General features: G+C 67.2%; 49 protein-coding genes and 3 pseudogenes (1 of these 52 only partly in view). 18 read left to right on the top strand and 34 right to left on the bottom strand.

Annotation, left to right across the window (positions count from 1 at the left end):
• The 4 genes from YU1_RS0105690 to YU1_RS0105675 all read left to right on the top strand — a co-directional run.
• On the top strand, positions 1-1,022 hold the 3' portion of the coding sequence (locus YU1_RS0105690; protein WP_051356539.1) for a form I ribulose bisphosphate carboxylase large subunit. Its footprint begins 475 nt before the window's first position; only the last 1,022 of its 1,497 coding nucleotides appear in the window; its start codon lies beyond the left edge, outside the window; its stop codon occupies positions 1,020-1,022.
• A 39-nt stretch (positions 1,023-1,061) separates the two neighbouring features.
• The gene (locus YU1_RS0105685; RefSeq protein WP_029003235.1) at positions 1,062-1,487 is read left to right on the top strand and encodes a ribulose bisphosphate carboxylase small subunit; all 426 of its coding nucleotides are present in this window, start codon (positions 1,062-1,064) and stop codon (positions 1,485-1,487) included.
• 169 nt (positions 1,488-1,656) lie between these two features.
• On the top strand, positions 1,657-2,604 hold the full coding sequence (gene cbbX / locus YU1_RS0105680) for a CbbX protein (RefSeq protein WP_156921976.1): 948 nt from the start codon (positions 1,657-1,659) through the stop codon (positions 2,602-2,604).
• 233 nt (positions 2,605-2,837) lie between these two features.
• The gene (locus YU1_RS0105675) at positions 2,838-5,966 is read left to right on the top strand and encodes a multicopper oxidase family protein (protein WP_156921975.1); all 3,129 of its coding nucleotides are present in this window, start codon (positions 2,838-2,840) and stop codon (positions 5,964-5,966) included.
• A gap of 10 nt (positions 5,967-5,976) precedes the next feature.
• Here YU1_RS0105675 and YU1_RS28175 read toward each other — a convergent pair whose 3' ends face one another.
• The 14 genes from YU1_RS28175 to YU1_RS0105605 all read right to left on the bottom strand — a co-directional run bounded on the left by YU1_RS28175 (position 5,977) and on the right by YU1_RS0105605 (position 17,610).
• The gene (locus YU1_RS28175) at positions 5,977-6,783 is read right to left on the bottom strand and encodes a MipA/OmpV family protein (protein WP_051356538.1); all 807 of its coding nucleotides are present in this window, start codon (positions 6,781-6,783) and stop codon (positions 5,977-5,979) included.
• On the bottom strand, positions 6,761-8,143 hold the full coding sequence (locus YU1_RS0105665; RefSeq protein ID WP_029003232.1) for a sigma-54-dependent transcriptional regulator: 1,383 nt from the start codon (positions 8,141-8,143) through the stop codon (positions 6,761-6,763). Before YU1_RS0105665 ends, YU1_RS28175 begins: the two co-directional genes overlap by 23 nt.
• Position 8,144: 1 nt before the next feature.
• The gene (locus YU1_RS0105660) at positions 8,145-9,896 is read right to left on the bottom strand and encodes a sensor histidine kinase (RefSeq protein WP_029003231.1); all 1,752 of its coding nucleotides are present in this window, start codon (positions 9,894-9,896) and stop codon (positions 8,145-8,147) included.
• Positions 9,897-9,906: 10 nt separating this feature from the next.
• Positions 9,907-10,389, bottom strand: a complete 483-nt coding sequence (locus tag YU1_RS28170; protein ID WP_084539685.1) for a DUF2147 domain-containing protein — start codon at positions 10,387-10,389, stop codon at positions 9,907-9,909.
• The gene (locus tag YU1_RS28165) at positions 10,389-10,802 is read right to left on the bottom strand and encodes an EamA family transporter (protein WP_035714015.1); all 414 of its coding nucleotides are present in this window, start codon (positions 10,800-10,802) and stop codon (positions 10,389-10,391) included. The genes YU1_RS28170 and YU1_RS28165 overlap by 1 nt, the downstream gene beginning before the upstream one ends.
• The gene (locus tag YU1_RS28160) at positions 10,799-12,028 is read right to left on the bottom strand and encodes a GNAT family N-acetyltransferase (RefSeq protein WP_051356536.1); all 1,230 of its coding nucleotides are present in this window, start codon (positions 12,026-12,028) and stop codon (positions 10,799-10,801) included. The genes YU1_RS28165 and YU1_RS28160 overlap by 4 nt, the downstream gene beginning before the upstream one ends.
• The gene (locus tag YU1_RS28155) at positions 12,018-12,884 is read right to left on the bottom strand and encodes an alpha/beta hydrolase (protein ID WP_035714012.1); all 867 of its coding nucleotides are present in this window, start codon (positions 12,882-12,884) and stop codon (positions 12,018-12,020) included. Before YU1_RS28155 ends, YU1_RS28160 begins: the two co-directional genes overlap by 11 nt.
• A 9-nt stretch (positions 12,885-12,893) precedes the next feature.
• Positions 12,894-13,262, bottom strand: a complete 369-nt coding sequence (locus YU1_RS0105635; RefSeq protein WP_029003230.1) for an EamA family transporter — start codon at positions 13,260-13,262, stop codon at positions 12,894-12,896.
• Positions 13,259-14,182: an arginase family protein gene (locus YU1_RS28150; protein WP_051356535.1), complete on the bottom strand. Its 924-nt coding sequence runs from the start codon at positions 14,180-14,182 to the stop codon at positions 13,259-13,261. The genes YU1_RS0105635 and YU1_RS28150 overlap by 4 nt, the downstream gene beginning before the upstream one ends.
• A gap of 5 nt (positions 14,183-14,187) precedes the next feature.
• The gene (locus YU1_RS0105625) at positions 14,188-15,606 is read right to left on the bottom strand and encodes an aspartate aminotransferase family protein (protein ID WP_198018847.1); all 1,419 of its coding nucleotides are present in this window, start codon (positions 15,604-15,606) and stop codon (positions 14,188-14,190) included.
• A complete protein-coding gene (locus tag YU1_RS28145) occupies positions 15,599-16,297 on the bottom strand; it encodes an HAD-IB family phosphatase (protein WP_051356534.1) in 699 nt (232 codons plus the stop codon). Before YU1_RS28145 ends, YU1_RS0105625 begins: the two co-directional genes overlap by 8 nt.
• 394 nt (positions 16,298-16,691) lie before the next feature.
• On the bottom strand, positions 16,692-17,006 hold the full coding sequence (locus tag YU1_RS0105615; protein WP_029003228.1) for a hypothetical protein: 315 nt from the start codon (positions 17,004-17,006) through the stop codon (positions 16,692-16,694).
• A 136-nt stretch (positions 17,007-17,142) separates the two neighbouring features.
• Positions 17,143-17,280, bottom strand: coding sequence for a hypothetical protein (locus YU1_RS34210; RefSeq protein WP_210163756.1), 138 nt, complete (start codon positions 17,278-17,280; stop codon positions 17,143-17,145).
• Between the two features lie 117 nt (positions 17,281-17,397).
• Positions 17,398-17,610: a cold-shock protein gene (locus YU1_RS0105605; protein ID WP_029003227.1), complete on the bottom strand. Its 213-nt coding sequence runs from the start codon at positions 17,608-17,610 to the stop codon at positions 17,398-17,400.
• A gap of 295 nt (positions 17,611-17,905) precedes the next feature.
• Between YU1_RS0105605 and YU1_RS0105600 the strand changes: the two genes are divergently transcribed.
• The gene (locus YU1_RS0105600) at positions 17,906-18,796 is read left to right on the top strand and encodes a transglutaminase family protein (protein ID WP_425339134.1); all 891 of its coding nucleotides are present in this window, start codon (positions 17,906-17,908) and stop codon (positions 18,794-18,796) included.
• A gap of 10 nt (positions 18,797-18,806) precedes the next feature.
• Here YU1_RS0105600 and YU1_RS28140 read toward each other — a convergent pair whose 3' ends face one another.
• The 4 genes from YU1_RS28140 to YU1_RS0105580 form a co-directional block, all read right to left on the bottom strand.
• Complete coding sequence (locus YU1_RS28140; protein ID WP_210163754.1) at positions 18,807-19,643, bottom strand: extensin-like domain-containing protein; 837 nt, start codon at positions 19,641-19,643, stop codon at positions 18,807-18,809.
• Between the two features lie 41 nt (positions 19,644-19,684).
• Positions 19,685-20,800: a L,D-transpeptidase family protein gene (locus YU1_RS28135; protein WP_029003225.1), complete on the bottom strand. Its 1,116-nt coding sequence runs from the start codon at positions 20,798-20,800 to the stop codon at positions 19,685-19,687.
• 87 nt (positions 20,801-20,887) lie between these two features.
• Positions 20,888-21,364, bottom strand: a complete 477-nt coding sequence (greA, locus tag YU1_RS0105585) for a transcription elongation factor GreA (protein ID WP_029003224.1) — start codon at positions 21,362-21,364, stop codon at positions 20,888-20,890.
• Positions 21,365-21,495: 131 nt separating this feature from the next.
• Complete coding sequence (locus YU1_RS0105580) at positions 21,496-22,128, bottom strand: pyridoxamine 5'-phosphate oxidase family protein (protein ID WP_029003223.1); 633 nt, start codon at positions 22,126-22,128, stop codon at positions 21,496-21,498.
• A gap of 106 nt (positions 22,129-22,234) precedes the next feature.
• Between YU1_RS0105580 and YU1_RS28130 the strand changes: the two genes are divergently transcribed.
• Positions 22,235-23,212, top strand: coding sequence for a LysR family transcriptional regulator (locus YU1_RS28130; protein WP_051356531.1), 978 nt, complete (start codon positions 22,235-22,237; stop codon positions 23,210-23,212).
• Here YU1_RS28130 and YU1_RS0105570 read toward each other — a convergent pair.
• A complete protein-coding gene (locus tag YU1_RS0105570; protein WP_029003222.1) occupies positions 23,194-24,396 on the bottom strand; it encodes a (R)-mandelonitrile lyase in 1,203 nt (400 codons plus the stop codon). The two genes, YU1_RS28130 and YU1_RS0105570, sit on opposite strands and share 19 nt — an antisense overlap.
• 387 nt (positions 24,397-24,783) lie before the next feature.
• On the opposite strand from YU1_RS0105570, the gene YU1_RS0105565 reads away from it, so the two are divergent.
• The 7 genes from YU1_RS0105565 to YU1_RS0105535 all read left to right on the top strand — a co-directional run bounded on the left by YU1_RS0105565 (position 24,784) and on the right by YU1_RS0105535 (position 31,501).
• A complete protein-coding gene (locus YU1_RS0105565) occupies positions 24,784-25,773 on the top strand; it encodes an aldo/keto reductase (RefSeq protein ID WP_029003221.1) in 990 nt (329 codons plus the stop codon).
• Between the two features lie 18 nt (positions 25,774-25,791).
• Positions 25,792-26,391 carry a flavodoxin gene (locus tag YU1_RS0105560; protein ID WP_245263234.1) on the top strand — a complete coding sequence of 200 codons (600 nt, stop codon included), beginning with the start codon at positions 25,792-25,794 and terminating at the stop codon, positions 26,389-26,391.
• Positions 26,392-26,442: 51 nt separating this feature from the next.
• Positions 26,443-27,183 carry an SDR family oxidoreductase gene (locus YU1_RS0105555; RefSeq protein WP_029003219.1) on the top strand — a complete coding sequence of 247 codons (741 nt, stop codon included), beginning with the start codon at positions 26,443-26,445 and terminating at the stop codon, positions 27,181-27,183.
• A 140-nt stretch (positions 27,184-27,323) separates the two neighbouring features.
• Positions 27,324-28,487, top strand: a complete 1,164-nt coding sequence (locus YU1_RS0105550) for a multidrug effflux MFS transporter (RefSeq protein ID WP_245263233.1) — start codon at positions 27,324-27,326, stop codon at positions 28,485-28,487.
• 14 nt (positions 28,488-28,501) lie between these two features.
• On the top strand, positions 28,502-29,224 hold the full coding sequence (locus tag YU1_RS0105545) for a dihydrofolate reductase family protein (RefSeq protein ID WP_029003217.1): 723 nt from the start codon (positions 28,502-28,504) through the stop codon (positions 29,222-29,224).
• 90 nt (positions 29,225-29,314) lie between these two features.
• Positions 29,315-30,208 carry a LysR family transcriptional regulator gene (locus YU1_RS0105540; protein WP_029003216.1) on the top strand — a complete coding sequence of 298 codons (894 nt, stop codon included), beginning with the start codon at positions 29,315-29,317 and terminating at the stop codon, positions 30,206-30,208.
• A 276-nt stretch (positions 30,209-30,484) separates the two neighbouring features.
• On the top strand, positions 30,485-31,501 hold the full coding sequence (locus YU1_RS0105535) for a zinc-dependent alcohol dehydrogenase family protein (protein WP_029003215.1): 1,017 nt from the start codon (positions 30,485-30,487) through the stop codon (positions 31,499-31,501).
• A gap of 67 nt (positions 31,502-31,568) precedes the next feature.
• On the opposite strand, the gene YU1_RS0105530 is transcribed toward YU1_RS0105535, so the two are convergent.
• Positions 31,569-32,465, bottom strand: coding sequence for a LysR family transcriptional regulator (locus tag YU1_RS0105530; protein WP_029003214.1), 897 nt, complete (start codon positions 32,463-32,465; stop codon positions 31,569-31,571).
• Positions 32,466-32,723: 258 nt separating this feature from the next.
• On the opposite strand from YU1_RS0105530, the gene YU1_RS0105525 reads away from it, so the two are divergent.
• A complete protein-coding gene (locus tag YU1_RS0105525; protein WP_029003213.1) occupies positions 32,724-33,119 on the top strand; it encodes a (R)-mandelonitrile lyase in 396 nt (131 codons plus the stop codon).
• A gap of 57 nt (positions 33,120-33,176) precedes the next feature.
• Here the strand turns inward: YU1_RS0105525 and YU1_RS0105520 are convergent, their stop codons facing one another.
• The gene (locus tag YU1_RS0105520; protein WP_029003212.1) at positions 33,177-35,048 is read right to left on the bottom strand and encodes a sigma-54-dependent Fis family transcriptional regulator; all 1,872 of its coding nucleotides are present in this window, start codon (positions 35,046-35,048) and stop codon (positions 33,177-33,179) included.
• A 242-nt stretch (positions 35,049-35,290) separates the two neighbouring features.
• Between YU1_RS0105520 and adh the strand changes: the two genes are divergently transcribed.
• Positions 35,291-36,811: an aldehyde dehydrogenase gene (gene adh, locus YU1_RS0105515; protein WP_029003211.1), complete on the top strand. Its 1,521-nt coding sequence runs from the start codon at positions 35,291-35,293 to the stop codon at positions 36,809-36,811.
• Positions 36,812-37,433: 622 nt separating this feature from the next.
• Here adh and YU1_RS0105510 read toward each other — a convergent pair.
• From YU1_RS0105510 to YU1_RS0105500, 3 genes are all read right to left on the bottom strand, one after another.
• Positions 37,434-38,642, bottom strand: coding sequence for an ABC transporter substrate-binding protein (locus YU1_RS0105510; RefSeq protein ID WP_029003210.1), 1,209 nt, complete (start codon positions 38,640-38,642; stop codon positions 37,434-37,436).
• Positions 38,643-38,705: 63 nt separating this feature from the next.
• Complete coding sequence (locus YU1_RS0105505) at positions 38,706-39,485, bottom strand: 3-hydroxybutyrate dehydrogenase (protein WP_029003209.1); 780 nt, start codon at positions 39,483-39,485, stop codon at positions 38,706-38,708.
• The gene (locus YU1_RS0105500; RefSeq protein WP_245263242.1) at positions 39,472-40,551 is read right to left on the bottom strand and encodes a 3-hydroxyacyl-CoA dehydrogenase family protein; all 1,080 of its coding nucleotides are present in this window, start codon (positions 40,549-40,551) and stop codon (positions 39,472-39,474) included. Before YU1_RS0105500 ends, YU1_RS0105505 begins: the two co-directional genes overlap by 14 nt.
• A gap of 160 nt (positions 40,552-40,711) precedes the next feature.
• On the opposite strand from YU1_RS0105500, the gene YU1_RS28125 reads away from it, so the two are divergent.
• A complete protein-coding gene (locus YU1_RS28125; RefSeq protein ID WP_051356529.1) occupies positions 40,712-42,160 on the top strand; it encodes a sigma-54 interaction domain-containing protein in 1,449 nt (482 codons plus the stop codon).
• A 183-nt stretch (positions 42,161-42,343) separates the two neighbouring features.
• On the opposite strand, the gene YU1_RS0105490 is transcribed toward YU1_RS28125, so the two are convergent.
• The 6 genes from YU1_RS0105490 to YU1_RS0105460 form a co-directional block, all read right to left on the bottom strand.
• Positions 42,344-43,300, bottom strand: a complete 957-nt coding sequence (locus YU1_RS0105490) for an FAD:protein FMN transferase (RefSeq protein ID WP_051356528.1) — start codon at positions 43,298-43,300, stop codon at positions 42,344-42,346.
• Positions 43,281-45,467 (bottom strand): PepSY domain-containing protein, encoded by a 2,187-nt coding sequence (locus tag YU1_RS0105485; RefSeq protein ID WP_029003206.1) that lies wholly within the window; start codon positions 45,465-45,467, stop codon positions 43,281-43,283. Before YU1_RS0105485 ends, YU1_RS0105490 begins: the two co-directional genes overlap by 20 nt.
• A gap of 20 nt (positions 45,468-45,487) precedes the next feature.
• A complete protein-coding gene (locus tag YU1_RS0105480; RefSeq protein ID WP_029003205.1) occupies positions 45,488-45,958 on the bottom strand; it encodes a DUF2271 domain-containing protein in 471 nt (156 codons plus the stop codon).
• Positions 45,959-46,001: 43 nt separating this feature from the next.
• A complete protein-coding gene (locus tag YU1_RS0105475; RefSeq protein WP_029003204.1) occupies positions 46,002-46,361 on the bottom strand; it encodes a hypothetical protein in 360 nt (119 codons plus the stop codon).
• 92 nt (positions 46,362-46,453) lie between these two features.
• Positions 46,454-47,809: a sensor histidine kinase gene (locus YU1_RS0105465; RefSeq protein WP_035714007.1), complete on the bottom strand. Its 1,356-nt coding sequence runs from the start codon at positions 47,807-47,809 to the stop codon at positions 46,454-46,456.
• Positions 47,809-48,480, bottom strand: coding sequence for a response regulator transcription factor (locus YU1_RS0105460; protein WP_029003202.1), 672 nt, complete (start codon positions 48,478-48,480; stop codon positions 47,809-47,811). Before YU1_RS0105460 ends, YU1_RS0105465 begins: the two co-directional genes overlap by 1 nt.
• A 139-nt stretch (positions 48,481-48,619) precedes the next feature.
• Between YU1_RS0105460 and YU1_RS28120 the strand changes: the two genes are divergently transcribed.
• Positions 48,620-48,913, top strand: a complete 294-nt coding sequence (locus YU1_RS28120; protein ID WP_051356527.1) for a PepSY domain-containing protein — start codon at positions 48,620-48,622, stop codon at positions 48,911-48,913.
• Between the two features lie 228 nt (positions 48,914-49,141).
• Here YU1_RS28120 and YU1_RS0105450 read toward each other — a convergent pair.
• From YU1_RS0105450 to YU1_RS32550, 3 genes and pseudogenes are all read right to left on the bottom strand, one after another.
• A pseudogene (locus YU1_RS0105450) lies at positions 49,142-50,270 on the bottom strand (IS3 family transposase).
• A 277-nt stretch (positions 50,271-50,547) separates the two neighbouring features.
• Positions 50,548-51,654: an FkbM family methyltransferase gene (locus tag YU1_RS32555; protein ID WP_198018845.1), complete on the bottom strand. Its 1,107-nt coding sequence runs from the start codon at positions 51,652-51,654 to the stop codon at positions 50,548-50,550.
• 340 nt (positions 51,655-51,994) lie between these two features.
• Positions 51,995-52,197, bottom strand: a pseudogene (locus YU1_RS32550) (integrase core domain-containing protein); the annotation flags it as partial.
• 82 nt (positions 52,198-52,279) lie between these two features.
• Between YU1_RS32550 and YU1_RS34890 the strand changes: the two are divergent.
• Positions 52,280-52,471 (top strand): annotated as a pseudogene (locus YU1_RS34890) (hypothetical protein); the annotation flags it as partial.
• Positions 52,472-52,844: 373 nt separating this feature from the next.
• On the opposite strand, the gene YU1_RS0105440 reads toward YU1_RS34890, so the two are convergent.
• Positions 52,845-56,558 carry a vitamin B12-dependent ribonucleotide reductase gene (locus YU1_RS0105440; protein ID WP_029003199.1) on the bottom strand — a complete coding sequence of 1,238 codons (3,714 nt, stop codon included), beginning with the start codon at positions 56,556-56,558 and terminating at the stop codon, positions 52,845-52,847.
• Between the last annotated feature and the right edge of the window lie 113 nt (positions 56,559-56,671).

Here is a 56,671-nt window from a genome sequence, read left to right as displayed (position 1 = left end):
TGAAGACCTTCGACGGCCCGCCCACCGGCATCGTGGTGGAGCGCGAGCGGTTGGACAAGTTCGGCCGCCCGCTGCTGGGCGCCACCGTGAAGCCGAAGCTCGGCCTGTCCGGCCGCAATTACGGCCGGGTGGTCTATGAGGCGCTGAAGGGCGGGCTCGACTTCACCAAGGACGACGAGAACATCAACTCGCAGCCCTTCATGCACTGGCGGGACCGCTTCCTCTACTGCATGGAGGCGGTGAACCGCGCCCAGGCCGCCACCGGCGAGATCAAGGGCACCTATCTCAACGTGACCGCCGGCACCATGGAGGACATGTACGAGCGCGCCGAGTTCGCCAAGGAGCTGGGCTCGTGCATCGTCATGATCGACCTGGTGATCGGCTATACGGCGATCCAGTCCATGTCCAAATGGGCGCGGCGCAACGACATGGTGCTGCACCTGCACCGCGCCGGGCACGGCACTTACACCCGGCAGAAGAGCCACGGCGTGTCGTTCCGCGTCATCGCCAAGTGGATGCGGCTGGCGGGCGTGGACCATATCCACGCCGGCACGGTGGTGGGCAAGCTGGAGGGCGATCCCAACACCACGCGGGGCTATTACGACATCTGCCGCGACGACTTCAATCCGCAGCGGCTGGAGCACGGCGTGTTCTTCGACCAGCACTGGGCCAGCCTGCGCAAGGTGATGCCGGTGGCCTCCGGCGGCATCCATGCCGGCCAGATGCACCAGCTTCTCGACCTGCTGGGCGAGGACACCGTGCTGCAGTTCGGCGGCGGCACCATCGGCCACCCCATGGGCATCGCCGCCGGCGCCACCGCCAACCGCGTCGCCCTGGAAGCCATGGTCCTCGCCCGCAACGAGGGGCGCGACATCCTGCACGAGGGGCCCGAGATCCTGGAGGCCGCCGGGCGCCAGTGCCAGCCGCTGCGCCAGGCGCTGGACGTGTGGAAGGACGTGACCTTCGACTACGCCTCCACCGACACGCCCGACTTCGTCCCCGCCGTCACCGCGGCCATGTGAGCCCGCGGCCCGTGACACCTTCCTGAGAGGAGAGAGACCATGCGTCTCACCCAAGGCTGCTTCTCGTTCCTGCCGGACCTGACCGACCAACAGATCCGCGCCCAGGTGCAATATGCCATCGACCGGGGATGGGCGGTGAACATCGAGTTCACCGACGATCCCCACCCCCGCAACACCTATTGGGAGATGTGGGGCCTGCCGGTGTTCGACGTCCGCGACGCCGCGGCGGTGATGATGGACCTCGACGCCTGCCGCAAGGTCTATGGCAACCGCTACATCCGCGTCTCCGCCTTCGACGCCTCGGCGGGATGGGAGAGCCTGCGGCTGTCCTTCATCGTCACCCGCCCGGCGCACGAGCCCGGCTTCTCGCTGCGGCGCGACGAGGGACCGGGACGGGTGGTGCGCTATTCTACCCATTCCTATGCCGCCGAGCGGCCGGAAGGCGAGCGCTACGCCGGCGCCTGAGCCGCCGCTCCCTTCCGCCCGCGACCTTCCGCCAGCCTTTGGCCTGGAGAGGGCGGCGCGGCCCCCCGGCCGTCCCTCTTCCCCGGCCGGAGCCCGCCCGCTCCGGCCCACCTCGCGTCCGGCGCCACGGCGCCGGACGCATTCCGTCCTCGACCCGCGAGGTGCCCCCATGACCGCGACCCTGACCGCGACCCCGACCACCGCCCTGCCCCCGGCAAGCGGCGCGCCGCCCGACGAGGACGGCGCCACCATCGATCTCAAGGCGGAGCTGGCCGAGCTCGGCGTCGAGGCGGTGCTCGCGGCGCTCGACGGGGAACTGGTCGGCCTCGCGCCGGTGAAGACGCGCATCCGCGAGATCGCCGCCCTGCTGCTGGTGGAGCGCGCGCGGCGCAAGTTGGGCCTCCTCAGCCCGCCGCCGACGCTGCACATGTCCTTCACCGGCAATCCCGGCACCGGCAAGACCACGGTGGCCATGCGCATGGCCGACATCCTGCACCGCCTCGGCTTCGTGCGGCGGGGCCAGGTGATCTGCGTCACCCGCGACGATCTGGTCGGCCAATATATCGGCCACACCGCGCCCAAGACGAAGGAGGTGCTGAAGAAGGCCATGGGCGGCGTGCTGTTCATCGACGAGGCCTATTATCTCTACCGCCCGGAAAACGAGCGCGACTACGGGCAGGAGGCCATCGAGATCCTGCTCCAGGTGATGGAGAACCAGCGCGAGGACCTGGTGGTGATCATGGCCGGCTACGGCGAGCGCATGGAGCGCTTCTTCGCCTCCAACCCCGGCTTCCGCTCGCGCATCGCCCACCACATCGACTTCCCGGACTATCGGGAGGGCGAGTTGCTCGCCATCGCCGAGATCCTGCTGGACGGCCAGAGCTACAGGTTCAGCCCGGACGCGCGGGAGGCCTTCGTGCGCTATGTGGGCGTGCGCATGACCCAGCCGCATTTCGCCAATGCCCGCTCCATCCGCAACGCGCTCGACCGCGCGCGCCTGCGCCAGGCCAACCGGCTGGTGGCCGGCAGCGGGCCGGTGAGCGCGGACATGCTGATGACCATCGAGGCCGAGGACGTGCTGGCGAGCCGCGTCTTCGCCCAGGCCGCCAGACCCTAGAGCAGGTTCCGTTCAAATGGCATCGCCGTTTGAACGGTAAAACGCGCCATTCCCTCCCCCGGACCGGCGCGAAAAACAGTCGAAGCACATCCGGCGCGCAATATTTCGCTGGTCACCTATAGTCGCAGCCATTATTTCGCGATACGGCGCTTTCGCGAAGTGGTGCGGATCGCGCCGCGCGCATGGGCCGCCGCCGGCTGGCGAAATATTTGGGGGACGATATGAGGCACGCCATGTTGACGGCCGCTCGCGCACTCGTGGCCGCCGCCATGATCGTGCCGTTCGGCATCGGGCAGGCCGTTGGCCAGGCGGGCGGCTTCACGCCCCAGCCGTTCCGCGAGCCGGTGACGCTGTCGAGCGAGAATGGCGTGCTGGAAGTCACGCTGACGGCGCACCAGGGCGAGGTCGCCCTCGACACCGCCGCCGTCCCGGTGAAGAACGCGCTGCTGTTCGGCTACCGGCTCGATCGCGGCAGGGCCTCGGACGGCAAAACCACCTCGCCGGGCACCTATCCTGCCCCGACGCTGAGGGTCCTGCCCGGTGAGCGGCTGATCGTCCACATGGAGAATGCCCTGTCCGGGCTCGACATCCGCGACTTCTTCGACCCGCAATACACGTCCGCGGACGGCAAGGTGCCGGTCTATCCGCCGATGATGGCCGCCTCGCCGCTCAACCTGCACACCCACGGCCTGCATGTCAGCCCCAAGGCCAATGCGGACAACGTGCTGATCCACATGCCGGTGGGCACGGCGAACACCTATGTCTACGACATCCCCACCAACATGCCGCAGGGCGCCTATTGGTATCACCCGCACCTGCACACGCTGACCGCCGCCCATGTCTATTACGGCCTCGCCGGCCTGCTCGCCATCGGCCGGACGGACGGCAACCTGCCGGTGGTCACGCAGAAGTCCATCCCTGTCCGCAACATGGTGCTGCAATACAATTTCGTCTTCGACCGCCAGGGGCCGGCGCCGCAGTTCAACAATGCCAACTGGCCGCAGTTCGTGAGCACCCTCGCCCCGCCGGAGGACGGCGCGCTGGCGAACGGCACCTACCGCCCCATCCTCGCCCCGGTGAACTTCACCCGCGCCGCCAAGGCCACACGCTTCGCCACCGTCTGGTATGCCGGCGCGCTGTCGATCAACAACATGCGCGGGCGCTTCCAGTTCATCCCGAGCACGCTCCAGACCTTCACCGCCGCCGCCGGCCCGCAGGGCGACGTGCCCGCCGACCCCGCGCTGCCCGACCACCTGCGCGACGTCCAGTTCACCGTGAACGGCCAGTTCCAGCCGGTCATCAAGAGCAAGCCCGGCCAGACCGAGATCTGGGTGCTCGCGAACATGAGCGACATGGCCTACATCAGCGTCCGCCTCACCGAGACGGCGACCGGCCGCCACCCGCAGATCGCCATCGTCGGCCAGGACGGCAATCCCAGCCCCGCCGTGCGCATCCCCGCCGAGGACGGCGGCACCCGGCTCAACATCCCGCCCGCCTCGCGCTTCGCCATCGCCGTGACCATGCCTGAGCAGGGCGACCTCGTGCTGGAGATGCCGGAGCGGGGCGGCGGCGCCCGCACGGAGAATGCGCCCGGCATCCTCTACACCGCCAACGGCACCGAAAACCCGCCGGCGGCGCTGGGCACCCTCAGCGTGCTGCCGTCGGCGGTGAGCTATTACGACGGCTTCTTCCTGTTCCCCACCCAGCTTCTCGCCCGGGCGGTGGCGGACGGCGGCAAGGGCGAGGCCACGCGCTTCACCGAGGGCCAGCCGCTCGGCGCCTTCACCGCCTTCGAAGACCTCTCCAAAGCGACGCCGGACCTGACGCGGCACATCCTCATCAACGGCGGCTTCCTCAACGACCTCGCCAGCACGGACGATCCGAAGGCCTTCATCTACGCCTTCGACAGCGGCGCCTTCCCGAACGTGCCGCTGATCCAGCCGCGGCTGAACTCGGTCGAGGACTGGGTGTTCCGCAACGAGAACAATGACGAGCACCCCATCCACGTGCACGTGAACGACTTCCAGGTCATGGCCATGTCAGACCCGACCACCGGCCTGAAATCCGGGCCGGTCATGCAGGGCATCGACAATGCCAATGTGCCGGCGCCCAACCTCGGCCCCGGCGAGACGGTGATCCAGCCCGGCACGCTGACCATCCGCACGCGGTTCGAGGACTATGCGGGCCTGTTCGTCATGCATTGCCACCGTCTCAACCATGAGGACAACGGCCTCATGGCGCTGGTGAACGTCATCCCCGCCGTATCGTCCTATGCGGTGGCCGTGCCCGGCGCGCCGGGCCGCCCGGCGGTGGTGCGGGTGATGGATGGCGACCGGCTGCTCGCCCTCGTCACGCCCTTTGCGGGATACGAGGGCACGCTGAGCGTCGCCATGGGCGATGTGGATGACGACGGCGTCTATGACCTCGTCGTCGGCACCGGCGCCGGCCGCGCGCCGGAGATCGCCGTGTTCTCGGGCGCGGCGAAGAGCGGCGCCGCCGCTTTCACCCGGGAGCTGGCGCGCTTCGCCCCGTTCGATGCCGCCATGCGGGGCGGCGTGAGCGTCGCGGTCGCGCCCATCGACGGCCTCACCACCGGCGACAACATCATCGCCGGCTCCGGGCCGGGCAGCGCCAGCGAGGTGCGGGTGTTCGAATCCCGGCTGCCGGCGCCCGGCACCGCGCCGCGCCTGTTCTCCAGCTTCAGCCCCTATGAGAACGACCGCTCCGGCGTGGTGGTCAGCTCCGGCTTCGTCGATTTCACCACCGGCCGGCACAGCATCGTGACGGCGCCGGGTCCCGGCACGCCGACCACGGTGAAGGTCTTCGTCTTTCCGCTGCTCACCCCGCTGGCCGGCGCGCCGGCCGCGCACCAGCACGCCCATGCCGCCGCCGCGCAGCCGGTGACCACCACGTCCTTCATGCCGTTCGGCGCGGACTATCGGGGCGGCGTGTCGCTGGCCACCGGCTGGCTCGCCGGGGTGCTCGGCGGCGCCGAGCGCATCGTGGTGGCCCAGCGTGACGGCAGCGAGGTGAAGGTGTTCTCCGCCGGCTCGGCGCTCGACGGCGGCCCGTCCATGTATCTGCACAGCGCCACCGCCCATCCCCACGCCAGCTTCACTGAGATGGCCACGTTCCGCCCGTTCGGCGAGGGCGCGCGCGGGCTGAGCGTCGCCACCACCAGCACGACCGAGGGCGCCGACCTGCTGGTCGGCGCGGCGCCGGCGGGCCAGGGTGCCGGCCCGGCATCGGTCCGGCGCTTCAGCCTGGAGCGGCCGGATGCGGCGGCAAAGGCGCTCGTGCCCCGGCTGCGTGGCGAGCGCACGCTGGAGCAGGCCGGCGCGATCGCCCTCGGCGGCGATTGAGGCGGCCGCCTCAGGGCAAGGCGATCTGCCGTTCGAGGCCGATGCCGATGGTGAACTGGTTGGCGCCGTCGAGCCGCTTGGTGATCGGGCTCGCCGCCGCCGCGCCCACCAGCCGGTCGTAGCCGGCGAAGAAGGTGGTGGTCCAGTCGTGCCCGGTGTCGTAGGCGACCGAGCCGGCGAGGCCGGCGGAGCTCGCCCCGCCGCCCGGCGTGTAGGGCTGGAGCGCCGGGTTCATGGCGCTGGTGAAGGCCGAGACGCCGAAGGCGGTCTGCATGGACGTGGCGTCGGCGAACTGGAGCCGCGGCCCGATGCCGAAGGTGAACGGCCCGCTGGCGGTCACCCAGTCGAGCCCCAGCGTGCCGGTGAAGCCGTCGCCGCCATTCACCCCGTGCCGCAGCTCGGCCCGCGCCCGGATGGCCTTGTCCAGCGGCCAGAATTCCGCGAACCCGCCCACCTCCAGCGTGCTGCTGTAGCCCGGCAGGCCCGGCAGCACCCAGTTGGGCCGCGAGGCGCGGATCGCCGCCAGTGGCCCGACGGAGATGCCGCCCAGCGTGAGCAGGGTGATGGAGAGATCGTCGTCCGGCGCGCCGAATGTGGCCGGCTCGTCGGCGCGGCGGATGTCGAAGGTCGGCATCAGCGTCGGGTCGGAGTTGCGCGACCCCGGGAAGCTGGGGGCGACCGAGGTCTGGAGCCCGAGGCTCAGGATCCAGCCCGTATCCTCCGCCGCGGCGGGCGCCGCGGCGAGCCCGCACGCGGCGGCGAGCGCCAGGGCGGGCGCCCGGTGGCGATGGGGATTATTCCTGCGCTTCTGCGACACGGGACACCTTGATGGCAAATTTCTTGATCCGATGCCAAAGGCTGCGCTCGGTGATGCCGAGCCGCTCGGCGGCACGGGCCTGCACCCCGCCGGCCTCCTTCAGCGCTTCCAAAACAAAGTCCCGCTCGATGCGGGCCAGCTCCTCGTCGAGATCGGCCGGCAGCGCCCTGGCCTCCGCCACCGGCGGGCCGTCGGGGCCGAACAGCATGAGGTCTTTCAATTCGATGGCGCTGCCGCGCGCCACGATGGCGGCGCGCTCCATGCAGTTCTGCAATTCGCGGATGTTGCCGGGCCAGGCATAGGCCGTCATCGCCGCGGCGGCGGCCGGGCTCAGCCCCTCGATGCGCTTGCCCATGTCCTCGGCCGCCTTCCTGAGGAAATGGCCGGCGAGCAGGGGAATATCCTCGCCCCTCTCGCGCAGCGGCGGCAGCGTGATGGGGAAGACCGCCAGCCGGTAGTAGAGATCCATGCGGAAGGCGCCTGACGCCATCTCCTTCTGGAGATCCTTGTGGGTGGCGGCGATGATCCGCACGTCCACCTTCACCGACTTGCTGCTGCCCACCGGCTCGAACGTCTGCTCCTGGATGGCACGCAGCACCTTGGCCTGCACCGGCAGCGGCATGTCGGCGATCTCGTCGAGGAACAGCGTGCCCCGGTTGGCGGCGGTGAAGCGGCCGTCGCGGCTGCCGGTGGCGCCGGTGAAGGCCCCCTTCACATGGCCGAACAGCTCGCTCTCGATCAGTGTCTCGGGGATGGCCGCGCAATTCACGGCGATGAACGGCAGGTCGCGGCGCGGGCTGTTGTAGTGGATGGCGCGGGCCACCAGTTCCTTGCCGGTTCCGCTCTCGCCTTGCAGCAGCACGGTGGCCTTGCTCTGCGCCACCTCTCCCGCCTGGCGGAGCACGTCCTGGAACGGCGGGCTGCGGCCGATCAGGGTGTCGAAGGCGTAGCGGCCCTCAAGCTCCGTCCGCAGGCGGGCATTCTCGCTGACCACGGCGCGGATCTTCAGCGCCCGCTCCAGGGTCGCCACCACGTCGTCCAGTTCGAAGGGCTTGGCGACGTAATCGAAGGCGCCGTCCTTCACCAAATCGACCGCGCCGCGCACCGTGGCATAGGCGGTCATGACGATGACCGGCAGGTCCGGCCGGTCCTTTTTGAGCGCCAGCAGCAGGTCGCGCCCGCTCTTGTCGGGCATGCGCAGGTCGGTCAGCACGGCATCGACGGGATTGGCGTCGCAATAGGCCAGCGCGGCGGCGGCGCTGCACACCGCCACGGCCTCGAAGTCGCGCTCCGCCAGCGCCGCCGCCAGCACTTCGCCGAGCCGCGCCTCATCGTCCACCACCAGAACGGCCGGTGCCATCTCAGCCCTCCTTGTCCCGGACAAGCGGAAGCCGGATGCGGAAGATCGCGCCCCCCTCCGGCGCACGCCGATATTCGATACTTCCGTCATGGGCCTCCAACGTCACCTGCACCTTGGCTAAACCAAGGCCGGTTCCGTTCGCCTTGGAGGTGACGAAGGGATCGAACATGCGCGCGACCATGTCCGGCGGCACGCCGGGGCCATTGTCCTCGACCTCCAGCGACACCATGCCGCCCGACAGGGTGACCCGCAGGATGATGTGTCCGCCCTCGCCCACCGCATCCGCCGCGTTCAGGATCAGGTTGAGCAGCGATTGATGCAGGCGGTCGGGATCGCCCATCACCATCGCCGGCGCCGCCGGGGCCAGCAGCGCATAGGTGATGCCGCGCCGCTTCAGCTCGGGAGCGGTAAAATCGAGCGCCGGCTGGGCCACCTCACCGACGAGGTCGATGGGCCGGCGCTGGCAATGGGCGGGGTGGACATAGTCCAGCAGTTCCGCCACCAGCCGCTCGATGCGGTTCACCTCCTCCAGCACGAACACCATCAGCCGGTCATTGCCGGGCGCGAGCGCGGACTTGCGGCGCACCAGCTCGGTGGAGGTCTTGATGATGCCGAGCGGGTTGCGGATCTCATGGGCGATGACGGCCGCGGCCTCGCCCAGCGTCGCCAACTGCGCCCGGTGCCGCATCTCGGCCTCCAGCGTGCGCAGCGCTTCGAGCTGCGCGGTCATGGCGTTGAAGCCGACCGCCAGTTCCTCCATCTCGCGCCCGCCGACTTCGGGGATGCGCATGTGGTAGTCGCCGGCCGCCACCGAGCGCAGTCCCAGCATCAGTTGCCGCAAGGGCTCGCTCAGGCGCTGCGAGAGGCCGATGCCGGCCAGCAGCGACAGCAGGCCGGCGACCCCGGCCAGCGCCAGGAACAGCCACCACGTGCCGAGGCGCTCGAAGGTCGCCGACGTCCCGTTGAGGCGGCAGACCACGATGCCGACGAGGCGGTGGCGATTGTCGCGCAGCGCCGCATAGGCCACCGCCGACTTGACCCTCAGGCCGTTCTGGTCCGCCGTCTCCGCGCCGTCCAGCAGGTGCGCCAGCACCGTAGGCGGAACGGTGAAGGCCCCGCCCCGCCCGCGCGTCAGGTCCCGAACCACGCGCCCGTCGGCGGAGACTTCGAGCAGGTGCACGTCCAGGGAGCGGATGGTCTCGGGCGCGTTGAAGAATTTCTCGTCGAGCAGGTTGCCGACGAACAGGAAGCTGTCGGCACCGGCGATGCGCAGCTCCTGCACGGCACCCACCATCATCACCGGCTCGTCATGGTCCTGGCCGAAGAAGATCGAGGACATGGCCTCTCGCGGCAGCGGCTGGGTCAGCTCCAGGTCGCCGATGGAGAACAGGATCCGCCCGTCCGCATCGTAGAGCCGCATATAATCGTAGCCGACCGAGGTGAGAAGGTCGGCGAAGGTCTCGATGGGGCCGACCTCGCCATTGGGATCGAGCTTGGCGCCGGCGATGGCGGCGGCGACGATGGACGTGGCATGCTGCGCCTCCTCCTGCGCCTCGACCGCCTCATTGGCCATGAACATGGCGATCTCACCGATCCACTGGGCCACATTATGCTCGAACGCCGCCGAGATGGACTGGGCGGCGATGAAGCTGGCGATGAGCACCGGCGGCACGCTCACCGCCAGGAAGGCAAGCGCGAGCTTCGGACGCAACGCGAGACGCGCCCACCAGCGGAAGGGAGGAGCCTGCGACACCTGTGTGTCCTCAGCCGCCGCGCGGATCGCAGCGCGGCTGCCCGGCCGGCGCCCGGCGCCACCGCACCGTCTGGCCGAGGGCCTCGACACCCAGGAATCCCGTCACTTCCAGCTCCTCCGGGCCGTGCGTGCGGATCGACACCTGATAACGCCGGCCCGTGTCCGGGTCGTAGATCCAGCCGCCGCCGAACGCGCCGTCCCGCGCCCGCAGCTCGCCCACCACCGGCAGGCCGCACAAGAGCCGGGGCCGCAGGGCCGCGTCCGGATTGTTATCATCCCGCGCGGGCTCGCTCCCGTCCAGCGGGCTCTTGAGCCAGCCGATGGTGCCGCACAGGGCGTTGCCGCAGGCGGCAAGCTCGATCGCCGCCTCGCCGTCGTCCGTTATCCACAAGCCCCGGATGTCGGGCGCCGCGGCGGAGACCGGCGCCGACAGCAGGACGAGAGCGCCAAGGCCGGCCAGGGCCGTGGCGTGGATAGGGATCAATCGAGGCATCACAACTTGGCTCCTTCGGCGGCCGCTGCCGGCTGGTGTTCGCTTTCCTCCTGGCCGATCAGCCAGACGCCGCAAAAGATCAGCGCGATGCCGAGCATGGGGACGAGGCCGATACGCTCGCCGAAGATCAGCCAGGCGCCCATGGGCACCGTGACGTAGCTCAGGGCCGTCAGCGGGAAGGCCTGCGCCAGATCGCTGCGCTGAAGGATGAGAATCCACAGCGCATAGGTGGCGAGATAGGCGGCGGCGGCGAGCCAGGCGCTCGCCGACCCCGCCGCCGCCAGCAGGAAGGCCGGTCCCAGCGGCAGGTCGCCGATGGCCGTGGCCGCCGCCTTGAAGGCGAGCTGGGTGGCCGTGTCCGCCGCCAGATACAGCGCCAGCAGCGGCAGGAAGGCGGAGCGCGCGGCACTCATGCGCCGGCCCTCTCGGTGGCTACTCTCTTGGCGGCGGCGCGCAGGTCCGGGTCCCAGCGCGGAAAGGACAGCAGCGGCGCGGCCAGCCGGATGGCCCCGTTCAGCACTGGGTTGCGGTGCTTGACCATCAGCGTCAGCGGCTCCAGCGCGCTGCCGAAGCGCAGCTTGGAGGCATAGGCGGTCTGGCCGGTCTGCAGATAGCGGCGCCCGATGCGCTGGCAGAAGCGGACGTTCTCCATCCAGCTCACCGCATAGAGGTCGTTCTCCCGCGCCAGCGGGTAGCGCATGCCCAGGAACTTGTCGATCACCCGCTCCGGTTCGATGAACAGCAGGTTGAACGCGGCGAGCACGCCATCGACGCGATAGCAGGCAAAGGCGACCCGCCCTTGCATGGCCTCGGAAATCCGCTCGAAATAGCGCTCCGGCAGCTCTTCGAAATCGCCGTAATGCACATGGCTCTGAGCCCGCGTCTCCTCATAGAGCGCGGCGATCTCCGTCTCCAGCCCGGCGATGGAGCAGCGCCAGTCCACCGTGACCTTGCCCGCGCGCTTGAGCTTGCGGCGGACGTCCTTGCGGGTGGCCGCCGAGAGACGGGCGAGATAGGCATCGAAGCTGTCGGCCCCGGCGAGGTCCAGCACCGCCAGGGGCAGGCTCTCCACCGCCACATAGCCGGCGGCCCGCAGGCGCGGCCCGGCCCACGCCATGTCGCGCGGCGCCAGATCCTTGAAGGCGACGAGCGAGGCCCCCTGGCGGCGCGCCTCGGCCTCGACGGCCGCAAGCAGGCTATCCATCGCCTGGGCCTGCTGCCCGACGGGCAGGCGGGGACTGAGCGCGACGGGGCAGCGTTCGGTGAAGGGAGAGCCGACGCCCAGCATGCGCCATTCGAGCAGGCCCGGCAGGCGGGCGGCCACCGCGTCGCAAACGCGCCCCAGCGCGCCGCCCTGGAGCGGGGTATCCAGCCGGTACTTCAGCGCGAACAGGGGCGCGCCGGCCGCGAAGCCCTCGCGGTCCTCCACGACGGCGGCGGAAAGCCGGAACGCCGCCGGCGGGGCCGCGGCGCAGGCGCCGAGATAGTCCCAGCCCTCGCTGTCGGGAAAGCGCGCGAGGTCCCAGTCGCGCCGGGCGATCGCGGACAGGCTGGGAACGATGCGCGCGCTCATCGCGGACGGCACCGACGCCAGCGGCATCGCGCCGGGCCAGCCGGCCACCGCTCCGTCAAGCGACATGGCTGATCTCTCCCGGCGTCCATGCGCGGCCGGCGCCGGCGGGTGCGTCGCGCGCCACCTCGGCGGTGCGGGTGACGAAATCCACCACCCGCGCGGTGACGATGTGGTGCTGCCGGTCGAGCGTGACCAGATGGTAGCTGTCCTCCAGCACGAGGCTCTCCACCAGCCCTCCCAGCCGGCGCTGGAGCAGCATGGCGTTCTTCAGGCTGGCCACGTCGTCCTCGCGCGCATGGACCAGCAGCGTGCGCTGCCGGATCGCGGGCAGCAGCGGCTTCAGCGCCGCCACGAGGCGCCAGAGTTGGCGCAGGGCGGCCGCGGGGGTGGCGGGCAGCCCCGCCTCGCCGCCGCCCTGGCGCAGGGCCCGGACGATGACGGCGCGGATACGCTGGTCCTTCACGCCATAGGGCTCGCGCTCCACGAACTGATAGCGGCGGCCAAGCGGGGTATCGATGAGCAGGCGCAGCAGGAAGCTGTACCAGGGGATCGACCAGCCGTCGTAGCGCAGGGTCGGGGCCAGCATGACGAGGCCCTTGACCCGCTCCGGCTGGCGCGCCGCGAGCAGCGCCGCGAGCACCGCCCCCATGGACAGCCCGCCCACCAGCACCGTCTCGCACCGCTCCTCCAGCAGCGTGAGGGCGCGCAGTGCGCTGTCGTACCAGGCCTCGAAATCGGTGGCGGCGAGCTCCTGCGAACCACCGCCATGGCCTTCGAGCTGGCAGCACAGCACGGTGTGCCCGGCGGCGGCGAGCTTGCGGGCGACCTCGCGCATCTCGATCGGCGTGCCGCCCAGCCCATGGATGAGCAGCACGCCCACCGGACCTCTCTCAATCAGAAAACTACGATCGACGATGGCCATGACGGCTCCTCACAAGGTGCTGGCGACAAGGACGATACCGGCGGTGACCAGGACCGCGCCGGCAAACTGGCGTCGCCCGATGCGCTCGCCCAGGATGAGATGGCTGGCGAGGGTGATGCCGAGGATGTTGAGGCTGGCGAGCGGGAAGGCGATGCCGAGCGGCGCCAGCACCAGCACCCGGATCCAGACCACGAATTCCACCACGTAGACGGCGATGCCCAGGAGCAGCCACCGCTCGCTGAACAGCGCCCATGCGAACGCCAGCCGCCGCCCCGGCGCGGGGGCGGGCAGACGGTCGGCTCCGCGCTTGAACGCGAGCTGGCCGCAGACGTCGCAGACGACGGAGAGCGCGATCAGCACGGCGAGTTCCGGCATCATGACAGCAGGTCCCCCATGTGCCGGAGGATGCGCAGGTTCGCGGCCTGGTTGACGGCGTGCCCGGCGGCCTCCGGTACCGGGCGCTGCGCCCGGTCGCAGAAGGCGAGGAATGTGCGCCAGGGGCCAAGCGCACCCTCCGGCGAATAGTCGCCGCACACGTCCATCCCCAGGATCGGGCGGTGCTCGGCGAACAGCGCGATGGCGTCGAGCACCTGCTCAAGGGTGAGCTGCCCCTGGTCCCAGTTGGTCACCGCCTCGCGTTGCGTCAGCACGTCCTTGTCGAGGGTGATCCACAGCGGCCCGTCGGGCAGCCGGTCGGCCACATCGGCCATGCGGATCATGAAATCGCGATCGGACAGGCCGTGCCAGCGCAGCCCGCAGCGGCCGATGCCGGGGTCGCCCTCCGCGCTCGCCGTCTCGAACGCCGGGCCGGCATAGAACGTCGCCTGCGACGCGAACGGGTGGATCTCCAGCCGACCGGTGCGCACCGAGGCCATGTCGGCGCCCTTCAATTGGGGGGCGGCCATGTCGGCCCGGCCCGGCCCGATGGTCACCACGCGCAGCACCTGGCGCAGTTCCAGGGCGCGGGCCACCCAGGAGCCGCAGTTCACGCTGGCCGGCACCCGGACCCAGTCGGGGTGGTTGTCGAAATGGATGATGCTGACCGGCTGCTCCAGGCGCTCCACCAGCAGCAGCGTGAGATGGTGGAAATCGCCCGAGCCGTAGAAATAGATGTCGCCGGGCGCCGGGGCGGCGAGCCGCCCGCCCAGCGTGGCGAGCGCCGCGCGCTGCGCCTGAAGGCGCAGGCGCGGCGCGAGATCGCGGGCGGCGACGACGTGGCCGCCCGCCGCCGCGCATGCCCCCATGAGGACGGGCTGGCCGGCCAGCGCGCCATCAAGATCGAGGATATGCGGGCGCATGGCCTTCACCGCGGCGTGACCTGGGTGAACAGCTGGTCGAGCAGCGCCAGGGCGAGGTCGATCTCCGCATGGGAGATGGTCAGCGCCGGGGCGAGGGTGATGACGTTCTTGTGGTAGCCACCGACGTCGAGCACGAGGCCGTAGCGTTCGCCCCCGTGCACCAGGTCGGCCTTCATCGCCTCATCGACCATGAGGTCCAGCAGCGCCTTGGCCGGCGTGTAGCTGTCGCCCGGCTCGCAGATTTCGATGCGCAGGGCCAGGCCGAGCCCGTCCACGTCGCCGACGATGCGGTGCTTGGCCTTCAGCTCCTTCAGGCCGTCGAGGAAATAGGCGCCCTTGTCCATCACGCTGGCGCCGAAATCCTCCTCCTTCATCATCTTCATGGCTTCGAGCGCCACGGCGGTGCCGAGCGGATTGGCGTTGAAGGTGGAATGGGTGGAGCCGGCCGGGAAGATCTGCGGATTGATCAATTCCTCGCGGGCCCACAGGCCGGAGAGCGGATTGAGGCCGTTGGTCAGCGCCTTGCCGAACACCAGCACGTCCGGCTGGACGCCGAAATGCTCGATCGACCACAGCTTGCCGGTGCGGTAGAAGCCCATCTGGATTTCGTCCACCACCAGCAGGATGCCGTGCTTGTCGAGCACGCGCTTCAGCTCGGGGAAGAAATTCGCGGGCGGGATGACGTAGCCGCCGGTGCCCTGGATGGGCTCCACATAGAAGGCGGCATATTCGCTCTGCCGCACCTTGGGGTCCCACACGCCGTTGTATTCGCTCTCGAACAGGCGCTCGAACTTGCGCACGCAGTGAACGCCGTATTCCTCCTTGGTCATGCCGCGCGGCCCGCGGAAATGGTAGGGGAACTCGATGAACTGCGCCCGCTCGCCGAAATGCCCGTAGCGGCGGCGATAGCGATAGGACGAGGTGATGGCGGAGGCGCCCAGCGTGCGGCCGTGATAGCCGCCCTCGAAGGCGAACATCAGGCTCTTGCCGTTGCAGGCGTTGCGCACGATCTTGAGCGAATCCTCAACCGCCTGCGCGCCGCCGACGTTGAAATGTACGCGGCCCTTGCGGCCGAAGCGCTCCTGCGCGCCGATGGCGATCTCGGCGGCAAGCTCGATCTTCTCGCGGTGCAGATACTGGCTGGCGACCTGCGGCAGGCGGTCGAGCTGGCGGCGCATGGCCTCGTTGAGCCGCGGATTGGCATAGCCGAAATTGACCGCGGAATACCACATCTGGAGATCGAGGAACGGGCGGTCCTCGTCGTCATACATGAACGAGCCTTCGCAGCGCTCGAAGATCTTCGGGAATTCGGTGTAATGCACCGTATCGCCGTATGAGCAATAAGCGTTTTCCAGCGCGTGCAGGCGCGCGCGGTCGGCCTCGGCCGAGGTCGGGGCGCCGGTGATCATGTTGCGGTCAAGCATGAAGGTCCTCGAGGACAAGGCCGGCGGAGCCGGCCGGGGAAAGACCCTGCGCGGGGTGCAGGGTGGTGAGATAGGCGCGCGCGTCGGCAAAGCCGGAGATGGGCCGATGGGCGATGCCCTCGGCGGCGCAGAAGGTGGCGAGACGCCCCTTGGCGAGCACGAAGTCGGCGCGGCGCGCGAGGCAGAAATCGGAGCGCCCGTCGCCCACCAGGATCACCCTGGGCGGGGCCAGACCGTCCTTGGGCTGGACGGCCGCGCATTTACAGGTGCCGTTGGAGCAGGTCGCATCCTCGGCGCCGAACTCCGCCCGCCAACGGTCCGCTCCGGCCTGGACCAGCCGGTTGCAGGCGACGGGCAGGTCGATCCCGGCGGCGGCGAGCAATGTGCGGATGGAGCGGTCGAAGCCGTCCGAGACGACGGAGACATGGGCGCCGATCGCGCGCGCCGCCTGCAGGAAATCAGCGAAGGCGGGATCAAGCGCGATGCCGGCCAGCGCAGCGTCGATCTCCTCCGGCCGCGCCCGGATGAGCGCGACCTGCCCGGCGAGGCAATCGCGGGAGTTGATCTCCCCGGCCTGCCACCGCGCCTCTATGTCCAGCCACGCCGGATCAGCGAAGGTCTCAAGCAGGAAATCGGTGGTGTCGATAGGGCAGATGGTGCCGTCAAAATCCAAGGCGAAGTGCAGTCGCATGCCAGTCCCCGAAGGTGCGCTTCAGGGATCGCAAGAGGCGTGCCAGCCGACAATTCTTTTATAATCAATGCCTTGGATGGGTAGGTGGCCGGCCTGCCACAGCCGCGTTTTGGAGCCTCCTCCAAAATGCGGGGATGCCCTTAGGGAGGGCGCGGCCGAGCCACGCAGGCGCATCGACCTGCCGCAAGGCGCATGGCCGGACCGCCTCCGGCGGCCGGCGTCACCGCGCATGACGGTCTGACATGACGCGGAGCATCAACCGTCCGACACGCGACTGCCTCCCGGCCCGGATGGGCGCGCGAGGCATGGCGACAGAAGATGGAACGGGCCTTGCGGGGGAGAGTGCCGTTGAACGTTCCGCCGCGGCACCGGGCGGGATCGCGATGGGCTGCGGCTATTCGCCGGAGCGATGCTGCCAGTCCGCGGCCGCCGGAAGCAAGCCGAGGACATCCACGTGCACCGCGCCAACGGCCGACGGCCGCTTTGTATCCGAGAAGCGCAGCCGCAGCAGGCGGCCCTCATCTGTCCGCAGTTCCAGCCCGTGGCCGAAGCCCCCCTTCGGGGTTGCCGCCGGTAGGCAGATCTCCCCGCAGCTCGTCACCTGTCCGGCACTGGAGAGATAGCCCTCGAAATCATATTCGGTGCGTGCGATCGGCACGTTCCCGCAGACGAGAAGGCCGCTCCCGCGCAGCCCGCCAAGATAGTTCATGGTCCTGCTCCTTGTTCGGGGGCCGCCGCAGCGTGTTTCGGACGCAGCCGCAGCCAGCCGTGGTCCGGGAGACCCGCGAGCGGGCACCGGCCGGCAGAACCGAGACGTGCCCGGCCCCGCACGCCCCGAGCCTGTCTCAGCCCTTCTTCTTGGGTGCGCCCAGCGAAACCGGCACGCCCTTGGCGAGGATCGGCGCCGCGGCTGCCGGCTCCTTCGCCTTCTTCGGCTTCTTGGCTTCGCGGTTGCCGCGTATCTGTCCCTTGGCCATCATCATCTCCTGCTCATCGTCGGGGGCCGCGCCGCCGGCGACACGCGCGGGCAGCAGTGCGGCACAGGGCGCGGATATACAAGGGGCGCGCCGCAAAGCGCGGCGGCGCCCCGCATGCTGCAATCAGCTCAGCGACTTGAGATTGTCGGCCGACATCTTGCCGCTCTTCCGGTCGGACACCAGCTCGAAGTCCAGCTTCTGGCCCTCGTGCAGATCGGAGAGGCCGGCGCGCTCGACGGCGCTGATATGGACGAAGGCATCGCTGCCGCCGTCATCCGGCGCGATGAATCCAAAGCCCTTCTGGGCGTTGAACCATTTTACGGTTCCCGTGGCCATGGGATACCCTTTCTATGTGCATGAAGCTTGCTTACCCGCGAATAACGGGCAGTCGAATTCGCATTTATCAGGACGAAAAAGCTTCACGGCACGCATATCTTCATATGCATAAACCAGCTTATCTGGCCATCTATCGACAGCATTAATATGTGCTTCCACGGAAAATATTTCAAGAACGATGATTTTTTAAATCAACCCAGGCCGAAAAACATTCGGGATCCCCTCGTTTTGTCCTAAGCTGGCAGCTGCGCACGGCGCTTCCGGGCGGCCGGGGCCTGATGGCGCACGTCGGTGGATGCCGCAGGGGAGATCCGTGACCACGCTGAACATCCGCCACCGCACCACATATCGCTACAACGGCGCCGTCAGCCTGAACCCGCATCACCTCATGCTGCGCCCCCGCGAGAGCCGCGAGCTCAGGCTGCGGTCGATGCGGCTGAACATCGCGCCGCCCGCGATCGTGACCTGGGCCCATGACGTGGCCGGCAACGTGGTGGCCACCGCCGCCTTCCAGACGCTGACCACCAGCCTCGTCATCGAAAGCCTGGCCGAGGTGGAGCTCGATGCCGCGGCATGGCCCATCTTCAGCATCGCGGCGTCCGCCATCTCCTACCCCTTCCTCTACAGCGCGGATGAATGGACCGATCTCGGCGCGCTGGCGCTCCCCCAGCATCCCGATCCCGCGGGGCGGCTAGGCGCATGGAGCCGTGCCTTCGTCCGCAGCGAGCCGACGGACACGCTGGCTCTGCTGAAGGACATCAATGCCGGCGTCCTGGCCTGGGTTTCCTACCAGGGCCGCGAGGACGAGGGCACGCAGTCGCCCACCCGCACGCTGGAGCGCGGCTGGGGCTCCTGCCGCGACATGGCCGTGCTGTTCGCCGAGGCCGTGCGGACGCTGGGGTTCGGCGCGCGGATCGTGTCGGGCTATCTCCACAACCCGGCGGAGGCGTTCCTGGGGTCGTCCGGCGCGGGCAGCACCCATGCCTGGGCCGAGGTCTATGTGCCCGGCGCGGGCTGGATCACCTTCGATCCCACCAACCGCAGCGTCGGCGGCGCCAACCTCATCCCGGTCGCGGTGGGGCGGGACATCCGGCAGGTCATGCCGGTGAGCGGCGGCTTCGTCGGAATGACCGACGCCTTCAATGCCATGTCGGTCGAGGTGTCGGTCCGTCCGTCGGCGGCGTGACGCCGCACGCCTATTTCACGTCCCACTGGCACATGCGGAAATCGTTGCGGCGCTGGCGCATGTCCACATGCACATGGCTGGCGTGGGCGCTGTCGGCGCCGGGGCCGAGCACGGTGCGGAACCGCTCGCAGGCGCTCTTCTGCACCTCCGCCCGGATGTCCTTCGTGGCGGCATCGGCCTGCGAGAACTCCACCACCCGCCCGTCCGCGAGCTTGATGCCGAGCAGGTCGAACGCGTTGCCGCTGGCATGCTCGCTGATCTGCGCCCCGGCCTGCCCGTTGCGGGGCCGGCAGGCGTGGCCGCCGACGCCCTTCAGCTGTGCCAGCGCCGTACCATGGCGTCTGGCGATGGCCGCTAGGTCGTCGCGGATCCAGGATGCCAATTCCAGCGCCATGGTGCATCGCACGGTCACCGCGCTGTCGAGGGTGACGGCCGGGCCTTCCGGGAGGGTCACGCGCGAGAACGCCACCGGGCCGGGGATCGCGCAGGCGCCCTCCCCCTTGGCAGGCTCGTCCGGATCAGCCTTGGCGATCGCCTCCCCGCCCCGTGCGGTGAAATCCTTGAGACAGGCGGCAAACGCCGCCTCTTCCATGGGCGCCGGCGGCGGGGCACTGTCCTGCGGGGCGACGGACGGCGAGCCGCCCACATCCTCCGGGCGCGGCAGAGGCAGCGGGACGGCCGCGCGCGACCGTTCGCCCCGGGCGAGGCGCTGCGGCGCCGGCTTCGGCAGCGGGACGGAGGGCCCGGCCGCCGGCGCGGGGGGCGCGGCGGCCTTTGCCCCCGGCAGGGCCGACTTGGGCCGGGCGAGCGGCGCCTGCGCCTCCGCCGGAAGAACGGCCAGGACCATCGCCCATGCCATGCCCGCCACGGCCAGCCGCCGCGGACCCCTCATGATCCGGTCTGCTCCACGAACCGGACCTTCACGCCGGGCTTCAGCATGTCTGCCAGTTCCATGGCGTCCCAGTTGGTCAGCCGGACGCAGCCATGCGATGAAGACTTGCTCACCTGCGCGGGCTCCGGCGTGCCGTGGATGCCGAACGTCTCCTTCGACAAGGCGATCCAGACGGCGCCCACGGGATTGTTCGGACCGGAGGGCAGCACCAGCTTCTTCTTGTTGCGGCCCTGCTGGAAGTTCTTCTCCGGATCGTAATAATAGGGCGGATTGAACACGATGCGCCGGACCGTGTGCTCGCCTTCCGGCGAGGGCGTGTCCGCGCTGCCGATGGTGGCGGGATAGCTGGCGAGGATCGCGTCGTTGGCGCCATAGACCACCAGCATGCCGGTGGCTTTCACCGCCTCGACCCGCTCCACCTTCACGTTCGGCTTTCCGTGCGCGATCGAGACCACCAGGATCCTGTCGCCGGGCTTGCGCGTCTTCAGGCCCGGATTGAGGACCTGGAGCAGCCCCTTGCTCATGTGGAACCGCTCCGCGAACATCTCCTCCGGGCTCGTGTAGTCGAGCTTCTTCATCTTCGCCTGCTTGGCGTAGTCGCGGGGGATGGAACGGGGAAACCTGGCGCTCGTGTCTTTCTTCGTGAGCTGGTAGTCAGTGACGATGTCACCCGCCGTCGGGCCGCCGAGCGCCGTCCACGTCTGCTCGTCCAGCTGGTCGCCCTCGCCGAGGCTGTTCTGCCGCCGGAACTGGGCGATGGCCTTGTGGTAATTCTCCCCGTCCATGCCGTCGATCTCGCCCGGCGAGATGGAGCGCCGGGCGAGCAGCACCTGCACCTTCACGATGAGGGCCTGGGGCTTGCCCGCATCCTTGCGGGACTTGGTATCCCTGTGGGACCTGGCATCCCTGTGGGACTTGGCATCCTCGCGGCGCCCGGCGTCCCGGCCGGGCTTCCGGTCGCCCGCCGCCAAGCCATCCCGTACCGGTGCATTCTTGGCGGCATCAGCCGTAAAGCTGGCAGTATTGATAGCTTCGGCGGTCAGCGCAAGGACAGGGCCGCCCAGAGCCAGGAAGATCGCCAGAGACCAGACAGAAAGACGCGAGGTGTCCATGGACGTTCCGATGCAGGGGCAAGACCTGTAGCTGAACGGCCCACCCCACATCTTGTTCCGGCAAGGACGCCGACCCGGTCGCGCTCGTCACGCGATCGCCGTCACCTCGACCTCGTGGCCGGCCACCATCGCCACATCCCCGATGCTCTTGCCCATGAGCGCCCGGGCCAGCGGCGAGACGTAGGACACCGAGCCCCTGGCCGGGTCCGCTTCATCCTCGCCGACGATGCGGAACACCTGGCGGCGGCCGTCGGCGCGGTCGAGCGTCACCGTGGCGCCGAACTGCACGATATCCAGCGCGGGCGGGCTTTCGACCAGTTGGGCGGTGGCGCGGCGGGCGCTGTAGTAGCGCAGGTCCCGAGTGGCCCGCGCCATGGCCGTGCGGTCCGCCTGCACGTCTCCGGTCTGCGCCGCCGCATAGGCTGCCCGCGCCGCCGCCAGCGCGGCGTCGAGCGCCGCCAGCCCGCTTGCCGTCACCAGGTTGGGATGCGGCGAGACCGGCCGGTCCGGCAAGTCGGCGGCTGTGGCTTCCAGGTCGTTCTCGCGCGTGAAGGCGACGGACATTGCGTGCGGAATCCCATCGGCAGGGTGTCGGGTGCGCCCGCCGCCTTGCGGCGACGGGAGCATGACCGATCAAGATAGTGCGGACGGCGCCGTTCCGCCACGCCGGCGCCCGCGCGACGGGGCCGGGCCTCTCAAGGCCGCTCGGAGACAGCGGCGAGGCGGCGGCGCAGCTCGGCGTTTTCCGCCTCCAGCCCCGCGAGGCGCTCGCGCAGCGGATGCACCGCCTCGGCCACCTCCGGCTCGGTGAAGCGCGGGGTGATGTGCTGGGGGCAGTTCCAATCGAAGGCTTCCAGCCGCAACCGGAAAATGCGTTCGAGCTTGGCCTTGTAGTCCGGGACGGTGACCCGCGCCGTCAGCTCGGGATCGGCGTCGAGCGCCACCGTCTCGACCCGCGCATAGATCTTGAGCCGCGCCCGATGGGCATAATCCATCAGGAACAGGCAGGCCCGGTCGTTCGCCGCCAGATTGCCGAGGCTGATATACTGGCGGTTGCCGCGATAGTCCGCGAACGCCAGGGTCCGGTCGTCGATCTGCCTCAGGAAGCCGCGCGGCCCGCCCCGGTGCTGCACGTAGGGCCAGCCGGTTTCGGAAATCGTCGCCATGTAGAAGCTGTCGCGCTCGGCGATGAACGCCGCCTCATGCGCGGTAAAGCGATCGAAGGCGCGGTGGCCGGCAAAATCGCTCCAGAGGTGGTCGGCGCCCATCGCCGCCTGCGCGGCGCGAACGCTGGGCGTCACGGCGATATCGAGGAATCCGTAGGACATGGCACATCTCCGGCGGCGCGATCAACGAAGCAGAAGATGACCTTTTCAGCAGCCCTGCATAATCATGTAAGATTGAAAGTCATCTCTCCATATTCTGGAAAGCCGGATGGATCGCCTGGAAGCCATGTCGATGCTGCTGGAGGTGGTGGAGAGGGGCAGCCTGTCGGCCGCCAGCCGTGCCCTGCGGGTGCCGGTGCCGACGCTCAGCCGGAAGATCACCGAGCTGGAGCACCTGCTGGGCACGCGGCTGCTGGTCCGCACCACCCGCAAGCTCACGCTGACCGATGCCGGCCTCGGCTATGTGGCGGCGGCGCGGCGCATCCTGGATGAGGTCGAGGAAGCGGAACGGGAGGCGGCCGGCGAATTCACGGCGCCGAAGGGAGAGCTCGTCCTCTCCGCGCCGGTGATGTTCGGGCGGCTGCACGTCCTGCCCGTGGTCGCCGACTTCCTGGCGCTGTTCGCCGACATCAGCGTCCGCCTGCTGCTGGCGGACGGCAATGTCCATCTCGTCGACGACCATGTGGACATGGCGGTCCGGATCGGGACCTTGCCGGACAGCGCCATGGTCGCGACGCGCGTGGGAGCGATGCGGACCGTGGTCTGCGCCAGCCCGGCCCTGCTGGCCCGGCACGGCGTGCCCCGGACGCCGGAGGACCTGCTCGGGTTGCCATGCGTCGCGCTCGATCTCCCCCTGCCCTTATCCCGCTGGCGATTCCAGCCGGCAGGATCGACCGCCGCCATCGACCTCGCGCTCGCACCGCGCCTGTCCGTGTCGACGACCGAGGCGGCCGCACAGGCCGCCGTGCGCGGCGTCGGGTTCACGCGGCTGCTGCACTACCAGGTGGCCGAGGCGGTGGACGCCGGCACGCTCCGGATCGCTCTCGAAGCCTTCGAGCCGGAGCCCGCCCCCATCCACCTGCTCCACGCCGCCCGCAATCAGGTGCCGCTCAAGATGCGCCGTTTCCTGGATTTCGCGGCGCCGCGGCTGCGGCAGGCGCTCGGCAGGTTCGAACCCGGCCAGCCGCGGGGATCGTCCCCGACCGAGGACGACAGCGCGCCGGACGCTCAGCGCGAGCCCGCGTGATAGGCGGCGTCGGGGACGAGTTCCATCCAGGTCACGCTGCTGCCATCGCGCGCTTCTGCGACGGCGAAGTGCGTCATGGGCTGGTCGGCGGTCGCGCCGTGCCAATGGCGCACATTGGGCGGGATCCAGACCACGTCGCCGGGGCCGACCTCGTCCTTCGGCCCGCCTTCCTTCTGCACCCAGCCGCGCCCGGAGACGATGAACAGCGTCTGGCCAAGGGGATGCGTATGCCATGCGGTGCGTGCCCCAGCGGAGAAGGCAACGGTGCCGCCGCCGATGCGGGCCGGCGCGTCGCCCTGATAGAGGCCGGAGACCCGCACCGCGCCGGTGAAGCGGTCGACCGGGCCGGCCATCCCACCATCGGCGGACGCGCGGATGATCCGCAGGTCGGGGGCGGCCATGGCCACGCCGACGGCCGGCGCCGCCTCCCGGCCCGCGAACACCCGTTCGAGCACAGGCACCGCCGACATGGCGCGCGGCCAGCCCGCATAGAAGCCCAGGTGGGTCGCCACCTCGGCCGCCTCGGTGCGGGTCAGGCCGTTGTCCATGGCGCGGTTGGCGTGGAACGGAAGCTGCTCGGGCTGGCCGATGGCGATCAGCGCGGCCATGGTGATGAGGCTGCGGTCGCGCGGCGACAGCTCCGGCCGCCGCCACAGGTCGCCGAACAGCACCCGATTGGTCAGGTCGGCGAGGGCCGGAGCGGTGGGCGCCACGGCGGTGTTTACCGTCGCCGCCCGCGCCGCCTCCGCCGCAGCCTCCAGGGTGAGCGGGACGACGCCGCTCGCGGTGACGGCGCCGATGCCGCGCTCGTCGAACACCGTCTTCACCTCGGTCACGGCGGAAACGGCATTCGGCCAGCCGGTGTAGAAGGCAAGCTGGGTGATCAGCTCACCGAGCTCGCCGGGCGTAACGCCATTGTCCAGGGCCCGCCGGACATGGCCGGGAATCTGCCCGGTCTTGCCGGTGGAGATGAGCGCGGCCACGGTGATCAGGCTCCGGTCGCGCGGCGCCAGTTCCTTGCGCAGCCAGACCTCGCCGAACAGCACGTCATCGGTGAAGTGGCCGAGGCCCGGCGCGACCTCGTAGACGGCCGGCGGAGCGATCCGCTTCTGCAGCGTCTCTTCCGCCTCAAGCCCGCTGGCGGCAAGGGCGGAGATGGCGATTCCGGCTGCGATTTTCTTCAAGATCTCATCTCCTCGTCCGTGCCGGAACCCATGGCTTGTCACCCGCACGGCCACTTCATGTCCGTACGCGCCTGCCCCACTCCAGCGTGGAGGCAACGCGGGCGCCGCGACGCTCGTGCGTCCCGACCCGGCAAACTTAACGGCGACCGTGCGCCACGATTAGAGCGCCAGCTCCGCATAGGCCTATGTCGCGCGTTCATGAATGGCGCAGGCGGGTGCGGCACTCGGCCCTCCACCAACCGGGCGCGAGCGGAGATCAGGTGGCGGCGCATTCATGAACTTCAGATATAGCCGCATGCTGTTTATTGCGTCTAATCGATCGAGCCCGACCGACCTATCTTCCCAGACACGACAGCCGGGAGCTGCCGAAGCATTGGAGAGCGGACGATGAAAAAGCGTGTATTGGGAAAGTCTGGCCTTGAGGTCTCCGCCATCGGCTTCGGCTGCATGGGCCTGAATTTCAGCTATGATCACGCGCTCAGCAAGAACGACAGTATCGAGCTCATCCGCGCGGCGGTGGACCTGGGCGTCACCTTCTTCGATACGGCCGAGATCTATGGTCCCTTCACCAATGAGGAGATCGTCGGCGCGGCGCTGGCGCCGGTGCGCGACAAGGTGGTGATCGCCACGAAATTCGGCTTCGACGTGGTCGATGGCAAGATGGCGGGCACCAACAGCCGTCCCGAGCATATCCGCGCCGTATGCGAGGCCTCGCTGAAACGGCTGGGCGTCGAGGTCATCGACCTGTTCTACCAGCATCGTGTCGACCCCAACGTGCCGATCGAAGACGTCGCGGGGGCCGTCAAGGACCTGATCGCCGCAGGCAAGGTGAAGCATTTCGGATTGTCCGAGCCTGGGGCGCAGACCGTGCGCCGCGCCCATGCGGTGCAGCCCGTCTCGGCGCTCCAGAATGAATATTCGCTCTGGACGCGCGGCCCCGAAACCAACGGCATCCTCGCGGTCTGCGAGGAACTCGGCATCGGCTTCGTGCCCTACAGCCCGCTGGGCAAAGGCTTCCTGACCGGCGCGATGACGAAGGACACCAAGATCGGCGACACCGACTTCCGCAAGATCCTGCCGCGCTTCACGCCGGAGGCGCTGGAGAAGAACCAGGCGCTGGTGGACCTGCTCAAGCGCATCGGCGCCGCCAAGAGCGCTACCCCGGCGCAGATCGCCCTGGCCTGGCTGCTGGCCCAGAAGCCCTGGATCGCGCCGATCCCCGGCACCACCAAGCTGCACCGCCTAAAGGAAAATCTTGGCGCGGCGGACGTTGTGCTGACCGCAGGCGATCTCGCCGAGATCGCGCAGGCGGCGGCCGCCATCCATGTGGAGGGCGAACGCTATCCCGCCCATCTCATGGCCACCACCGGCCGCTGATCACAGGAGGCCGACCCCATGGGCGACGATGCCGGAATCATGGCCGGAATCTCGCGGCGGGACGCCCTGGCCGGCGCCCTCTCGCTTCCGCTGGCCGCCGGACCGGCCGGCTCAGCTTCTGCGGCGCCGGCCCGAGCGAACGCCCGCATCCTGGTCTCCTACTTCTCCCGCTCGGGCAACACGCGGGTGATCGCCGGCCAGATCCGCCGGGCCTATGGGGCGGATCTGTTCGAGATCGTGCCCACCAATGCCTATCCCGAGGATTATGAGGCCACGGTCCGGCAGGCCGAACAGGAACGCCGGGCCGGGACCGAACCACCGCTGGCGGCGACCGTGCCGGACATCGCCGCCTACCATGCGGTGTTCCTCGGCTTTCCCATATGGGGAACGACCGCGCCCGCCGTGATACGCTCATTCCTCGCCCGCCACGATCTCGCGGGGAAGACCCTCGTGCCGTTCATCACCCACGGCGGCTATGGTCGAGGGGGCAGCGTGGCGGTTCTGGCCGCCCATGCGCCCGCCGCGCGTATCCTCGACGGCTTCACCATCAGGGCCGACCAGGAACGGGAGACCCTCGCTCAAGTCACGCAGTGGCTAGGCGACATCGACATAGACTGACCTCGCCCCCCGCAAGACGAGGTCCAGTCGGCAATCGGAAGGATCACGCACATGAGCAACAATATTCAGGGCAAGGTCGTCGTCATCACCGGCGCCAGCAGCGGCCTCGGCGAAGCAACGGCCCGCAATCTCGCGGCCGATGGGGCAAAGCTCGTCCTCGGCGCGCGCCGTCTTGACCGCCTCCAGGCGCTGGCGGCGGAACTCGGCCTGCCCGCTTCGGCAGCCGTCCAGACGGATGTGACCGACAGCGCGCAGGTGCAACGCCTGGTCGAGGCCGCCGTAACCGCCCACGGACGCATCGACGTCCTCATCAACAATGCCGGGCTGATGCCCCAATCGCTGCTGGAGCGTGGCAAGATCGAGGACTGGAGCCGGATGATCGACGTCAACATCAAGGGCGTGCTCTACGGCATCGCCGCCGCTTTGCCGCACATGACGGCGCAGAAGAGCGGCCATATCATCAACGTATCCTCTGTCGCGGGCCATAAGGTCCGTGCCGGCGGCGCCGTCTACTCGGCCACCAAGCATGCTGTGCGCGTCATCTCCGAAGGCCTGCGCCAGGAGGTGAAGCCCTACAACATCCGCACCACGATCGTCTCCCCCGGGGCGGTTCAGTCCGAGCTGCCGTTGAGCGTCACCGAGGCCGATGTGGCCAAGGGCATCCAGGATTTCTACGCCGCCTACGCCATTCCGGCGGACAGCTTCGCGCGCATGGTCGCCTTCGCCATCAACCAGCCCGACGACGTGGACGTGAACGAGATCCTGTTCCGCCCCACCGCCCAGGAACTGTGAGTCGCATGCAGTCCAATCTACCGGACTGCCGGCGCGCCGCCGTCGCCCCGTTGGACATGGCCCCGCGCGCCGCCTGCGCCGCCACGGATAGCGGCGCCAGACCCCCGGCGCGGGTCCCGGCCGCCAAGCAGGGCTGGTGGGTGCTGGGCATCCTCAGCCTGCTTATGGGCTTCGCGTCGATCTCGACGGACCTCTACCTGCCGGCCATGCCGGCCATGGGCCATGCACTCGGCACCAGCAGCGGCATGATGGAGTGGACCGTCTCGGGCTATCTGATCGGCTTCAGCCTGGGCCAGTTGCTCTGGGGGCCGGTCAGCGATCGCCACGGCCGCCGCCCACCCGTCGCCGTGGGACTCGTGCTTTTCGTGATCGGCTCCGCCGGCTGCGCCCTGGCCGGCAGCGCGTCGGCGATCATCGGCTGGCGCGTCGTGCAGGCGGTCGGCGCATCCGCCGGCGTCGTGCTGTCGCGGGCCATGGTGCGTGACCTGTTCGAGGGGCCGCGCGCCGCCCAGATGCTATCGACGCTGATCACGGTAATGGCCATCGCCCCGCTACTCGGGCCGGTGGCCGGCGGGGAGATCCTTGCGCTCGCCGGATGGCGCGCGATCTTCTGGATCCTGGTCGGCGTCGGCCTCCTGACGCTCTTTGCGCTGCCGACCCTGCCCGAGACCCTGCCCGTTGAGCGGCGCAGCCGGGAGCCCCTGGGCCGCGCCCTCATGGGCTACGGCGCGTTGCTGGGCGATCGACGGCTGTTGGGCTATGCCGGCGCCGGCGGTTTCTTCTACGGCGGCATGTTCGCCTATATCGCCGGTACGCCGTTCTCCTACATCACCTATCATCACGTCCCGGCCCAGCTTTACGGCCTGCTGTTCGCGGCCGGCATCATCGGCATCATGGCCACCAACATGATCAATGCACGCCTTGTGGTCCGCTTCGGCAGCGACCGGCTGCTGACTTACGGAACAATGGGCGCGGCGGGCGCAGCGCTGGTGCTCGCGCTCGCCGCCCGGACCGACTGGGGCAGGCTCTGGGGCCTCGCGGCGCCGTTGTTCGTGTTCGTCTCGGCCACCGGCTTCATCGTCGCCAATTCCATCGCCGGTGCGCTCAATGATTTTCCCGAGCGGGCGGGCGCCGTGTCGGCGCTGGTCGGCGCGCTGCAATATGGCAGCGGCATCGTCGGGTCCGGGCTGGTCGGGGCCTTCGCCGACGGCACGCCTTGGCCGATGGGATGCGTGATCGCCCTGGCCGGCATCGGCAGCCTGCTTTGCACGCGGCTGCTCGCGCGCACCCTCGCGCACCATTAGTGGAGAACCCTCGCATGCGCCCGAAGATCATCTGCCACATGGTGAGTTCCATCGACGGGCGCCTGCGCGTCGACCGCTGGACGGCCCCCGCCGCGGGCATCGATGCCGCGGCACTGCGCGGCCGCTACGACGAGATCGCCGCACGGCTCGACGGCGATGGGTGGATCGTGGGCCGCAAGACCATGGAGCCCTTCGCCCGAGGGCAGGCGCGGATGGCGCCTGCCACCGCCCACTTTCCGCGCGTCCCTCATGTCGCCGGGGCCGGCGGGCGCGATCTCGCGGTCGCCATCGACCCGCATGGCAGGCTGCACTACGGCCGGGACGATGCGGACGGCGACCACATCGTCGCCGTGCTGGGCGAGCAGGTGTCCGACGCCTATCTGGCCGAACTGCGCGCTGATGGCGTGTCATACGTCTTCGCCGGCCCGGACGGCCAGGACATCGCCAGGGCGATGGATCGCCTCAGCGAGCTCTTCGCTGTGCGCACACTGCTGCTGGAAGGCGGCGGCATGATCAATGGCGCCTTCCTCAAGGCCGGCCTGATCGACGAGATCAGCCTGCTGGTCTATCCCGCCATCGACGGGCTGGCGGGCATTCCCAGCATATTCGGCTATGCCGGGGACACGGACGAGCGGCCCGCTGCCGGCCGATCGTTGCGCCATTTCGCGACCGAAACCCTCGACGGCGGCATGGTCTGGCTGCGTTACCGGATCGAACCTGAGCCCGGAACGGACTGAGCCGGCTGTGGCATCACCTCGACTTCATGGCCGGCACGGGGGCGGGATTAGCCATTGAGAAATCCAAACAGTCATGCTCATGATTCATCAATGCAGCGCGAAGACCTCGTCGATCTGAATGCCTTCCTCATGGTGGCCGAGGAGATGAGCTTCACGCGCGCCGCGGCGCGGCTGGGCACCTCCCAATCGGCGCTCAGCCACACCATCCGGCGGCTTGAGGCACGTCTCGGCGTGCGCCTGCTCACCCGGACCACCCGGAGCGTGGCGCCCACCGAGGCCGGGGAGCGGCTGCTGGGCACGCTGCGGCCGGCTCTCGACGATATCGGCGCCGAGTTGGCCTCCCTCAGCCAGTTGCGCGAGAAGCCGGCCGGAAACATCCGCATCACCACCTCGGAACACGCGGCCAACACGGTGCTTTGGCCGGTGATCGAGCGCCTGCTGCCCAACTATCCCGACGTCCATGTGGAATTGAGCCTCTATTCGGGCCTCACCGACATCGTCGCCGAGCGCTTCGATGCCGGCGTCCGCCTCGGCGAGGCGCTGGCGAAGGACATGGTCGCCGTCCGCATCGGCCCGGACCTGCGCATGGCTGTGGTCGGTTCACCGGACTATTTCAAGGACAGACCGATCCCCACGACACCCCATGACCTGTCGGGGCACCAGTGCATCAACCTGCGCATGCTGAGTTCCGGCGGGTTCTACGCATGGGAGCTTGAGAAGGACGGCCGCGAGGTGCGTGTGCGCGTAGAGGGGCAATTGGCCTTCAACGACGTCCGGATGGTCATCCGCGCGGCCCTGTCCGGGGCGGGCCTTTGTTTCGTCATGCAGGATCGCGTCGAGGAGCACCTAGCGAGCGGCCACCTCGTGCGCGTGCTGGAGGACTGGTGCCCGCCGTTCACCGGATATCACCTCTATTATCCCAACCGGCGCCAGCCCTCGGCCGCGTTCACGCTGCTGGTCGACGCGCTGCGCTATCGCGGGTGAGCGGCTCCGGCCGGTGAAGGGGCCTTCGGCAGGCCCGTATTCATGAACATGGTTCATAGGCTCATGCGCAACTTCGCAGCTAACCTTTGCTGCGCATCGGCTGTAGGACAAGGCGTCTATCGGCGAAGGCGGGATGGGGCCGAAGTCGCCCGGCATCGCAAGCAATCGCCTGCCGATTGCTTCTTCCATTGCCGCATCCGCGAGCGGCTTCGCATTGCGGTGTCGCCAATCGGGCGCACCGGGAAGCAGGCTTCGCCGCGAAAAGAGGGTCATCCGATGTTGGGAACTGTTCTGTATGGGCCGGGGGATGTGCGCTACGAGGAGGTGCCGGAGCCGAAGATCCTGCGCCCGACCGACGCCATCATCCGCCTGTCGGCCACCTGCGTGTGCGGGTCCGACCTGTGGCCGTTCCGCGGCCTGAACGATGTCACCTCGCCGATGGCGATGGGGCATGAATATTGCGGCATCGTCGAGGAAGTGGGGAGCGCTGTCACCACCATCCGGCCGGGCCAGTTCGTCGTCGGCTCGTTCTGCATCTCAGACAATACCTGCCCGCATTGCCGCTTCGGCTTCCAGTCGTCCTGCCGGCAGCGCGAGTTCATGACCGGGGCGCAGGCGCCGTTCGCCCGCGTGCCGCTCGCCGACGGCACGCTGGTGGCGACGCCCGACCTGCCGCCGGATGACCTGATCCCGAGCCTGCTGGCAAGCTCGGACGTGCTCGGCACCGGCTGGTACGCGGCCGACGCGGCCCGCGTGCAGCCCGGCGCGACGGTGGTCGTCGTTGGCGACGGCGCGGTCGGCCTGATGGGCGTGCTGGCGGCCAAGCAGATGGGCGCCGGGCGGATCATCGCCATGAGCCGCCATAAGACGCGGCAGGATCTCGCTCTCGAATTCGGCGCCACCGACATCATTGCCGAACGCGGCGATGCGGGCGTGGCCCGGATCAAGGACCTGACCGACGGCGTCGGCGCGGATTCCGTGCTGGAATGCGTGGGCACCAAGGAATCGATGGCCCAGGCGCTCCAATGCGCGCGCCCCGGCTCGATGATCGGCTATGTCGGCGTGCCGCACGGCGTCGAGTTCGACGGCCAGTCGCTGTTCTTCTCGCAGGTGGGCATGCTCGGCGGCCCCGCCCCGGTGCGCCGGTTCCTGCCGCATCTGATCGACCTGGTGCTGGAGCGCAAGATCAATCCCGGCAAGGTGTTCGACCTGACGCTGCCGCTCGCGGACGTCGCCGAGGGCTACCGCGCCATGGACGAACGGCGCGCGATCAAGACGCTGCTGCGCGTCTGACAGCCTCGTCACGCGCCCGGCGGCGACATCCCCGCCGGGCGATGCGCGCCCGCTCCGGCCCCGGCCGTCATGTCCCGCGATATCGCAGGGCCTCGACCAGCAGAGCGAAGGCGGGTGAGGACTGGCGCCGGCTGGGATAATAGATGTGGTGGCCGTCCCAGGACGGGCACCAATCCCCCAGGACCCGCACCAGCGCGCCGCTGGCGATATAAGGCGCGGCGATGTCCTCCGGCATGTGCCCGAACCCCAGGCCGTCAACGCACGCCTTCAAGACCTGGAAGATGCTGTTGAAGATGACCTGGCCCTCGACCCGCACTCGCATCTCCTTGCCGTCCTGCTCGAACTCCCAGACGTAGAGGCCGCCATAGGTCGGCAGGCGCAGGGTGACGCAGGAATGGTGGACGAGATCCTGGGGCGTCTCCGGCCGGGCGTGGCGATCAAGATAGGACGGCGCCGCGACGACCGCGAAGCGGACATCGGGGCCGATCCGCACCGAGATCATGTCCTTGGCGACCTGCTCACCAAGGCGGACGCCGGCGTCGAAACGCTCCGCGACGATATCGGCCAAGCCGTAGTCGATCGTGAGTTCGACCTTGATGTCGGGATAGTCCAGCAGGAACGTCTTCAGCTTCGGCCAGAGGACGGTATCGATGGCATAGTCGGTGGCCGTGATCCGGATCGTGCCGGACGGCTTCTCCCGCAGCTCGCTCAGCGCCTCGATCTCCGCCTCGATCTCCTCGAACCGGGGGCCGAGGGTCTGGAGAAGACGCTCGCCGGCCTCGGTGGGCGAGACGCTGCGCGTCGTGCGGGTCAGGAGGCGAATGCCGAGCCGGGTCTCAAGCTGGCGGATCGTGTGGCTGAGCGCCGACTGCGAGACACCGACCTTTGCCGCCGCCCTCGTGAAGCTCCGCTCCCTGGCAACGGCCAGAAAGGCGATGAGGTCGTTGATGTTTTGACGGGCCACTCATGAATCTCCCTCATATTGTATTCGGCCATTGAGCGAAGTTGGACAAGTCTCAGCCGTGTCGGAGCCCGACACGCTCGCGTGAGAACGATCGGCACCGCCATTTCATGAGAACAGCTCATAAGCGCTTGCGAAACTTGCCGGCTAGTCCGGCATCGATGGGTTCGGCAGGTTGGCCTCCTGACGAAGAGCGTCTTCGAGGCCATGGAGCGAGAGCGGCAACGGCGCCACGGGAGGCTCTCTGCGAAGGGGATCATGATGGATATCAAGCGAAGCGGCACCCAGCCCTCCAGCAAGGGCCCCGGCGACTATTTCACCGGGACCGTGCGCGTCGATCCGCTGTTTCAGGCGGACGATCCGGCGCGGGCGACGGGCGCGAGCGTGACCTTCGAGCCGGGCGCGCGGACCGCCTGGCACACGCATCCGCTCGGGCAGACGCTGATCGTCACCTCGGGCCTCGGGCGGGTGCAGCGCGAGGGCGGCCCCGTCGAGGAGATCCGGCCGGGGGACGTGATCTGGTTTCCGCCCGGCGAAAAGCACTGGCACGGCGCTTCGCCGACCGTGGCAATGACGCATGTCGCCATTCAGGAACGCCTCGACGGCAAGTCGGTCGACTGGATGGAGAAGGTCACTGACGGCCAATATGACGGGTGAAGCGCGCCCTTCGTTGCGGGAGCGATCTCCCGCCGTGTGGATCCGCGAGCGGTTTCCTCACCCGTCCCCCCGGCCGCGGAGAACCCGCCGGTAGAGCGTGCTGCGATCGATCCCAAGCTGCCGCGCCGCGCGGGAGACGTTGCCGCCGCACGCCTCCAGGGCGGCGCGCATCGCCTCGCGGGTCAGATGGGACAAAGGATATTCCGCAGGACCAGCGGCAACCGGGGTCTCTGTCCCCCGCCGGAAATCCGGCGGCAGCGCCGCGGCATCCAGCATCTGGCCGGGTTCCGCGAGCGCCAGCATGGCTTGCAGAAGGCCCGACAGCTGGCGGAAATTGCCCGGCCAGTCGTGAGCCGCCAGGCGATCCTCCACGTCGGAGGAAAGGACCACGCCCGCCTGCGCGCCCCCGAGGCGCTGCCACATCGCCCGTACCAGCGCGCGCCGATCCGGCAGCGCGCGCAGCGGCGGCAGGTCGATCACATAAGGCGCGATGCGGAAATAGAGATCCTGCCGGAACTGCCCCGCCTTCACCAGCGCGCCCAGGGAGCGGTGGGTGGCGCAGATCAAGGCGAAATCCACCGGCACGGGACGCCCGCTCCCGAGCGGCGAAACCGCCTTGTCCTGGAGCACGCGCAGGAGCCGCGCCTGAAGGCCCAGCGGCATGTCGCCGATCTCGTCCAGGAACAGCACCCCGCGATCGGCCTGGCGCAGCAAACCCTTCTGCCCCTGCCGACGGGCGCCGGTGAAAGCCCCCTCCTCATAGCCGAACAGCTCGGACTCGATCAGGCTCTCCGGCAGGGAGGCGCAATTGATGGCCACGAACGGCTGTCCCGCTCGATTGCTGCGCCCATGGGCGGCGCGGGCGAACATGTCCTTCCCGGTGCCGGTCTCTCCCTGCACGAGGACGGGAACATCGGCCTCCAGAAGCCGCACGGCGCGCGCGAGCGCCGCCTGCGTCTCCGACGACAGAAGCGGCTCGGGTGCGCCATGCGGCCGGGAGGCGGGCGGCCGGGATTTCGCCGTCCGCGCAATGCCGGGGCTTTGCGGTGCGATTACACGGCAGACCACGTCCAGGCCGGCCTCCGTGCGCATCTGCCGTGGCACGCCGGAGGGTTCCGCCCGCCCGAACACCTCGGGCGCCGTCAGCCGGTCGAGCGCGGACCAGTCGAACTGGATGAGTTGGAGCGCGTGCCGGTTGGCCGCCACCAGTCGCTCGCCCTCGAACACGAGGATGCCTTCCCGCGCCGTGCCCAGCAGTTCGCGGTCACGATGAAAGCGGAACATCGTGCAGTGCGAAAAACCCTGCTCGAAGAAGCGGTGCTCGATCTGCTCCACCGCCAGCCGTACCAGGCCGAGGGCATGGACATGGCGCACGCTGGCGTGGCCGGACATGTCCAGCACGCCGGCCAGCACCCCGCGTGGGTCGAGGATCGGCGCGGCGGCGCAGGCGAGGATCCGGTGCGGATTGAAGAAGTGCTCCGCGCCATGCACGGCGATGGGGCGACGCTCCACCAGCGCGGCACCGATGGCGTTGGTGCCCGTGGCCGTCTCGCTCCAGGGCACGCCGGGGCGCAGCGCCACCTTGGAGGCGCGATCGGCAAAGACCGTGTTGCCCGCCATGTCGAGCACCAGTCCGGCCGCATCGGTGAGGATGACCACGCTGTCCGTGAGCTTCGCGTCGGCGCGCAAGGCATCGATTTCCGGGCGGGTCATCCGGCGCAGCAGGTCGTGGCGCTGCTGAAGCTCGCGCAAGGCCGGCGCGCTGAGCGGTTCCACCCGGGGCGGGTCGCTGACGTCCAGCCCCTGCTCGGCGCAGCGTTGCCAGGAGCGCAGGATAGGCGCCGCCACCAGCCCCTCGGCCAACTCCCCACGGTTGAAAAAGCGCTGCCGGGCCGAAAGCACAGTATCGGTCGTCGCCGCGGGTGCCATGGGCTGCGTCCTCCGGACTGTGGCATTCTGCAACACATGTCGCAGATGGCATCTCTTTATCGGCGTTACTTTCGCACGTCACGGCCACACCCGTCTATCGCAACAGATCCGGGCCACCCTCGAATATTTGAGATGCCATTTCGTCTCAGCAACTTCCCGCGATGCAGCGCAGATTTGCAGATGCGAAAGCCGGTGCTTGGCATGCCTGCTGCAACCGCTGTCCCATCACATGGGAGGAAACGATGAACAAACCTGAATTCCTTTCGGCGCAGTCGCGGTCCCCGTTCAAGGCGCGATACGGCAACTTCATCGGCGGGCAGTGGGTGGAGCCCGTGGACGGGCGCTATTTCGACGACACCACGCCCATCACCGGCGAGGTTCTCACGCAGGTCGCCCGCTCTCAGGCGGAAGACGTGGAACTGGCGCTCGATGCCGCGCACGCGGCCAAGGAGGCCTGGGGCCGCACCAGCACCACCGAGCGCTCGCTCATCCTCAACCGCATCGCCGACCGGCTGGAAGCGAACCTCGAACTCCTCGCCCGGGCCGAGACCTGGGACAATGGCAAGCCCATCCGCGAGACCCTGGCGGCGGACATTCCGCTCGCCATCGACCATTTCCGCTATTTCGCCAGCGTGGTGCGGGCCCAGGAAGGCTCCATCGGCGAAGTGGACCACGACACGATCGCCTACCACTATCATGAGCCGCTCGGCGTGGTGGGCCAGATCATTCCCTGGAACTTCCCCATCCTGATGGCCGCGTGGAAGCTGGCGCCCTCCCTCGCGGCGGGAAATTGCGTGGTGCTCAAGCCCGCCGAGCAGACGCCCGCCTCCATCCTGGTGCTGGCGGACCTGATCGCCGACCTGCTGCCGCCGGGCGTGCTGAACATCGTCAACGGTTTCGGCCTGGAGGCCGGCAAGCCGCTCGCCTCCAGCCCGCGCATCGCCAAGATCGCCTTCACCGGCGAAACCAGCACCGGCCGGCTCATCATGCAGTATGCGAGCCAGAACCTCATTCCGGTGACCCTGGAACTGGGCGGCAAGTCGCCCAACATCTTCTTCCAGGACGTGGCGGCGGAGGATGACGACTTCCTCGACAAGGCGGTGGAGGGCTTCGTCATGTTCGCGCTCAACCAGGGCGAGGTCTGCACCTGCCCCAGCCGTGCCCTGATCCAGGAAAGCGTCTACGACCGCTTCATGGAGAAGGCGCTCAAGCGGGTGGAGGCCATCGTGCAGGGCGACCCGCTGGATTCCGCCACCATGATCGGCGCCCAGGCGTCCGGCGAGCAGCTGGAGAAGATCCTTTCCTATATCGACATCGGCCGCCAGGAGGGCGCCGAGGTGCTGGCCGGCGGCGCGCGCGCCCAGCTCCAGGGCGCGCTGGCCGGCGGCTATTATGTGCAGCCCACCGTGTTCCGCGGCCATAACCGCATGCGGGTGTTCCAGGAGGAGATCTTCGGCCCCGTGGTCTCCGTGACCACGTTCAAGGACGAAGCGGAGGCGCTCTCCATCGCCAACGACACGCTCTACGGCCTCGGCGCCGGTGTGTGGACCCGCGACGGCAACCGCGCCTATCGCTTCGGCCGGGCGATCCAGGCCGGGCGGGTGTGGACCAATTGCTACCACGCCTACCCCGCCCACGCGGCGTTCGGCGGCTACAAACAGTCTGGCATCGGGCGTGAGAACCACAAGATGATGCTGGATCACTACCAGCAGACCAAGAACCTGCTGGTGAGCTACAGCGCGAAGGCGCTCGGCTTCTTCTGATCGACCCCGTTCGCCGGCACCGCGCCTTCGGTGCCGGCGAATGTCCGCAAAAAGACGGATACGACGGTCCGTAGGCCACCCGGCACGGGTCGGTGCCTTTCCCCGCGCCCGCATCTCGCGGTGCCCACCGATGCCGCCGCGCGAAATCGCCATTGCCGGACAGGAAGCGATGCCGTGCTGGGATATCTTGCGTCTGGCGAAGATAAACTCATCGCCCAACTGATCGCCTATTGCATTGCGGACCATCATGCTGGCTTGCCGCACAGGTTGAACAGCAGCGCGGCCAGCCTGGACCACCGGATCGAAGTGACGTTGCCCCACCGACCTAATCCAGTGTGAAGTTTGCTTTGGCCCGACATGAGGACCGGAGCATGAAGCGCAACCAAAGGCTCCGCCACAGATCCCGTCTTCACATCCGGCCAACAGGCCATAACCAACCGCCCGGGTGAACTCACTGCTGAATAAAGCCTGGGGGCAACGTCAACACCACTGCTGTCGATCGAAGGACGAGGCCCGACGCTCATAGCGTCGGGCCGCTTACGCCGTCGAGGAGCAGGGCGAAGCGAACCCCACACCTCGCGAGGGCGCAATCGAGACTCTCGATCGCGAGACCTTGCCTGGCTTACTTCACGAGCGGACATCCGCTCTCGGTTTCCGGAATATAGGCATCCTTGCCGGGAATGGTCTGAACGAGGGTGAGATAGTCCCACGGCCCCTTGGACTCCGACGGCTTCTTGACCTCGAACAGATACATGTCGCCGAACACCCGGCCATTCTTTCCGATGGCGGCGTTCTTCATCATCATGTCATTCACGGGCGTCGCGCGCATCTTCTCCGCCACCTTGTCCGCGTCGTCGGACCCGACATCCTTCACCGCCTGGAGATAATGCCGGACCGCGGAGTACACGCCCGCCTGGTTCATCGAGGGCTTTCGTCCTGTCTTCGCCTCGAACTTCTTCGACCAGGCGCGGGTCTCGTCGTTCATGTCCCAATAGAAGGAATTGGACATGGTCAGGCCCTGCGCGACGGGCAGCGTGAGGGCATGGATATCGTTGATGTTCAGCAGCAGCCCGGCGAGCGTCTGACCGCCCTGCGGCAGACCGAACTCGTTCGCCTGCTTCACTGAGTTGATGGTATCGCCGCCCGCGTTGGCCAGCGCCACGACCTTGGCACCCGATCCTTGGGCCTGCACGAGGAATGAGGAGAAGTCAGAAGTGGCGAGTGGCACCCTTACCCCACCCTTCACCGTTCCGCCGAGCGCCTTGACGGTCTTTGTCGCTTCGTCCTCGAGCGAATGGCCGAAGGCATAGTCGGCTGTCAGGAAGAACCAACTCGTATCGCCTTTGGCCACCAATGCCCGGGCGGTGGTGGCGGAAACCGAATGCGTGTCCCATGTCCACATGAAACCGTACGGGCTGCATGCCTTGCCGGTCAGGTCGATCGCACCTGGACCCGACATCAGAAAGATGCGTTTGCGCTCCTTCGTGATGCCCTGAACGGCAAGCGCCGCAGCCGAGTTGGGAACGTCTGCAATGACGTCCACCTGCTCCGTGTCGATCCACTTCCTCGCGAGGCTCGCCGCTACGTCGGCCTTGTTCTGATGATCGGCGACAACGATCTCGACCGGGGTGCCATTGATGGCGTTCCCGAACTCCTCGGCGGCGAGACGTGCCGCCATAGCTGACCCTTCGCCATTGATATCCGAGTAGACCCCCGTGAGGTCCGACAGGACGCCGATCTTGATCTTGCCGTCCGACATCTGGGCGCTCGCCGGCGCTGCCATTCCACCAGCGGCGGCACCGAGCGCGACCGCAAGGACGATACCCTTCATGTAGCTTCTCCCTGTCTGTCTTTTATCGTTGATGGCTTTCTGACCCGGGCATCGCGAGCGCCCTCACCGCGCGACATAGCCTCCGTCCACTGAGAGCGCCGTCCCTGTCACACCGGCCGCAGCGTCCGAGCAGAGGAAGACGACAGCCGCCGCGATCTCCTCGAGCTTCACGGGACGCCTGATGGGCTGGTTCTCCAGGAAGACACCCTGCACCACCTCTTCGGGAGGCAGGCCGGTGACCCGCGCCTGATCAGCGACCTGCATCTCGATGATGGGCGTCATGACCATGCCGGGGCATACGACGTTGCAGGTCACCCCGGCCTGCGCCACCTCAAGAGCGACGGATTTCGTGAGCCCCACGAGCCCGTGCTTCGTGGCCACGTAGGCGGGCTTGTGCGGCGCACCCACCAGCCCCAGCGCGGATGCGATATTCACGATGCGGCCGAAGCGCCGGTCGAGCATGGACGGCATCACTGCCTTGGTGGCATGGAACGCCGCCGACAGATTGACCGCGAGCAGTAGATCCCATTTCTCATCCGGGAAGTCCGCCAACGGCGCGACGTGCTGCACTCCGGCGTTGTTGATCAGGATGTCGACCGGGCCCAACGCGCTCGACGCTGCTGCCACCAGCGCCCTGACTTCGTCCGGTCGCCCCATGTCGGCAGCGAAATAACGGACCGTCCGTCCGGTCTTCTCGGCAATCTCCCGTCGCGTCACGTCGATTGCGGCGGGATCCCCGAAGCCGTTCAGCATCACGTTGCAGCCCTCGGCCGCGAGCGCATGGGCAATGGCAAGGCCGATCCCTGACGTGGAACCGGTGACGACGGCGTTACGACCCTTCATGCATTCTTCCTTGCTCTGGACATAAGGTCTGCGCGAGATGGCGCGCGAGGGCATTACGGACTTCCTGCGCGCTTTCGCCGTTCCATTCCCGAAAGCCCTTCCCGGTCTTCATGCCAAGGTGCCCCGCCCGCACGAGTTCTTCGAGCAGAGGCAGGGGACCGGACGTGCGATCGAGATCGGGCAGAATGGTCTGGTGGACCATCAGTGCGAGGTCGGTACCCACGAGGTCGGCATTCTCCAGCGGGCCGAGAACCGACAGGCGCCGCCCGAAGCTGGCCTTCACCACCGTGTCGACCGTCTCCGCATCGCAGATACCGCCCTGAACCAAGGCGATGGCTTCGCGCCACATGGCATGCTGGAGGCGGTTGCCGATGAAGCCCGGAACGTCCTTGCGCACGTGCACGGGCGTTTTGCCGATGCTGGACAGCAACGCCATCATCGCCGCGATTTCGGCTTCCCCTGTGTCCCGGCCCTGGACGACCTCCACCAGCGGGATCAGGTGCGGCGGGTTCCACCAATGGGCTCCCATGCCGCGACGACGGTCTTGGAGCACGGACATGATGCTCGTGATGGGAATGGCCGACGTGTTGCTGGCCAGCAAGGCGGACGCAGGTGCGGCTGCCTCGACCTCAATGAAGAGCTTCTGTTTGAGGTCGAGGCTCTCTGGCACGGCCTCGATCACCACCGCCGCCTGACCTACTGCATCAGCCAGGTCGTCATGGAGCGTGATGAGATCACCGGCCGCCTCATCCGATCCGAGAAGGCGCAGGTTGGCCCTGACCTGATCCCGGACACATGCACGCCGATCCGGATCGGGCTCATAAATGTCGACCAGATGGTCGGCGGTTGCAAAGGCCTGCGCGATGCCGTGGCCCATGAGACCGGCACCGATGACGGCGATCCTCGTCCGCTGCATTTCCACCCCAAGCTTCGCGGGGCACTTCCTTCGTCCGGCGGCATCAGCAACGCCGCCGGGCGGGGTGCCCGTTGCCAAGGCTTCAGCAATCCCCATGCCAAACCCGCGAGCCAGAAGCCTTTCCAGCATTTCCAACGGGTCCGGCGTCACCGCCAATTTCGAAGCATCCGCTCGATGTCCAGCACTCGGGACAGCCAGCCATTCGGATGCCAGGAAAGTCGTTGACTACAGCTACTTTTGCGCGACCCTGGAGCGTCCTGATTTTTATCAGAATTGTCCAGATCTAGGACATGCCACCCAGGAAGTACCGATGCCAACCTCGGCCGAAGAACGGCTTTCAGCAGCCCGGTCGCTGCTTCAAATGGTTGAGGAAATGATCGATGGCGCCACCATCGTCGACCGTTGCTCCCGCGTCGTTTGGTTCAGCGAGGGGCAGCTCGCCCTGCTCGGCGGTGTCCGCCTCAATGACGTGGTCGGACAGGAGATCGAACGCGTCATTCCGCACAGCCGCCTCCGGGAAGTGGTGGAAACGGGCCTGCCCCAGCCCATGGACATCATCCAGTATGGCGATAAGTCCCTGCTCGTGACTCGCCTTCCGCTTCGGGACGAGACCGGCGAGATCATCGGCGCCTTCGCCTTCGCCTTGAAGAACAGCATCCCGCATCTGCGTCCGATCGCCGAGCGTGTCCATCAGTTGCAATCACGCTTGGCGCGCATGGAACAGGCACTCTCCACCACGCGCTCCCATCGATACACCAGCGAGCAGATCCTGGGCGCCAGCATTGCCATGCGGGAGGTTGGACGCCTACTGCGCCGGGCGGCTGAGGTTCGATCTCCCGTACTGCTGCTTGGAGAGACCGGCACCGGCAAGGAAATGGCGGCGCATGCGATCCATGCCGCATCTGGCCGCGTGAACAGGCCCTTCGTTGCGATCAACGTCGCGGCCGTGCCGGAGAACCTGTTGGAAGCGGAGTTCTTCGGGGTTGCGCCAGGCGCCTTCACGGGGGCGGCCCGCCAGCCTCGACCAGGCAAGTTCCAGCTCGCCCATGAGGGAACGCTGTTCCTCGACGAGATCGGCGACATGCAGCTTGCCCTGCAAGCGAAACTGCTCCGTGCGCTTCAGGACGGGGAAGTCGAGCCCGTCGGTTCGAACCAGCTCGCTCGCGTGGACGTGCGCGTGATCGCCGCCACAAGCCGCTCGCTGACCGACATGGTGCGAGCAGGAACGTTCCGACAGGATCTCTATTACCGACTGAACGTCCTTTCGATCCGGCTTCCCCCGCTACGGGACCGCCACGGAGACATCGAGCTTCTTGCCAGGAAGTTTAGCGAACGGATTGCCCAAACCTACGCCATGCCCATCCGCCCGATTACCCCCGCTGCGTTGGATGTACTCGAGGCTCACCTCTGGCCTGGAAACGTTCGGGAGCTTGGGAACGTCATAGAGCAGATCTATGTGCGCACCGACGGCGACGGCATCGCCGCGCCTGACGTCGCCGAAGTACTTGAAATCGATGTCGCTAAACCGGCTGAGCCAGCCCCGAACTCGGTGAGCCTGTCCAGTGCGGTCGCGGAACTGGAACGCCGCATGATCACTGATGCCTTGAACAAGCATGCCAATCGGCAAGCCGCAGCCAAGGCACTCGGCATCTCCCGAAGCAACCTGTACGCCAAGATGGAGCGTCACGGCATCAGGGACGGCGCGGAGCAGTCCCAGGGAGAAGGTGCGACGAGAAATTCGGCTTCGGCCAGGTCATAGCAACTACGAGCTGATGCTACGAGACCACTCAAGATGTTCGAGCACGCCGGAGCTCCTGGATGCATCAGTGGCCCGCAGTCCTCACTTCGCTGCGAAGCCAATCCATGATGGTTGTGATACCAACATCGGCAGAGCGACGCCCAATCCGCCCAATCGACCCGTTCATGGGTAGCTGCGGGCCGTTCATGGCCATGTTGCCTCCACCTCCCCGTCGCTCCGCACGAACAACACCGAGAGGCCGAGACGGCGCGCGAGTGCCGGACCATCCTTCGCCCCGCGCACCAGCAGGGCCGTGGCCCAGGCGTCCGCCGCCATGCAGGTCTCGGCGAGCACAGTGACGGCGGCAAGGTCGTTCTCCAATGGCGCGCCGCGAAACGGGTCCATGGTGTGGGAGAGCATCCGTCCCCCCACCTCTATCTGATGGCGATAGCTGCCGGAGGTGGCGACAGCAGCGCCTGACAGCTCCAGCACCCCGAGAATCTCGCGCTCTCCCGCGTCTGGCCTTTCGTGCGCCACGGTCCAGGGGCGGCCGTCGGGCTTCGTGCCCTCGGCCCGCATCTCGCCGTCGATGCCCACAAGCCAGGAGGACAGGCCAGCCTCCGTCATCGCCCGCGCCAGTTCGTCGACGCCGAAGCCCTTGGCGATGCCGGAAAGATCGAGCCGCCGCGGCGCGAGCCGGCGCACGCGCTGGCCCATGTGATCAAGCTGGAGCGTCTTCGGCGGTTCGAAGAAGGAGCGGCCGGCGAGCGCGGCGATACCCCCGCCATCGGGCACGCGCGACCCGCCGCCAAAGCCCCAGGCCTTGACCAGATCGCCCACCCCGATATCGAACGCCCCCTCCGACAGGCGGCCAATCTCCAGGGACGCGGCGAGTACCTGCGTCAGTTCGCGGGGGATCTTCACCCAGACGCCCGAGGGAGCGGAGTTGAGCCGCTCCAGATCCGAGTCCGGCAGCCAGCTGGACATCTGCTGCTCAACGCGATCCACAGCCCCCTGGAGGTGGCGGATCAGTGCCCCCTCCTCCACGTCGCCGCCGGCGTGGAACAACGCCGACCAGCGTGAACCCATGGCGGGGCCGCTCAGGGCGTGGCGGCGGAGCACAGCCGAGCTATGGGCCGGATCAGTAGACGTCTTCGACATAGCGTCCTGCGGATTTGAGGGTAGCAAGGTCAAGGCCGAGTGGCTGGACGACCGTGTCGAGCGCGAGGGTCACGGCCTGCGCCATGTCCCGGCCCCCGCATACCAGTATTTGCGCACCCTGCCGGATCAGCTCACGCAAACGGGGCGCGTCCGCCGCGAGGCGATCCTGGATATAGGCTCCGCCATTCGGCCCGCGAGAGAAGGCGGTGTTGAGGGAGGTCAAGCGCCGTTCGGCAAGGTGCTGGGCCAGTTCATGCTCGTACAGGAAATCCGAAGCCGCGCTGCGGCCGCCCCAGTAGAGATGGACCGGACGACCAGCGTCATTGGCGCGCACGAAACCCGCGAGCGGGCCGATGCCAGCACCAGCGCCGATGAGGATGAGCGGCCCCCTGCCCTTGGCCGGACGGAACGCCGGGTTCTCGCGGACGTACGCTTCGATCCGGTCGCCCGGCTCAAGAGCATGCAGGAAGGTCGAACAGAGGCCGCCCTCGCGCAGCCGCACGCAGATCTCAAGCACGCCGTCACGTGTCGAAGATGCCAGCGAATAGAACCGGGGCATCGGATCGCCTGGCGGCAGGATGCCGACGAGGTCTCCCGCTTCGAACGAGGGCAGGCGGCTAGCCTTGGCACCGGCCCCTGCCCCGTGGAAGCGCAAGATCGCGACCGGCGCGCCGACGGCAACGCCGTAGTCCTCGCGCTCGGCGAGTTCGAGCGTGACCGTCTTCGGCCGTTCGGCAACATGCGTGAGCACCAGATCATGGCCGAGTACGGCGCCGAGATCCTGCCCCCATTGGGCGAATTCCTGCGCCGAGCGGCGATCGATACGCTTCATCGGCAGGAGCCACGGCCAGCCCCTCGCCGTGAACGCCGCCGAGACCTCTTCCGCGAAGCGACAGAAGTGCGCGAAATTCCGGTCTCCGAAGCCGAGAACGGTCACTGGGACAGGTTTTTTCATCGTGGCGAGGCGCGCGAGGAACTTCGATGCCGAAGCCGGCGCGGCGCCGTCGCCATGGGTCGCCGTCAGAATCAGCAGACGTTCAGCGCTCGCATAGACCGGGGCGAGCTCATTCATCGCAGCGGTGTGAACACGATGACCGGCGACCGTCAGCGCGGCATGCAGCGTCGCGGCAAAACCCCAGGTCGAATTACCTTCGCTGCCCACGAGAATGACGGTGTCGGCCGTGCGGGCAGAAACGTTCATGGTGATGCGCGGCCGTGCGGCGCGGCGGCGCCACCAGAGCACGATTCCGGTCACGCCGAGCACCGGCACGGCGAGGGACGAGACGCCCAGCCACAGGCCGAGCACCCAGGCGCCACGGCCGGTATGGAGCATGCGGATCAGATCCTGAAGGCGGTCAAGCGCCGTCGCCGGCATGAAGGCCAACTGAGCGCCAGTCGCCATGTCAATCCGCGCCTCTCCAGCCGATGTGCGCAGGGAGTAGGTATCCAGGCGGTCGTCGGGGGCCGGGAAGGTCAGCTCGCGCAAGTCCGCCACATCGACGGACTTGAGTGCCGCGAGGGTCCCCACCGGCGCGGGCACCCCGCCGCTCGCCACCACCGCTGGTGCCGCGACTTGGCTCTCGGGGATGAAGCCGAAGGTGCTTGCCGACATCCACATGCCGGTCAGGGACGACAGCACCAGTCCAGCGGCGGCAAGACGACCGAGCGCCCCATGCCACCGCTGCGCGGGTGTCCCTTGGATCGGGCGGAGCAGCGCCCGCCATCCGCCCAGACGACGGGCAAGCATCATCATGCCTGACGCCGTCAGCACGAGCATGGCAAGCGCACCTGTGCCTGCGGCCGCACGGCCCGCATCGCCCGCCAGGAACGAGCGGTGCAGGTTGGTCATGAAACGGGAGGCTGCCGAAATCCGATAGGGGCCCAACCCCGCTCCGGTGGTCGGATCAATCCTTTCGACGCCATTCACGTCCCCGTCGCTGAAGGCGACGGTGATCGATCCGTCCGCGCGCTTTCGGATGGAGTCGATGCTCTGGTGACGGGCCGCGACCGCCTCGGCGAGCGTCGCGACGCTGGTGCCGTGTGCGATCTCCGGCGCGGCGAGGCGGTCGAGCACCGGCTCCACCGAGAGCATGGCTCCTGTGAGGGTGACGACAGCGAGGCCCAGCGCGAGCATGATGCCCGGCAGCGAATGAAGGCGGCGAAGCATGATGAGGAGTTCCGATCGGGTCAGAAGGTGACCGAGAAGGATTTGACGTAGCCTTTGCCGGGAACCGCTTTGCCGGAGGCGGAGGTGTCGAGCGGAGCGACCACCTCCGAGGGGTTGTCCATGCCATCCTCGACCGCCGTGTCGACGTGGACCTGGTAGCCCGCGTTGATCATGGCATCAGCAATGTCGAGGCTGATCTTCAACGTCTTGCCCGAACCGACGCTGGCGCCGGTGATGCCGTCGATCTCGGTCGGCCGCCCCCCGGAGGCGCGCTGCCAGTCCGACAGGTGGCGATAGTATTTCGCCTTGCCGCCCGCCATCCAGAGCGTGCCTTTATACTTTCCGGCGGCGTCTGTAACGTAGAGGACGACATAAGCGCCATTGCCGCCGTATGTCTTGAGTGCGGTCTCGAAGGTAACCTGCCGTGCCTCGGCAAAGGTCGGCGCGATGAAGGCCGCGGTTGCGGCCAGCGCAGGCAGAACGAATTTCATCGGGGTGTTCCTTAAAGTTGGGATGATCAGGCACGGCGGTCCGTCATTGAACCTCGACCTTGGGCCGGGTCTTGCCGCTGAACAGGCCGTTGTCGGGCACCGATGCCTTGGGATCGGACGGGCCGTTCTGTGGGATTGGGCCGGGACGAGCGCCCTTGCCATCATCGTCGTCGTCGCCCTCATCGTCATGGTGAGAGCGGCGGTGATGCTCGCCGCCATGGTCCCGGCTCTGGGAACCCTCGGTCATGCGGATCGGATGGCCCTGGGCGTCGGCGATCGCCCTGCTGTCGTGTCGTTCCTGTCGATGGCCGTTCGAGAGGTCGAAGTCGGCCGCCGCCAGCGCAATGCCGATGCCGGCGGTGGAAATGAGAAGGCCGGCTCCGATCAGGATTCGCGTCTTCATGGGATGTCCCTCGGCTGGTGTTGACCGGGGCATCCTCGTGTTCGCGTCTGACGGCCACCTGAAGCCGATGCGGATTGACGTTCAGCTTCCCGTCAGGCTCGTGGCGACGCCGTGAACCGTACAGTGGCCCGGAAGCCGTCGGCCTCGTCCGGGATTGGCGATGCAAGCTGGAGCGAGAGGCCGGCGCCACGGCAGATGGCAGCCGCAATCGCAAGGCCGAGGCCGGAGCCCTCCGACCGCGTCGGGCCGCGCTCGAACGGGCGGGTCAGACGCTCCAGCCGGTCGGCCGGAACGACCGCGCCATGGTTCGAGACTTCGAACAGGCCCTCGCCAAGCTGCACGCGGACCGGAGCATCCGGCGTGCCGTGCTTGAGCGCATTCTCTATCAGATTGCGCGCCAGGATCGCGAAGGCGTCCGGGTCGAGATCCGAGAGCGGGCCTCCATCCGGTGGGATCGAGACAATGAGAGCGTCGCCGCCATCGGACTGCCGGTCGATCTCCTCGATCACATGTCGCAATACCGGGCCCAGTGGCGCCGGAGATTCCGCGAGCAACCCTCCACCCTCCGCCTTGGCGAGCTGGAGGAGCTTTTCGGAGAGGCGCGCGAGACGCCGCAAGGCAGTCACCACTGAGCGAGCCCGCTCAACGGCCGCGCCCTCCGGAAGCTCGGCCACGAGGCGCTGCGCCTGGGCTAGCGCCGCGGCAATCGGCGTGCGCAATTCGTGGGCGCTGTTGGCGGTGAAGCCGCGCTCGGCTTCGAGCGTTCCGCGCAATCGCTCGATCAAGGCGTTGACCGACTCCGCGACGGGCGCCATCTCGTCTGGCAGCCCTTCCCCGGCAACCGGCGCGAGATTGCCACGCCCCCGCGCTTCGATCGCGCGGCGAAAGGCAACCACAGGCTTCAACGACAACCGTACCGAGAGCCAGACACCGAGCAGCGCGATCGGCACCAGCGCGACGAGCGGCCAGATCAAGGCCGCTACAGCGTGCCGGAGCGCCGCTCCGCGATGCGCAAGCTCCTCCGCTGTGGTCACCAGGACGGTGCCCTGGACGGCGGCCTCAGTATAGGTTCGCAACCGCTCCGTCGTGTGGAAGCCCGGAGCGAGGCCGCGCGGGATCTTCATGAGGTCCGCATCACTCGACTGAAGCAGCTCGCGCCCCTCGGCATCACGGACCACGTAGGTGATGTATTCCCGGTGGGGACCGATCCGCGCCATGTGCTGGGTGGTGCCTGCGCCCCCATCGCGCGAGAGCAGCTCGGCATAGGCCAGCGGCAGCACGCGCTGCGCCACCTCCTGCAGGGCACTGTCGAACAGTTCATCGATTGCGTGGCGCAGCACCAGCCCGGCCACCGCGACAGCAGCAAGCCACAAGGCCGTGACACCAACGGCAAGCCACAAGGCGAGGCGCCGGCGCAGGCTCCATCGACGAGGGGGGCGAGCGTCCATCACTGGCCGCCACCTGGCGCACCAAGACGATAGCCCATGCCACGCACCGTCTCGAACACGTCCGCCCCAAGCTTCTTGCGCAGGCGCGCGATATAGACCTCGATGGTATTGCTCTCGATCTCGGCATCAAATGAATAGAGCCGTTCCTCAAGCTGCAGCTTCGACATCAATTGATGGGGCCGCTGGACGAAAACTTCGAACAGAGACCATTCACGGGCGGTCAGCGGCACGATCTTGCCACCACGCCGGACGGAGCGGGCCGCAAGATCAATCTCAAGCCCGCCGATGACGACGAGAGGATTTGGATTGCCGCAATAACGCCGCCCTACGGCACGAATCCGGGCGGAGAGTTCGAAAAGATCGAAGGGCTTCACCAGATAATCGTCAGCCCCCGTATCAAGGGCCGCAATGCGGTCAGTGATCTGATCTCGCGCCGTCAGGACGATCACCGGCGTCGCATTGCCGGTCGCTCGCTGCCCTTTCAGGAAGTCGAGGCCGCGCCCGTCAGGCAGCATCAAGTCGAGCAGGACGAGTTCAAAGGCGGCGGCACGCATCGCCTCCGTGGCCTCGTCGAGCCGGTTTACCCAATCGACGCAATGGCCGTCGGCGACAATCTGATCCCGAACGGCCATGCCAAGGACCGGATCGTCTTCCACCAACAGGATGCGCATATGCCGCCTCGGAATGTTCCATGCGATTTTAGCGCGCCGGATCAACGAATGGGGGAGCTAATTGATGATGACGTTCAGGTGGGCGTCAGTTCGGCATGCTTGAGTTGGTTGGCGGACTTCACCCGGCGGGAGAGGGATTGTGAAATTCAAATGCGTGGCGGCGATCCTGTTCCTTTCCCCGTGCCTCGGTGCCGTGCCGGCAGCGGCGGATCAGGTCTGCAGCGTCCCCCTGAGCGATTGGCAACCGCGCCAAGCCCTCCAGAAAAAGCTGGAGGCCGACGGCTGGACCGTCCTCTCGATCCGCTCCGACGACGGCTGCTACAAAGTCAAGGCGATGAGGGCGGGCGGCGATCACCTCAAGGCCAAATATGATCCCGCAAGCCTCGAACGCATACAGCCAATGTCCCAAGACGACGACGATAGACACCACTGATCGAACTGAGGACTGCCGGCCTCGCCCCGGTTGGCGTGTAACGAGGACGAAGACCTGCGGTCACTGGCAATGTGGGCTGCTCGACTTGCTGATCCTGCTCCTAGTCGCCCCCTGGACCGCAGGGCTTGTCAAATGCGTCGGTCGGCAGTGGACTGGACTGCCCCCGGTCCGTTAGACAGAGCCGAGCTATCCTTGGACCGACCCTGGTTTTGTAGACAAAGCCGAGCCTCACGCGGAAGCGCGTTCGAACGCCTCGGGACTGATGCCGCCGAGATGGCTGTGGCGGCGGGTTCGGTTNTAGAACGCCTCGATATAGTCGAAGACATCGGCGCGCGCCAAGGCGCGGGTCTTGNAGATGCGTTTCTGGATGCGCTCCTTTTTCAGGCTGCTGAAGAAGGATTCGGCGACCGCATTGTCCCAGCAGTTGCGGCGTCTGCTCATGCTGGTTTCGAGCGAATGGGCAGCGCAGAACCGTTTGAAGTTGTCGCTGCCATACTGGCTCCCCTGATCCGAATGCACCAGCACACGGCCCTTCGGCTTGCGTCGCCAGACAGCAGCCAGCAGCGCCTGAAGCACGACGTTAGTCGCCTGCCGGGCCAGCATNGACCAGCCGACGACGCGGCGGGAGAAGAGGTCGATCACGACCGCCAGATAGGCGAAGCCTTCGTGGGTGCGGATGTAGGTTATGTCGGTCACCNAGGCCTTGTCCGGCGCCTCCGCGTCAAACCGGCGATCGAGCGTGTTGTCGACCGCCAGGGATGGCTTGCCTCCAGAGTGGCCGGGGCGGCGCTTGTAGCCGATCTGCGCCCGGATGCCGGCAAGCCGCGTCAGCCGCGCAACCCGGTTGGGACAGCAGCTCTCGCCCATGTCCGCCAGGTCGTCGTGGAGCTTGCGATAGCCATTGACCTTGCCGCTCTCGCGCCATGCGGCGCGGATCAACTCGGTCTGTCGGTGGTCGTCCTGCGCGNGCTTGCTCAGCGGGGCCTTCAGCCAGGCGTAGAAGCCGCTGGGCTGGACACGGAGGCACCGACACAGGGCGCGGATCGAAAACAGCAGGCGATGCTCGGCGATGAACGCCTACTTCACTTTGCACTCTTGGCGAAGTACGCGGCCGCTTTTTTAGGATGTCGCGCTCTTCCGTCACGCGCAGCAACTCGCGCTTCAGCCGGCGGACCTCAGCGGCCTGATCGTCATCGCGGGCCACGGCGGCAGGCTTGCCGTACCGTTTCCTCCACTCGTAAAGCGAGTACTTGCTGATCCCCAGCCGCGCAGCCACCTCCGCAACCGGATAGCCCCGCTCGGTGATCTGAACGACCGCGTCGCGCTTGAAGTCCTCGGTGAAGTTCGCTTTGCCCATCGGGGCCTCCTTGCCTCAAAATTTAGGGAAGAAGGCATCCAGGACTCTAGGGCGGTTCATACTGACTCTCGCGCACTCCGATTTCATCCTCTGACCAAGAAGGGGGGAAGCACTGCCTCTCCCCGTTTCTCTTTTATTTACTGGCAGAGAAGCGCACCTCACCTTCCGCAAGGTACCCGCTCTGGCACGGATAGATCCCTCGGAATGGGCTCCTGCCGCATTACAAGGCGCACCCGGGGGTGAGCCCATGAATTTGGATGCATGCCGCAATCCAGATTCAGTCCAACGTCGCAAACAGTATTGTATCTGTGCAACTTCTGGATTGATGTTCAATTCTGAGTTTATATTCCGGAATCATTTCCTTTATCAACTTCGGGATCCGCACCAGATCATCCACCCTATGATAAAGACATATCGCCAATTTTGGACGATGGGTCCGAATGATTTGCTCTGCACCTTTGAGCGCATCATACTCGCCGCCCTCGATATCCATCTTTATCATTGACACGTCATCTTTCAGCAGCAGGCTGTCGAGCTTCGCGACTGGTATCGAGATGGTATTAGCAGGGAGACCGAGTTCATCTTTTACGATGGCCGAAAATACCCCGTCCACGACAAAGCTTATGGTGCCGTCGCAATCGCCGACGCCGGTTGCGACAATCTCAACACGTCCGCCCTGAGAATTCGCTAGACCCTGGAGGCTTTCCTGCATAGTCGGATCAGGCTCGAAGGCGAAGACCTTGCGATAACCCTCGTCAGAGGCATCGAGGAATAATCTAACGGTGTCCCCGTTATGCGTACCGCAATCCACGTAAACCGTATCGATGGTCGGCTTAAGGAGAGATCGCATCAGATAAAGATCATCGGTACCAGTCGAAGCCCATTCAAAATCGGAGCGATCGCCGCTGAGGTGCGCCTTGATCACCCGACGATATACGTCGCGTGACCGCTCATCATGAAGGGATCTCAACACCTCCTCGAATTGATCGATGTTTTCGGAAAAAAATTTCCGGAATTCACCTTTTCCGAAGAAATACGCACACGTAAGGTCAACGTCGCAGACTCTGGCTTCATCTAGGCTCGCGAGGAGCTTAGTGCGGATTTCTTCATAATAAACCGGACTTGAGATCAGGAAGCGTGCACGAGGAAAATCCACAGCAGCTTCTTCCATTGCCATGATCGGATATGTATTTTGGAAATGTTGCCCGTGCTTTACCGAATTCGAATCACATATTGCCCGTACGGAGAAGCCGTACCGCTCTAGTTTTCTCAGAAATTCTGGAAGTGCGAAACCGGCCCCATACAGGACTATCTCCGGATTTTCCCGGGCGCTGTCCAGGAATTCATCGATTTTCCCGGCTGTCTCTAAAAGAGTATCGAGCACTTGACGGCATCCTTTTCGGAACATAACGGCTTAGAGCCCTGCAATTAAAACACCTCAGATTCTGGCACGTCGCGCGCGGCCCGATCCATGCCTGAACGTAACTGACGGGACACCTGCCAGAACTTCCAGATCGAGCCATATCGGATCTGGGTTGCGCCATCCTTGCGTGATGCCTTACCGAGCGTGAGGGCGGGTTCAATCGGGCGTCGCAACACCCAACCCTGGAGGTTGCGATGGATGACCTCAGCCCCTTTTCTCCTCCGCCTTAGGAGAGAGTCCGCAGGTTGATTGATCCGAGACCATTTTCTGGACCGCCGGAAGCTGGAGTCTCCGGCCTGCTTCACAGCGGCGGGCTGGCTACGCCGCCGGGGTTCTGCAACGAGATCGGAGGCTTATGGCCGATGGCCCCGTGCGGCCGATCCTCATTGTAGTCTCCATCTTTTCGGCCGCATCCGCAGGCGTCAGGAACCGGTGCGTGTTCAGGCGCTCACTCCGGAAGCGGCCGTCAAACGCTTCGATGAAGGCGTTGTCGGTGGGCTTGCCGGTGCAGGATAGAACTGTGAGCGCGATCGAGGCGCCGATGGATTACGAGTTGTTCTAGAATAGCGTTAAGCCCTATGCGCGGCGGGTGCACTTAAAGCTCAAATACAAGGGCGTATCATATGCGTCCCGCCGCCTGGACGCGTCGAAGCAGGAGCACCGCTCACCGGCATTCCTTGAGCTTACTCCGCGTCACAGCGCATCAATGTGCATCCGGGACTTAGATGTCCCGGATGCACAGGGCCTTAGGGGGTTGGTCCTAGGAATGGGGACCTGACCCGCCATTCCGAACCTAGTCACCTCTACCGCGCGCCAACGGGAAGGCGACCCGTTGCGCCAGGAGAGAACGTGTTTGTCGTCCTGCTCGTCATAGCCCCATCGTCTCTGGAGTCAGGTCCTCCGGCAAAGCCTAAGCGGTTCACCTCGTTCACTTCCGAGGACAGCTAAAGGTTTAGATTAAGGCGGAGAGAAGAGTGCGCACGACCAAAGCTGAAATGGCCCGCCGCATTCCTGCGACGGGCCCTTTTTTTTTTCGCGCATCCGCGGCATTTTTGACCGCTGAGCCAACCTTTGGCTGCCACTGCGCCAAACTAAGGCGCAAAATACTCAACCTTTGGGTGGCACGACAACAAACACGGCGCGTCAGAACCTCACGAACACCCCGTCGTGGCGCCGCAGGTGTCGCACTTCAGGCAGGTGCCGTTGCGCACCATGGTAAAGTTCATGCACTCGGGGCAGGATTCGCCCTCGTAGCCGCGGGCACGGGCCTCGGCGCGGCGGTCCTGAGTGCGGTCCGCCGGCTTCCAGGGCAGCGCCTTGTCAAGCAGGCTCTCAACAGCCGCCTCCAGCTCCGCCACCTCCTCCTCCGCCTGCACCTCGGCTTCCGGCTTCAAGGCCGTGGCACCGTCGGTGCGGGCGCGCAGCACCGTCACATTGTCCGGCGCCGGCCGGGCCTCCGCAGTCTGGGGCACCAGCAGGCTGACGTTCTTGCCGCGCACCAGGCCCTTGGAGACCACACGCGAGGCCGGGTTCGGCGCCTTGCCCTCGTCCACGCCCTTGCCCAGCGCGTCGAAGCCGGTGTCCGAGAGGTCCACATGGCCGAGGTCGCTGCGACCGAGGTAGGAGACCGCCAGCTCGCGGAACACATAGTCCAGGATCGAGGTGGCGTACTTGATGGTGTCGTTGCCCTGCACCGGGCCAGCGGGCTCGAAGCGGGTGAAGGTGAAGGCATCGACATACTCGTCCAGCGGCACGCCGTATTGCAGGCCGAGCGAGATGGCGATGGCGAAATTGTTGAGGAGCGAGCGAAGCGCCGCGCCTTCCTTGTGCATGTCGATGAAGATCTCGCCGAGGCGGCCGTCATCATATTCGCCGGTGCGCAGGTAGACCTTGTGGCCGCCCACCACCGCCTTCTGAGTATAGCCCTTGCGGCGGTCGGGCATCTTCTCGCGCTCGTGGGCGCGGTGCTCGACGATGCGCTCGATCACCCTTTCGACGATCTTCTCGGTCACCGCCGCGGTGCGGGCGGCGGCGGGCTGGGCCGCCAGCGTCTCCACCGCATCGTCCTCGTCCTCGTCGTCCGCCACCAGTTGCGCGTTGAGCGGCTGGGAGAGCTTGGAGCCGTCGCGATAGAGCGCGTTGGCCTTCAGCGCCAGGCGCCAGGAGAGGAGGTAGGCCGCATTGCAGTCCTCCACCGTGGCGTCGTTGGGCATGTTGATGGTCTTGGAGATGGCGCCCGAGATGAAGGGCTGCGCCGCCGCCATCATGCGGATGTGGCTTTCCACCGAGAGCGAGCGCTTGCCGATGCGCCCGCAGGGCGAGGCGCAGTCGAACACCGCCAGGTGTTCGGCCTTCAGGAAGGGCGCGCCCTCCAGCGTCATGGCACCGCAGATGTGCACATTGGCAGCGTCGATGTCGGCGCGGGAAAAGCCGAGATGGGTCAGCAGGTCGAACTTCGGATCAGCCAGCTGCATGGCGGTGACGCCGAGCGCCTTCACCAGGAATTCATCGCCGAAGGTCCAGCGGTTGAAGGCGAACTTGATGTCGAACGCGCTCTTCACCGCGGCTTCCGCCTTGGCCAGCGCCGCGTCGTCGAAGCCCTTGGCCCTCAGCGAACCATGGTTGATGGCGGGAGCCTGCGCCAGCGAGCCGTGGCCCACCGCATAGGCCTCGATCTCGGCTAGTTGCGCCTCGCTGTAGCCGAGCGTGCGCAGGGCCTCGGGCACGGCGCGGTTGATGATCTTGAAGTAGCCGCCGCCGGCCAGCTTCTTGAACTTCACCAGCGCGAAATCGGGCTCGATGCCGGTGGTGTCGCAATCCATCACCAGGCCAATGGTGCCGGTGGGGGCGATCACGCTCACCTGGGCGTTGCGATAGCCGTGCGCCTCGCCCAGCGTCAGGGCCTTGTCCCAGGCGCCCTTGGCATGGGCAACGAGGCGCGCGTCCTTGCAGGAGGCATGGTCGAGCGGCACCGGGGCGATGGACAGGCCCTCATAGCCCTTGGCCTCGCCATAAGCGGCGCGGCGATGGTTGCGGATCACCTGCAGCATGGAGGCGGCATTGGCGCCATAGGCCGGGAACGGCCCGAGCTGCTTGGCCATCTCGGCGGAGGTGGCGTAGCAGATGCCGGTCATGATGGCGGAGATGGCGCCGCAGATGGCCCGGCCCTCGGCCGAGTCATAGGGGATGCCGGCGGACATCAGCAGGCCGCCGATATTGGCGTAGCCGAGGCCCAGCGTGCGGTATTCGTAGGACAATTCAGCGATGCGGCGCGAGGGGAACTGCGCCATCAGCACCGAGATTTCCAGCACCACGGTCCACAGCCGCACGGCGTGCTCGAAGCTCTCCACGTCGAACCGCTTCTCGCCGTCACGGAACTGCAGGAGGTTCAGCGAGGCGAGGTTGCAGGCCGTGTCGTCGAGGAACATGTATTCCGAGCACGGATTGGAGGCGCGGATTTCGCCGCCCGCCGGGCAGGTGTGCCAGTCGTTCACGGTGGTGTGGAACTGGATGCCGGGGTCGGCGCAATGCCAGGCCGCCGAGCCGATCTTGTCCCACAGCTCCCGGGCCTTGATCGTCTTGTGGACCTTGCCGTCGGTGCGGCGGATGAGATCCCAGTCCGCGTCCGCTTCCACGGCGCGCAGGAAGTCGTCCGTCACGCGCACGGAATTGTTGGAATTCTGGCCGGCCACCGTGATGTAGGCCTCGCCGTCCCAATCGGTGTCGTAGATCGGCACCTCGATGTCGGTGAAGCCCTGGCGGGCGAACTGGATCACCCGGCGGATGGCGGCGTCCGTCACCTGCGCCTTGCGGGCGGCCTTGATCTCGCGCTTCAGGGCCGGGTTCTTCTCCGGGTCGAAGCAGGCGTCGCCATTGCCCTCGCAATTCACGCAGGCCTTCAACACCGCCTTCAGGTGCTTGGCATTCAGCTTGGAGCCGGTGACGAGGGAGGCAACCTTCTGCTCCTCGATCACCTTCCAGTTCACATAAGCTTCGATATCCGGATGGTCGGCATCCACCACCACCATCTTGGCGGCGCGGCGGGTGGTGCCGCCGGACTTGATGGCGCCCGCCGCGCGGTCGCCGATCTTCAGGAAGCTCATCAGGCCGGAGGAACGGCCGCCGCCGGAGAGCCGTTCGCCCTCGCCGCGCAGCGAGGAGAAGTTGGAGCCGGTGCCGGAGCCGTACTTGAACAGGCGCGCCTCGCGCACCCACAGGTCCATGATGCCGCCGTCGCCGACCAGATCGTCAGACACCGACTGGATGAAGCAGGCGTGCGGCTGGGGGTGCTCATAGGCCGAGGTGGAGGCGGTCAGCTCTCCGCTCTCGTGGTCCACGTAGAAGTGGCCCTGCCCCGGCCCGTCGATGCCATAGGCCCAGTGCAGGCCGGTGTTGAACCACTGCGGTGAGTTCGGCGCCACCATCTGCATGGCGAGCATGTAGCGGTGCTCGTCGAAGAAGGCCTGGGCGTCGGCCTCGGTGTCGAAATAGCCGCCCTTCCAGCCCCAATAGGTCCAGGTGCCGGCCAGACGGTCGAACACCTGCTTGGCGGAGACCTCGCCGATCACCCGCTCCTTTTCCGGCAGGGCCGCCAAAGCGGCCTCGTCGGGCACGCTGCGCCACAGGAAGGAGGGAACGGAATTCTCCTCCACCTTCTTCAGGCGCGCGGGAACACCTGCCCTGCGGAAGTACTTCTGGGCGAGAATGTCGCTGGCGACCTGCGAAAACTGCGCCGGTACTTCGATGCCTTCCTGGCGGAAGACCACCGAGCCGTCGGGATTGCGGATCTCGCTGACCGTGTCGCGGAACGGGATGTCCGCATACGGCGAGCGGCCTTCCGTGGTGTAGCGGCGTTCAACGCGCATGACCGAATGCTCCCTCAAGCGCAGGGCCCCGGCGGTCCGAGGCATCATAGATGATCAATGGGCAGGCCGCGATAAAACGCATGGGCGCGGCGCGACGCGCCGTCCCGGGGCCG

This window comes from Azorhizobium doebereinerae UFLA1-100 (assembly GCF_000473085.1).
Classification (GTDB): domain Bacteria; phylum Pseudomonadota; class Alphaproteobacteria; order Rhizobiales; family Xanthobacteraceae; genus Azorhizobium; species Azorhizobium doebereinerae.
Note: the sequence above shows the minus strand (reverse complement) of the source record. Positions and strands in the feature narration are given on the sequence as shown.

What these genes read in the sequence shown, in the direction of transcription:
- YU1_RS0105665 (WP_029003232.1), bottom strand. Translation starts at nt 8,143, where the DNA reads ATGGCACCGGCCGTTCTGGTGGTGGACGATGAGGCGCGGCTCGGCGAA.
- YU1_RS28145 (WP_051356534.1), bottom strand. Translation starts at nt 16,297, where the DNA reads ATGCGACTGCACTTCGCCTTGGATTTTGACGGCACCATCTGCCCTATC.
- YU1_RS0105535 (WP_029003215.1), top strand. Translation starts at nt 30,485, where the DNA reads ATGTTGGGAACTGTTCTGTATGGGCCGGGGGATGTGCGCTACGAGGAG.
- YU1_RS28160 (WP_051356536.1), bottom strand. Translation starts at nt 12,028, where the DNA reads ATGTCGCTTGACGGAGCGGTGGCCGGCTGGCCCGGCGCGATGCCGCTG.
- YU1_RS0105615 (WP_029003228.1), bottom strand. Translation starts at nt 17,006, where the DNA reads ATGAACTATCTTGGCGGGCTGCGCGGGAGCGGCCTTCTCGTCTGCGGG.
- YU1_RS28170 (WP_084539685.1), bottom strand. Translation starts at nt 10,389, where the DNA reads ATGCCTCGATTGATCCCTATCCACGCCACGGCCCTGGCCGGCCTTGGC.
- YU1_RS0105540 (WP_029003216.1), top strand. Translation starts at nt 29,315, where the DNA reads ATGCAGCGCGAAGACCTCGTCGATCTGAATGCCTTCCTCATGGTGGCC.
- adh (WP_029003211.1), top strand. Translation starts at nt 35,291, where the DNA reads ATGAACAAACCTGAATTCCTTTCGGCGCAGTCGCGGTCCCCGTTCAAG.
- YU1_RS0105480 (WP_029003205.1), bottom strand. Translation starts at nt 45,958, where the DNA reads ATGAAATTCGTTCTGCCTGCGCTGGCCGCAACCGCGGCCTTCATCGCG.
- YU1_RS0105510 (WP_029003210.1), bottom strand. Translation starts at nt 38,642, where the DNA reads ATGAAGGGTATCGTCCTTGCGGTCGCGCTCGGTGCCGCCGCTGGTGGA.
- YU1_RS0105440 (WP_029003199.1), bottom strand. Translation starts at nt 56,558, where the DNA reads ATGCGCGTTGAACGCCGCTACACCACGGAAGGCCGCTCGCCGTATGCG.
- YU1_RS0105490 (WP_051356528.1), bottom strand. Translation starts at nt 43,300, where the DNA reads ATGTCGAAGACGTCTACTGATCCGGCCCATAGCTCGGCTGTGCTCCGC.
- YU1_RS0105505 (WP_029003209.1), bottom strand. Translation starts at nt 39,485, where the DNA reads ATGAAGGGTCGTAACGCCGTCGTCACCGGTTCCACGTCAGGGATCGGC.
- YU1_RS0105635 (WP_029003230.1), bottom strand. Translation starts at nt 13,262, where the DNA reads ATGATGCCGGAACTCGCCGTGCTGATCGCGCTCTCCGTCGTCTGCGAC.
- YU1_RS0105485 (WP_029003206.1), bottom strand. Translation starts at nt 45,467, where the DNA reads ATGCTTCGCCGCCTTCATTCGCTGCCGGGCATCATGCTCGCGCTGGGC.
- YU1_RS0105465 (WP_035714007.1), bottom strand. Translation starts at nt 47,809, where the DNA reads ATGGACGCTCGCCCCCCTCGTCGATGGAGCCTGCGCCGGCGCCTCGCC.
- YU1_RS28150 (WP_051356535.1), bottom strand. Translation starts at nt 14,182, where the DNA reads ATGCGCCCGCATATCCTCGATCTTGATGGCGCGCTGGCCGGCCAGCCC.
- YU1_RS28130 (WP_051356531.1), top strand. Translation starts at nt 22,235, where the DNA reads ATGGATCGCCTGGAAGCCATGTCGATGCTGCTGGAGGTGGTGGAGAGG.
- greA (WP_029003224.1), bottom strand. Translation starts at nt 21,364, where the DNA reads ATGTCCGTCGCCTTCACGCGCGAGAACGACCTGGAAGCCACAGCCGCC.
- YU1_RS0105545 (WP_029003217.1), top strand. Translation starts at nt 28,502, where the DNA reads ATGCGCCCGAAGATCATCTGCCACATGGTGAGTTCCATCGACGGGCGC.
- YU1_RS0105675 (WP_156921975.1), top strand. Translation starts at nt 2,838, where the DNA reads ATGTTGACGGCCGCTCGCGCACTCGTGGCCGCCGCCATGATCGTGCCG.
- YU1_RS28135 (WP_029003225.1), bottom strand. Translation starts at nt 20,800, where the DNA reads ATGGACACCTCGCGTCTTTCTGTCTGGTCTCTGGCGATCTTCCTGGCT.
- YU1_RS0105555 (WP_029003219.1), top strand. Translation starts at nt 26,443, where the DNA reads ATGAGCAACAATATTCAGGGCAAGGTCGTCGTCATCACCGGCGCCAGC.
- YU1_RS28125 (WP_051356529.1), top strand. Translation starts at nt 40,712, where the DNA reads ATGCCAACCTCGGCCGAAGAACGGCTTTCAGCAGCCCGGTCGCTGCTT.
- YU1_RS0105565 (WP_029003221.1), top strand. Translation starts at nt 24,784, where the DNA reads ATGAAAAAGCGTGTATTGGGAAAGTCTGGCCTTGAGGTCTCCGCCATC.
- YU1_RS0105625 (WP_198018847.1), bottom strand. Translation starts at nt 15,606, where the DNA reads ATGCTTGACCGCAACATGATCACCGGCGCCCCGACCTCGGCCGAGGCC.
- YU1_RS0105560 (WP_245263234.1), top strand. Translation starts at nt 25,792, where the DNA reads ATGGGCGACGATGCCGGAATCATGGCCGGAATCTCGCGGCGGGACGCC.
- YU1_RS0105460 (WP_029003202.1), bottom strand. Translation starts at nt 48,480, where the DNA reads ATGCGCATCCTGTTGGTGGAAGACGATCCGGTCCTTGGCATGGCCGTT.
- YU1_RS28165 (WP_035714015.1), bottom strand. Translation starts at nt 10,802, where the DNA reads ATGAGTGCCGCGCGCTCCGCCTTCCTGCCGCTGCTGGCGCTGTATCTG.
- YU1_RS0105520 (WP_029003212.1), bottom strand. Translation starts at nt 35,048, where the DNA reads ATGGCACCCGCGGCGACGACCGATACTGTGCTTTCGGCCCGGCAGCGC.
- cbbX (WP_156921976.1), top strand. Translation starts at nt 1,657, where the DNA reads ATGACCGCGACCCTGACCGCGACCCCGACCACCGCCCTGCCCCCGGCA.
- YU1_RS34210 (WP_210163756.1), bottom strand. Translation starts at nt 17,280, where the DNA reads ATGATGATGGCCAAGGGACAGATACGCGGCAACCGCGAAGCCAAGAAG.
- YU1_RS28155 (WP_035714012.1), bottom strand. Translation starts at nt 12,884, where the DNA reads ATGGCCATCGTCGATCGTAGTTTTCTGATTGAGAGAGGTCCGGTGGGC.
- YU1_RS0105685 (WP_029003235.1), top strand. Translation starts at nt 1,062, where the DNA reads ATGCGTCTCACCCAAGGCTGCTTCTCGTTCCTGCCGGACCTGACCGAC.
- YU1_RS0105475 (WP_029003204.1), bottom strand. Translation starts at nt 46,361, where the DNA reads ATGAAGACGCGAATCCTGATCGGAGCCGGCCTTCTCATTTCCACCGCC.
- YU1_RS0105600 (WP_425339134.1), top strand. Translation starts at nt 17,906, where the DNA reads ATGCCGCAGGGGAGATCCGTGACCACGCTGAACATCCGCCACCGCACC.
- YU1_RS28140 (WP_210163754.1), bottom strand. Translation starts at nt 19,643, where the DNA reads ATGGTCCTGGCCGTTCTTCCGGCGGAGGCGCAGGCGCCGCTCGCCCGG.
- YU1_RS0105525 (WP_029003213.1), top strand. Translation starts at nt 32,724, where the DNA reads ATGGATATCAAGCGAAGCGGCACCCAGCCCTCCAGCAAGGGCCCCGGC.
- YU1_RS0105580 (WP_029003223.1), bottom strand. Translation starts at nt 22,128, where the DNA reads ATGTCCTACGGATTCCTCGATATCGCCGTGACGCCCAGCGTTCGCGCC.
- YU1_RS0105605 (WP_029003227.1), bottom strand. Translation starts at nt 17,610, where the DNA reads ATGGCCACGGGAACCGTAAAATGGTTCAACGCCCAGAAGGGCTTTGGA.